The sequence below is a fragment of the Ideonella sp. sgz306126 genome (assembly GCF_056032705.1).
This window is the reverse complement of the sequence record NZ_JBVYWP010000008.1, coordinates 1-57,671: the sequence shown is the minus strand read 5'-3', so window position 1 is coordinate 57,671 and position 57,671 is coordinate 1. Positions and strand designations below refer to the sequence as shown.

At 66.9% G+C, this 57,671-nt stretch carries 44 protein-coding genes and 1 tRNA gene (1 of these 45 running past the window's edge); 30 read left to right on the top strand and 15 right to left on the bottom strand.

The genetic code is table 11. From position 1 onward, the window contains the following. From AC0N04_RS17625 to AC0N04_RS17600, 6 genes are all read left to right on the top strand, one after another. Positions 1-506, top strand: the 3' portion of a protein-coding gene (locus AC0N04_RS17625) for a DNA-directed RNA polymerase subunit alpha (protein WP_474283782.1). 484 nt of this gene lie to the left of the window's left edge; only the last 506 of its 990 coding nucleotides appear in the window; the start codon falls outside the window, past its left edge; it ends in the stop codon at positions 504-506. A 219-nt stretch (positions 507-725) separates the two neighbouring features. Further along, a complete protein-coding gene (rplQ, locus tag AC0N04_RS17620) occupies positions 726-1,115 on the top strand; it encodes a 50S ribosomal protein L17 (RefSeq protein WP_474283780.1) in 390 nt (129 codons plus the stop codon). Positions 1,116-1,231: 116 nt separating this feature from the next. Then, positions 1,232-3,139, top strand: coding sequence for a protein-disulfide reductase DsbD (dsbD, locus tag AC0N04_RS17615; protein ID WP_474283779.1), 1,908 nt, complete (start codon positions 1,232-1,234; stop codon positions 3,137-3,139). Positions 3,140-3,171: 32 nt separating this feature from the next. Continuing rightward, positions 3,172-3,248: transfer RNA gene (locus AC0N04_RS17610), tRNA-Met, on the top strand. Positions 3,249-3,338: 90 nt separating this feature from the next. Further along, a complete protein-coding gene (locus AC0N04_RS17605; RefSeq protein WP_474283777.1) occupies positions 3,339-4,868 on the top strand; it encodes a site-specific integrase in 1,530 nt (509 codons plus the stop codon). A 425-nt stretch (positions 4,869-5,293) separates the two neighbouring features. Continuing rightward, a complete protein-coding gene (locus AC0N04_RS17600) occupies positions 5,294-6,403 on the top strand; it encodes a DNA-methyltransferase (protein WP_474283775.1) in 1,110 nt (369 codons plus the stop codon). Position 6,404: 1 nt separating this feature from the next. Here the strand turns inward: AC0N04_RS17600 and AC0N04_RS17595 are convergent, their stop codons facing one another. The 4 genes from AC0N04_RS17595 to AC0N04_RS17580 form a co-directional block, all read right to left on the bottom strand. After that, a complete protein-coding gene (locus AC0N04_RS17595) occupies positions 6,405-7,643 on the bottom strand; it encodes a hypothetical protein (RefSeq protein WP_474283774.1) in 1,239 nt (412 codons plus the stop codon). Between the two features lie 20 nt (positions 7,644-7,663). Further along, positions 7,664-9,391, bottom strand: coding sequence for an AAA family ATPase (locus AC0N04_RS17590; protein ID WP_474283773.1), 1,728 nt, complete (start codon positions 9,389-9,391; stop codon positions 7,664-7,666). 279 nt (positions 9,392-9,670) lie between these two features. Continuing rightward, positions 9,671-10,003 carry a hypothetical protein gene (locus tag AC0N04_RS17585; protein ID WP_474283772.1) on the bottom strand — a complete coding sequence of 111 codons (333 nt, stop codon included), beginning with the start codon at positions 10,001-10,003 and terminating at the stop codon, positions 9,671-9,673. A gap of 687 nt (positions 10,004-10,690) precedes the next feature. Continuing rightward, a complete protein-coding gene (locus AC0N04_RS17580) occupies positions 10,691-11,794 on the bottom strand; it encodes a plasmid recombination protein (protein ID WP_474283771.1) in 1,104 nt (367 codons plus the stop codon). A 305-nt stretch (positions 11,795-12,099) separates the two neighbouring features. Between AC0N04_RS17580 and AC0N04_RS17575 the strand changes: the two genes are divergently transcribed. After that, a complete protein-coding gene (locus AC0N04_RS17575) occupies positions 12,100-12,687 on the top strand; it encodes a hypothetical protein (RefSeq protein WP_474283770.1) in 588 nt (195 codons plus the stop codon). Between the two features lie 85 nt (positions 12,688-12,772). Here the strand turns inward: AC0N04_RS17575 and radC are convergent, their stop codons facing one another. The 3 genes from radC to AC0N04_RS17560 all read right to left on the bottom strand — a co-directional run bounded on the left by radC (position 12,773) and on the right by AC0N04_RS17560 (position 16,619). Next, positions 12,773-13,273 carry a RadC family protein gene (gene radC / locus AC0N04_RS17570; RefSeq protein WP_474283768.1) on the bottom strand — a complete coding sequence of 167 codons (501 nt, stop codon included), beginning with the start codon at positions 13,271-13,273 and terminating at the stop codon, positions 12,773-12,775. 276 nt (positions 13,274-13,549) lie between these two features. Next, positions 13,550-15,079: a DUF3987 domain-containing protein gene (locus tag AC0N04_RS17565; protein ID WP_474283766.1), complete on the bottom strand. Its 1,530-nt coding sequence runs from the start codon at positions 15,077-15,079 to the stop codon at positions 13,550-13,552. A 910-nt stretch (positions 15,080-15,989) separates the two neighbouring features. After that, complete coding sequence (locus tag AC0N04_RS17560; RefSeq protein ID WP_474283764.1) at positions 15,990-16,619, bottom strand: TetR family transcriptional regulator; 630 nt, start codon at positions 16,617-16,619, stop codon at positions 15,990-15,992. A 174-nt stretch (positions 16,620-16,793) separates the two neighbouring features. On the opposite strand from AC0N04_RS17560, the gene AC0N04_RS17555 reads away from it, so the two are divergent. From AC0N04_RS17555 to AC0N04_RS17540, 4 genes are all read left to right on the top strand, one after another. Continuing rightward, positions 16,794-18,101 (top strand): efflux RND transporter periplasmic adaptor subunit, encoded by a 1,308-nt coding sequence (locus AC0N04_RS17555; protein WP_474283762.1) that lies wholly within the window; start codon positions 16,794-16,796, stop codon positions 18,099-18,101. Positions 18,102-18,116: 15 nt separating this feature from the next. After that, the gene (locus AC0N04_RS17550) at positions 18,117-21,317 is read left to right on the top strand and encodes an efflux RND transporter permease subunit (protein ID WP_474283760.1); all 3,201 of its coding nucleotides are present in this window, start codon (positions 18,117-18,119) and stop codon (positions 21,315-21,317) included. Then, on the top strand, positions 21,314-22,768 hold the full coding sequence (locus AC0N04_RS17545; protein WP_474283758.1) for an efflux transporter outer membrane subunit: 1,455 nt from the start codon (positions 21,314-21,316) through the stop codon (positions 22,766-22,768). The genes AC0N04_RS17550 and AC0N04_RS17545 overlap by 4 nt, the downstream gene beginning before the upstream one ends. Positions 22,769-23,108: 340 nt before the next feature. Next, positions 23,109-23,756 (top strand): SagB/ThcOx family dehydrogenase, encoded by a 648-nt coding sequence (locus AC0N04_RS17540; RefSeq protein WP_474283756.1) that lies wholly within the window; start codon positions 23,109-23,111, stop codon positions 23,754-23,756. Between the two features lie 211 nt (positions 23,757-23,967). Here AC0N04_RS17540 and AC0N04_RS17535 read toward each other — a convergent pair whose 3' ends face one another. The 5 genes from AC0N04_RS17535 to AC0N04_RS17515 all read right to left on the bottom strand — a co-directional run bounded on the left by AC0N04_RS17535 (position 23,968) and on the right by AC0N04_RS17515 (position 29,544). Further along, positions 23,968-24,630, bottom strand: coding sequence for an NAD(P)H-binding protein (locus tag AC0N04_RS17535; protein WP_474283754.1), 663 nt, complete (start codon positions 24,628-24,630; stop codon positions 23,968-23,970). A 324-nt stretch (positions 24,631-24,954) separates the two neighbouring features. Then, the gene (locus tag AC0N04_RS17530) at positions 24,955-25,911 is read right to left on the bottom strand and encodes an NnrS family protein (protein ID WP_474283752.1); all 957 of its coding nucleotides are present in this window, start codon (positions 25,909-25,911) and stop codon (positions 24,955-24,957) included. Then, positions 25,824-26,228, bottom strand: coding sequence for an NnrS family protein (locus AC0N04_RS17525; RefSeq protein ID WP_474283749.1), 405 nt, complete (start codon positions 26,226-26,228; stop codon positions 25,824-25,826). Before AC0N04_RS17525 ends, AC0N04_RS17530 begins: the two co-directional genes overlap by 88 nt. Before the next feature lie 98 nt (positions 26,229-26,326). Beyond that, positions 26,327-27,865, bottom strand: a complete 1,539-nt coding sequence (locus AC0N04_RS17520; RefSeq protein WP_474283747.1) for a diguanylate cyclase domain-containing protein — start codon at positions 27,863-27,865, stop codon at positions 26,327-26,329. A 134-nt stretch (positions 27,866-27,999) separates the two neighbouring features. Further along, entirely contained in the window at positions 28,000-29,544 is a 1,545-nt protein-coding gene (locus tag AC0N04_RS17515; protein ID WP_474283745.1) for a methyl-accepting chemotaxis protein, read from the bottom strand. Between the two features lie 464 nt (positions 29,545-30,008). Here AC0N04_RS17515 and AC0N04_RS17510 point away from each other — a divergent pair, with 464 nt between their 5' ends. The 12 genes from AC0N04_RS17510 (at position 30,009) to AC0N04_RS17455 (ending at position 50,106) form a co-directional block, all read left to right on the top strand. Then, complete coding sequence (locus tag AC0N04_RS17510) at positions 30,009-33,083, top strand: response regulator (protein ID WP_474283743.1); 3,075 nt, start codon at positions 30,009-30,011, stop codon at positions 33,081-33,083. A 101-nt stretch (positions 33,084-33,184) separates the two neighbouring features. Then, positions 33,185-33,829 carry a helix-turn-helix domain-containing protein gene (locus tag AC0N04_RS17505; RefSeq protein WP_474283741.1) on the top strand — a complete coding sequence of 215 codons (645 nt, stop codon included), beginning with the start codon at positions 33,185-33,187 and terminating at the stop codon, positions 33,827-33,829. Between the two features lie 35 nt (positions 33,830-33,864). Beyond that, positions 33,865-34,674 (top strand): substrate-binding periplasmic protein, encoded by an 810-nt coding sequence (locus tag AC0N04_RS17500; RefSeq protein WP_474283739.1) that lies wholly within the window; start codon positions 33,865-33,867, stop codon positions 34,672-34,674. Between the two features lie 4 nt (positions 34,675-34,678). Next, positions 34,679-37,387, top strand: coding sequence for a response regulator (locus AC0N04_RS17495; protein ID WP_474283737.1), 2,709 nt, complete (start codon positions 34,679-34,681; stop codon positions 37,385-37,387). Positions 37,388-37,585: 198 nt separating this feature from the next. Further along, positions 37,586-40,174 (top strand): bifunctional diguanylate cyclase/phosphodiesterase, encoded by a 2,589-nt coding sequence (locus AC0N04_RS17490; protein WP_474283735.1) that lies wholly within the window; start codon positions 37,586-37,588, stop codon positions 40,172-40,174. Beyond that, entirely contained in the window at positions 40,171-40,695 is a 525-nt protein-coding gene (locus AC0N04_RS17485; RefSeq protein ID WP_474283733.1) for a chemotaxis protein CheW, read from the top strand. Before AC0N04_RS17490 ends, AC0N04_RS17485 begins: the two co-directional genes overlap by 4 nt. A 43-nt stretch (positions 40,696-40,738) precedes the next feature. Next, positions 40,739-42,478 (top strand): methyl-accepting chemotaxis protein, encoded by a 1,740-nt coding sequence (locus AC0N04_RS17480; protein ID WP_474283731.1) that lies wholly within the window; start codon positions 40,739-40,741, stop codon positions 42,476-42,478. A 43-nt stretch (positions 42,479-42,521) separates the two neighbouring features. Continuing rightward, positions 42,522-43,604, top strand: a complete 1,083-nt coding sequence (locus AC0N04_RS17475; RefSeq protein WP_474283729.1) for a diguanylate cyclase — start codon at positions 42,522-42,524, stop codon at positions 43,602-43,604. A 440-nt stretch (positions 43,605-44,044) separates the two neighbouring features. Further along, positions 44,045-44,374: a preprotein translocase subunit YajC gene (yajC, locus tag AC0N04_RS17470; protein WP_474283727.1), complete on the top strand. Its 330-nt coding sequence runs from the start codon at positions 44,045-44,047 to the stop codon at positions 44,372-44,374. An 89-nt stretch (positions 44,375-44,463) separates the two neighbouring features. Further along, positions 44,464-46,371, top strand: a complete 1,908-nt coding sequence (gene secD, locus AC0N04_RS17465) for a protein translocase subunit SecD (protein WP_474283725.1) — start codon at positions 44,464-44,466, stop codon at positions 46,369-46,371. 25 nt (positions 46,372-46,396) lie between these two features. Further along, on the top strand, positions 46,397-47,443 hold the full coding sequence (gene secF / locus AC0N04_RS17460) for a protein translocase subunit SecF (protein WP_474283723.1): 1,047 nt from the start codon (positions 46,397-46,399) through the stop codon (positions 47,441-47,443). Positions 47,444-47,478: 35 nt separating this feature from the next. Continuing rightward, entirely contained in the window at positions 47,479-50,106 is a 2,628-nt protein-coding gene (locus AC0N04_RS17455; protein WP_474283721.1) for a DUF1631 family protein, read from the top strand. A 57-nt stretch (positions 50,107-50,163) separates the two neighbouring features. On the opposite strand, the gene AC0N04_RS17450 is transcribed toward AC0N04_RS17455, so the two are convergent. The 3 genes from AC0N04_RS17450 to AC0N04_RS17440 all read right to left on the bottom strand — a co-directional run bounded on the left by AC0N04_RS17450 (position 50,164) and on the right by AC0N04_RS17440 (position 53,015). Further along, positions 50,164-50,619 (bottom strand): Smg family protein, encoded by a 456-nt coding sequence (locus tag AC0N04_RS17450; RefSeq protein WP_474283719.1) that lies wholly within the window; start codon positions 50,617-50,619, stop codon positions 50,164-50,166. A 100-nt stretch (positions 50,620-50,719) separates the two neighbouring features. Then, positions 50,720-51,820 carry a DNA-processing protein DprA gene (gene dprA, locus AC0N04_RS17445; protein WP_474283717.1) on the bottom strand — a complete coding sequence of 367 codons (1,101 nt, stop codon included), beginning with the start codon at positions 51,818-51,820 and terminating at the stop codon, positions 50,720-50,722. 40 nt (positions 51,821-51,860) lie between these two features. Then, positions 51,861-53,015 carry a LysM peptidoglycan-binding domain-containing protein gene (locus AC0N04_RS17440; protein ID WP_474283715.1) on the bottom strand — a complete coding sequence of 385 codons (1,155 nt, stop codon included), beginning with the start codon at positions 53,013-53,015 and terminating at the stop codon, positions 51,861-51,863. A 264-nt stretch (positions 53,016-53,279) separates the two neighbouring features. Between AC0N04_RS17440 and def the strand changes: the two genes are divergently transcribed. The 7 genes from def to pgk all read left to right on the top strand — a co-directional run. Then, entirely contained in the window at positions 53,280-53,795 is a 516-nt protein-coding gene (def, locus tag AC0N04_RS17435) for a peptide deformylase (protein WP_474283713.1), read from the top strand. Positions 53,796-53,833: 38 nt separating this feature from the next. Then, positions 53,834-54,814, top strand: coding sequence for a methionyl-tRNA formyltransferase (gene fmt / locus AC0N04_RS17430; protein WP_474283838.1), 981 nt, complete (start codon positions 53,834-53,836; stop codon positions 54,812-54,814). Between the two features lie 61 nt (positions 54,815-54,875). Beyond that, positions 54,876-55,736: a zinc metalloprotease HtpX gene (htpX, locus tag AC0N04_RS17425; protein ID WP_474283711.1), complete on the top strand. Its 861-nt coding sequence runs from the start codon at positions 54,876-54,878 to the stop codon at positions 55,734-55,736. Positions 55,737-55,870: 134 nt separating this feature from the next. Further along, positions 55,871-56,242 carry a hypothetical protein gene (locus tag AC0N04_RS17420; RefSeq protein ID WP_474283709.1) on the top strand — a complete coding sequence of 124 codons (372 nt, stop codon included), beginning with the start codon at positions 55,871-55,873 and terminating at the stop codon, positions 56,240-56,242. A gap of 59 nt (positions 56,243-56,301) precedes the next feature. Further along, entirely contained in the window at positions 56,302-57,030 is a 729-nt protein-coding gene (locus tag AC0N04_RS17415; protein ID WP_474283707.1) for an AzlC family ABC transporter permease, read from the top strand. Further along, complete coding sequence (locus tag AC0N04_RS17410; protein WP_474283705.1) at positions 57,027-57,356, top strand: AzlD domain-containing protein; 330 nt, start codon at positions 57,027-57,029, stop codon at positions 57,354-57,356. The genes AC0N04_RS17415 and AC0N04_RS17410 overlap by 4 nt, the downstream gene beginning before the upstream one ends. A 64-nt stretch (positions 57,357-57,420) precedes the next feature. Further along, on the top strand, positions 57,421-57,671 hold a 251-nt coding region (gene pgk, locus AC0N04_RS17405), incomplete at its 3' end, for a phosphoglycerate kinase (RefSeq protein ID WP_474283703.1).

The window sequence follows — 57,671 nt, the reverse complement described above, 5'->3', positions numbered from 1 at the left end:
AGTCGATCGGACGGATCGTTCTCGATGCGTCGTTCTCGCCCGTCAGCCGGGTCAGCTACGCGGTCGAGAACGCCCGCGTCGAACAGCGTACCGATCTCGACAAGCTGGTCATGGAGATCGAGACCAACGGCGCCATTTCGCCCGAGGAAGCCATCCGCGCGTCGGCCAAGATCCTGGTGGAGCAGCTCGCGGTGTTCGCCCAGCTGGACGCCGGTGACGTGATCGGCGGCGGCGAGGCCGCGTCGCGTCCGGGCAAGGTCTTCGACCCGATCCTGCTGCGTCCGGTCGACGAACTCGAACTGACGGTGCGTTCGGCCAACTGCCTGAAGGCCGAGAACATCTACTACATCGGCGACCTGATCCAGCGTACCGAAACCGAGCTGCTCAAGACCCCGAACCTGGGCCGCAAGTCGCTCAACGAAATCAAGGAAGTGCTGGCTTCGCGCGGCTTGACCCTGGGTGCCCGTCTCGAAGACTGGCCGCCGCAAGGGTTGGACAAGCGCTGAATCGGCCCACCCCCTACCGGCTGACGCCGGCCCCCTCAAGGGGGCGCCGCGAGTGGACTGGCGAAGCCAGATCCACCGCGTCCGCTGGACGGGGTTGTGTTGTGTTTGAAGGCTGGAGCGTGCTCCAGCCTGATTTGAAAGAGGGCGGCTTCGTCCGCCCGGTGCACCCGGCAGTACCTGATACGGCTGCTGGCGATTACTCAAGGAAAGGAAAGCACCATGCGTCACCGTCACGGTCTCCGCAAACTCAACCGCACCAGCGAGCATCGTCAAGCGATGCTGCGCAACATGTGCGTCTCGCTGCTCAACCACGAAGCGATCAAGACCACGGTCCCCAAGGCCAAGGAATTGCGCCGCGTCGTCGAGCCGCTGATCACCCTGGCCAAGGAGGCCACCGTGGCCAACCGCCGGCTGGCCTTTGCCCGCCTGCGTGACCGCGATGTGGTCACCAAGCTGTTCAATGAATTGGGACCGCGCTATGCGGCGCGTCCGGGCGGCTACACCCGCATCCTGAAGATGGGCTTCCGCGTCGGGGACAACGCTCCGATGGCTTTTGTCGAGTTGGTCGATCGGCCCGAGACCCAAACCGCTGCCGCCGCGGCCGAGTGATGCCTCGGGGGCGGCACGCCCTTGACGCGACTCAGCGATGAAGGCCGGCACTGCCGGCCTTTTTTCGTTGTCCCGGCTTTGGAACTGTCCTGAGCGTAGTACCTCCAAACAAGTCCATGCGCGCAAACCTGGTTCTTCTTTTCCGCCATCGACTTGCCGCCTTGTTGTCGGTGGCGATGTGGGTGCTGGTCTGCGCCGTTCAGCCGGTAACGGCCCGAGCGGCCGATTTCCTACAGCCCGAGCAAGCCTTTCCGCTGACGGTCAGTCTGGCGGGTCCGCAGCAGATCGCGCTGGATTTTCCGATCGCGGCCGGGTATTACCTCTATCGCGATCGGCTGGCGTTCGCGGCCAAAGGCGCGACGCTTGGGGCGGCTCAATTGCCGGCCGGCCACGTCAAGTTCGACGAAAGCCTGCAGAAGCAGGTCGAGACCTATACCGGCGTCCTGCACATCAGCGTGCCGCTGAGTGCGGTGGCGCCGACCGGTTTCGAGTTGTCCGTCACCTCACAGGGTTGTGCCGAGGCGGGCTTGTGCTATCCGCCGCTGACCCGCCGATTCAAGCTGACTCCGGCGACCAACGGGCAGCCGGCCACCGTCCAAGCGCTGACAGACGACGGCGACGGATTGCCCAACGCAGCCAGCGTCATCGGCGGTCCGGCGGCCCAGGCGTCCGAGGCCAGCCCCGCGCCCCCTTCGGAGGCCTCGGCGACGAGCGAGGTGCGTGCCGGCGTGTCGGGCGACGCCGGCGCCGTCGAGCGTGTGCTGCGCACCGGATCGTGGTGGTCGGCGATGGCGGCATTCTGGTTGATGGGTCTGCTGCTGTCGTTCACGCCCTGCGTGTTGCCGATGCTGCCCATCCTGTCGTCGGTGATCGCCGGCGGCGGTGAGGTGTCACGCCGACGCGGTTTCGCGTTGTCGGTGGCCTATGCGCTGGGGATGGCCATGGTCTACACCGGGCTGGGCGTCGCCGCCGGATTGGCGGGCCAGGGACTGGCAGCGGCGATGCAGAACCCCTGGGTCTTGAGTCTGTTTGCGTTGATGCTGGCCGGCTTTTCGCTGGCCATGTTCGACGTCTACGAATTGAGGCTGCCGCACGGACTGTCGAACCGACTGAACGGCGCTTCGATGCGGCTGCCGGGCGGGCGGTTCCTGGGGGTGTTCCTGATGGGGGGCATTTCGGCGTTGGTGGTCAGTCCCTGTGTCAGCGCACCGCTGGCCGGCGCGCTGGTCTTCCTCAGCCAGACCGGTAACGTCGCCTTTGCCGGCAGCGCGCTGTTTGCCCTGGCGATGGGCATGAGCGTTCCGCTGCTGCTCTTGGGGGCGTCGGCGGGGGCCTGGCTTCCGCGCTCCGGTGCGTGGATGCACGCCGTCAAGCACTTCTTCGGCATGTTGTTGCTGGGCGTGGCGTGGTGGATCGTGCAGCCCATCCTGCCGGCGTGGTTGGCCCTGGCGGGTTGGGCGGGCCTGTTGTTGATGACGGGCTTCATGCTGCGTCCCTTTGATGCGCACCCACACAGCGGCGCCCCGCGGGTCTGGCTGCAGCGTGCCGCAGGGGTGGCGGCGCTGTCGCTGGGTGTGATGCAACTGGTGGGCGTGGTCTCGGGCAGCACGGACGCCTTGCATCCGCTGGGTCATCTGACCGGGGTGCGCGCCGAGGCGGCGTCCGCAGCGCTTCCGTTTCAACCAGTGCGCAGCGTCGCCGAACTCGATGCAGCGGTGGCCGGCGCGCATCGTGTGGTGATGCTGGATTTTTGGGCCGACTGGTGCGTCTCGTGCAAGGAATTGGAGCGCGAGACCTTCAGCGATCCGCAGATTCGGCAGCGCCTGGCGGGTGCCCTGCTTCTGCGCGCCGACGTCACGGCCAACAACCCGGACGATCGGGCGCTGCTGCATCGCTTCGGGCTTTTCGGCCCGCCCGGCGTGCTGTTTTTCGATGCCCAGGGGCTTGAGTTGACGCCGCTCCGGGTGGTCGGCTTCCGTGAGGCGCCCGCCTTCGAAAAAACTTTGCGCGCTGCTGGACTATAAGTGCATCCGCGTGCCATAATGCTAGCTTCAGTCGCGGGGTGGAGCAGTCTGGTAGCTCGTTGGGCTCATAACCCAAAGGTCGCAGGTTCAAATCCTGCCCCCGCAACCAAATCAGGTCGAAAGACCCGCAAAGCCGCTTCAAGCCTAGCTTGGAGCGGTTTTTTGCTTTCTGGCCCGGTGCGCCACCCAGTGCGCCACCATGAGTTCTTTCGATGTTCCCCGCCTCTTCCGCAACCGCTGCGGGGTCTTCTGCTTCCGTCTGAGGACCGGGGCACGTGATCAGCGGGTCAGCCTCGGCACCAAGTCGCCCTTGGCCGCCCATATGATGGCTGCATGCATCAACCAGGCCGTTTATGCGGCCCGCGCACGGGAGCACTGCATGAGGGGCAAGAACCCGACCCTGGCCGACCTGAACATTGATCTCGCGGCGCTGCGCCGCTACGAGCTGGACCTCCAGAAAGGAGTGGTGAAGGCCAGCGATGCGGCAGACCATGCGCGATTGATGGAGGCCATCGACAGGATCGGCATGATCCCCGGCGGCTGGCCGAAGAGCGAGCCACTGCCTGCGCAGGGCGATGCCGCCCCAGCGCCCGCCACCGCGCCGCACCTTTCACGCACTCTCGCATCCGTGGCAGCCTCGTGGATCGCCGAGCGGCGCGCGAAGAACAAGCCCCGCACCGTCTATGCGAAGGAATGCCACTACGCGAACTTCATCGAGCACCTGGCGAGCATCACCGACATGGGGGCTTTCGACAAGGCCGAGGTGGCCGGCTTCAAGAAGAGAGAGCAGGAGCAGGCCCGAGAGCGCGCTCAGACCGCTGGCAAGTCGTTCCGCAAGATTCCCGATGCCGAACTGGACGGCATGTTCGTAGCGACGAAGACGGCCATCGGATCTCTGAACAAGCAAAGCGTGGTCGCGTTCAAGGACGCCTTGCGTGCGAAAGGCCAGAAGGCGAAGACCGTCGACAACAAGCTGCTGACGCTCTCAGATTTCTTCGAATACGCCATCGGTAACGGGGCCTACAAGAGCCCCGACGGTAACCCGGTGTCCGGAACGTTCATCCTGACGAAGAAAGAGCGGACGGATCAGGCCGAGCCCTACAAGCCGTTTACCGATGCCGACTTAAAGCGAATCTTCGAGCCGGCCGCCTATAAGTCGAACATGCACCAGCCCGACCTCTACTGGTGCCCGCTGATCGGCATCTACACCGGCATGCGCATCAGCGAAGTTACAGGCATCTACTGCGACGACGTGCGCACGTCCTCGAACGGCGTTGACATCATCCACGTCCGCAAGTCGAAGACGGGCGCTGGTATCCGGGATGTGCCGATCGCCAAGGCATTGATCGATCTCGGATTCCTGGACTTCGTCGCTCAGCAACGGGCCGCTGGCCACGAGCGACTTTTCCCGGACTGGCTGCTCATCAACGACAGCTACTCGAAGGAACTCAGCGACGCATTCCGCGAGCACCTGATCGCGGTCGGCGTGCGCAAGTCGGCCGACAAGTCCGAGCGCAAGAGCTTCCACAGCTTCCGGGTCAACGTCATCACCCAACTCGCCGACAACGGAGCCAACACCGTTCAGTCGATGCGCATCGTCGGACACGCCACCCCGCAGGGCGGCCAGGGGCTGGGGACTCACCTTGGCTACGTGCGCGAACTGCCCAGCTTGAAGCAGGTCATCGATGGCCTGGTGTGGCCGCTCGATTTGGTCGCGCTGCGCCGCTGATTTGCCTACCTTCGGCGCGTCGCGTGCGTCTCATCGGCGGATCGGCCGCCGCTGTTCGAAGCTGCGGCACGACAGCCCTCCCACGTAGGCTTGACCGCGGCTCTCGTCGTGAGCCAGTCGGTCAGTAAAGCCGCGCTCTGTGCGTCGCTCGAGACCCGCAAGCGAGCCAAGCTGTCCGCCCGCTATGCCCATAGAGCGCGTGCAACTGCTACCGCTGGGCGCGCACCGCCAGGCATCGCCTGTCTGAGTCGCCGAGGTGCCCATGTGGCGCTTGCGCCGGTCTGCGGCGGCGCTATGATGTAATACATCTGCCAGCTAGGTAAATGTATTAAAGAAGGTTCAGAAATCGCATGGTCAGAACACCAACGACAGACCCGAAGGAGACAACAACCAGCGTTCGCGTCTCAGCCTCGGAGCGTCAGCAGATGGAAGACAACGCGAAGCGGCTGGGCTTCAAGACCGTCAGCGACTACTTGCGCCACCTTCATCAGCAAAGCCTCGAGGCCGCGACCGCTCGCTCGGCTGCCCCAGAGCCTCGCAAGCTCGGTAAGCTAATTAGCTTTCACTCCACCGAATTCGGAACGATGTTCAACGGGGACTCGCTGGACTTCCTCCACGATCCCCAACGCGCCAAATCGGTCAACCTCATAATGACCTCGCCTCCCTTCGGACTCGTTCGGAAGAAGAGTTACGGGAACGAGGATGCGCATGCATACTGCGACTGGTTTCGCCCCTTCGCCGAAGGCTTCAAGAAGGTCCTTGCTGAGGATGGGAGTCTGGTAATCGACATCGGCGGCGCCTGGATTCCCGGTCAGCCAACCCGCTCGCTCTATCATTTCGAGCTGCTGCTAATGCTCTGCAAAGAGTATGGGTTTCATCTTTGTCAAGAACACTATTGGTGGAATCCAGCGAAGCTACCAACGCCGGCTGAATGGGTTAATGTGCGCCGGGTGCGAGTTAAAGATGCTGTCAACTGTGTGTGGTGGCTCGCAAAGGATCCATACCCGAAGGCTAATAACAGACGTATTCTGGCGCCATATAGCGACTCGATGAAGCATTTGCTGAAAAACGGCTACCAGGCGAAGCAGCGCCCTAGTGGTCATGTAATCAGTGAGAACTTCGCAAAAGATAACGGGGGCTCAGTCCCGCCGAACCTTTTGGCTATCGCCAACACCGAATCCAACGGTGCATATCAGGACTACTGCCGGGAAAATGGAATTGACATCCACCCGGCTAGGTTCCCCTCGCTCTTGCCGGAATACTTCATCCGATTCCTGACCGACCCGGGTGATTTCGTTTTCGACCCATTTGGGGGATCCTGCGTAACAGGCATGGTTTCCGAGGCGCTGGGCCGCAAGTGGGCTTGCGTCGAATTGAACAGCGCATACTTGCAAGGTGCACTCTCAAGGTTTAAGGGCAACGTAGAGGACAACGCGAAGACGAAGGCGTCCTCCTACGCCATCCCGACGCCTTGCGGTGTGCCAGTCGACGAAAGCGCTGTGAAGCTAGTCGCCAACGGCGGAAAGACTCGCTGACTCAGATGCCAGTCGGTCCGTGGCCCTGCGCAAGCACGGCGGCCCATTGTCCAAGTGAGCCCGACACCAACCCGTCGAAGTCCGTAAAGCCAACCGGGCCCGCGCCGTCAACACGCTCTGCAAACCTTCCGCGGCTTGCGACGACGACCAGAGAGTCCTGAAGCATCAACTCAGCTTCCGAGAGCGAATCGGGCCTTGAGTCCATGGCGTATCGGGTGATCTGGACGCAAGCGTCGGAGACTGCTGATGGGGCCGAGGTTTCGCTCTCGAACCACTTGCACTCGCAATGAGCAACTTCCTTGCCGGTCTTGCGGTGGACTATCGAGACATCGACTCGGGAGGACGCCGTGTCCGTCCCGATGCTTTGGGCAAGCCTCTTGGAGAGGGCCTCTGACGGATCGAGCTTCCCTGGCTCGCGAGGTTTGAGAGCACGCTGCCAGTGGACTTCGAAGTCGTCGCCAGCTACGGCCACGAGGCGTTCGGATCCCGCACCGACCCGAATATCAGCCTCTATACCCGCCTCCTTGGCCAAGGCCTCTGCTGTCGCCAAGGCAGTCGAAAGCTCGAGCATCTGCCAGTTCTCGAGCGGCGCGAGTAGCGTCTTTTGCAGCAAATCGCGCACAGCCTCCTGTTCGAGTGCCTCGACCCTCTCGTAGGACTCGAAGGCCGCGAGGGCGAGGCGATAGATAGCCGCCCGCGAACGAGCCGCAGAACGCAGCGCAGACAGTCCGGGGCGCGATTTGGCGCCCGGCGAGATCAACACCTCCCTGAGCATCTGGTTCCTTAGAGCCGAGTCCAGTAGTCGCGCCCTCTCGTGGATCCACGCCAAGTCCGGCGAGGCTTTCTCGCGCTTTAGCAGCGAGACCAATGCTGTCTCGGCTTCCTGAAGCGTCCAAGCGACCAAGTGATTTGGACCATTGGAATACGAGGCGGCCGGCTCGTGGACGACGAACAGCGTTGGGTCGCAAGAACGCGCCTGCTCGGCGGCAGTCGCGCGCGCGTCGACCGTTCCGGCGATTTCGGCGATGCAGACGCGCTCGACGACCTCAATAGAGCTCCTCGCGTCGCGCGGGTATTCGACAAGATGGCGCGCGAGGTCGCCTACCTCATCGGACAAGGCCCAGCGGCACCGCAAGTCCTCGAGGTCCCTGTGATCGACCCGCGGCCGCTCGAAGTGGCCTCCGCCCTGGGTGTTCTTCCTGAACCGGCTTACCAGCACGCCGGCGCAATAGTCGTTCATCCGCGCGCGCTGCGGAATTGTCATAGAGCCAAGTCCATGACTGCAGAGCGCAACGATGCCGCACGGTCTGGGTCCAGCGTCCAAGCGGCCGAGATGGCTCCGGCCAAGTCTTCCGCCTCGGTTCGTCGGATGCCATCGAGGAGCGGAAGGATCGAGGAGCCCAAGGCTAAGACGTAGAGGTTTTGTGTAACTGGGTCAGAAGCCGGATCTGCGAGCATGTTGATGCCCGGCCTCATCTGGGCCACTAGGCGAATAAAGTCGATGATTGGGGCGCCGCCAATCTCCCGGATGGCGTTGACTGACTTCCACATGTCGGCGATCGGGTTCGGGAGCGACATGTCGTTCGGGCCCTGTGGGCGGACGTGCTTGTCGAGCATCTTGACCACGAACTCCCGCAGATCGACGGGCACCCCGATACGAATCCAAGTGAAACGCCTTGACAACGCGTAGCTGACTTGGCCGAGTTGGGTCTTGTCAATCTGGTTCAATGTGCAAATCAGCGACCACGCCGGCCCAGGTGCAAACTCGTTGGTTGCCAATGGAACGATGGGCTTGCTCGGAAGAATTTTGTAGAAGGCGCTGCCCGGATCGGCAATATTCGTCCGATAGGGGAGAGTTGATGGCTGTCCGGCCAAGACCGAAAACAGAGGGCCGATAACCTTGTCGATCGGGCAGCGATTAAGCTCGTCGATGATCATAGGTTTGTCGAAGTCGCGCAGGAGTGCCCCGGCGACAAAACCAATTAGCCCTGGACCCAAAGGCTGGTAGCCGCCGATTAGGTCTTGGCTACTCCACGACGCCGAAGCGGTAAGTTCTACGAAGCCGTCCCCGATATCCGACAACTGATCCGCGACGTGCTCTGCCAATGTCGTCTTGCCTGTGCCCGGCGGGCCGTAGAAGATGAAATGGCGCTTGTTGATCGCCAAAGCCGCGTTGATCAGGTCGTAAACCTCATCCTGAATGCCAACCAGGCCCGAAGCGGTCTGAACGATCGCGGGCGGGGGTGGGGCAGCCTGCGCCGCTGCCGGCGCGGCACTGATGCCAGCGCCCACTGCGTTCGCTAATGCTGCCATCTGGGCGTTCTGTCTAGGATCGCACACCATAACCTGAGATCCGCCTGAACCCAGATAGGCAACGAGTGCCTGAGTAGCATCGTTATAGCTAATAGGCACACCACTAACAGTTACTGTGGCAGTCGTGCCAGGGGCCGGCGATATGACCAAACTGAACAACGAGGCTTTGGTGCTATGGCCCTTGTAATCGAAGGATCCGTTCGCAGGATTAAAATTTGAAAGCGTTTCGGCCGCTGACCCTGGCGGCAATGGCTGGTGAAAAGCGACTACGAATATCCATTCCCAATCCGCCGGGAATACAAACGATCCAGCGCCTCCCGCACCTGTAGCTACGGCTGGCATGATTCGGAAAATCGCTGCGACGCATCTTCCTGCGCCATTATTGACGTAGCCAGGGGTTCCGGCGCCAGGCAGAGGACTGCCGGCGGCGTCCGTAGCTAACTCGGCCGTGAGAACTCCTGCTGTGCGACGAAGGTGAAGAATCCAACGAGGCGGTTTGCTGGAAACAGACGAGCTTTGCGACCAATACCCCGCTGCAGTATCCAGATTGTATGAAAGAGCCAAATCTTTCGTGCCGGAGCTCTTGGTTTCATATCCCCGGCTCGCAATGACTGAATTTATCGCACTCTTGGTTGCCCTGAAGGCGTCAAGAATATCAACCAAGGGAGTCGGCATATATTTTCCTGTGCAATTTGACTGATTTCGCGCTGTTAACGCTGGCGATAACGGAGTCCGTTGGTCGTCAACTATAGCCAAGGTCGACCAAGCCCTGCGGGCTAACTGCAGGCTGCTCTCAGAGTCGGGAAGGACCGGTTCTGGGGTCGCGTCGGTCCCAGCAGGCATGCGGCAGACTCTGGCGACTGCACTGCCCTCTTCCGTTCCGATGAAGGAGGGACGGTAGCGAACACGCGTGGACGTCAGGCGGACTGGGCATCCACGGAAAACCGACGACGATTAGCGCCCCGGGCGCAGCGCCTGCCCCGCAGCTTGCTTGCGCTCGGTCGGAGTTGGCTCCCCTAAGTCGGCACATGCCTCAGCCTGGCGCGCTTCAATCAACTCCTTGACGCGGGCCAAGTGCGCCAACAGCTTCTTGACCAATCGCGCGATGTTGGCCGCAGCGATGGCGCTCGTCCAGGTCGCCTGCGCCTGAGCGTTGTTGAGGTCCAGAAGCACAGCGGCGACTCGCGCAGCATGTTCTTCGAGTTCCTCGTCGCTCATGGCGTCGAGGTTGGCGCGAACGAGGTCGATGGCTTCGAGCATCGGGCTAGGTTGCAGGGTATCGCTCATGTTCTCGCCTCCAGGGGATCCTGATCAGGCTGGCGCGCTGGCGGCGCGGGAGCAAGCGCCGCCGGGCGGGGGCTTGCGCTCCGCTGCGGGACCGCTATCTTGCAGCGGTCGCCTCGGGGGCTTTCTCGGTGAGGCCTGACCGCGCGAGCGACTCGGGTTGGACGGGCGGAAGCTGACAGGGCAACGCGCGCCGCGAGGCGCGTGCAGGAAAACGCGGTGAGCTGGGACCATGGAGAGCCGCGCCGGAGCCAAGACTAGCCGGCCATGGGTGGTTGCGAGAGCCATACGAGTCGAAGCGACCCTCTCGCGGGGAATCGCCGACGGAAGACCCGCAGGGGTCCTCGGTCAAGGTGCTGTCCGTTCAAGAACGGAGGGCGTCGCCTTGGCTCGGGATCCCTCCTCACCCGATACAGGCTGGTAGCCGAGCAGAAGGGCCTGAGGGTTGAGTTCGTGCGCGCAGGCGGCGCGCATTCGCCCTGGCCGTGGTAACGGCTGTCAGAGTGTCAGCCCCGTCAGGGGCGTCAGGAACGTCAGGAACGTCAGGAACGTCAAAGGCGGGCAGGACGGTGAGCGGGCTGGCCTGGGGCGGGCTGGTATCGGCACAGGTGGCGTCCGATCGGAGGGGAAGGCCGGTCTTCCCGGAGAGCAGAGCGTTTGCATGCAAACAGAAATTTGGGGCGGGCGACCTCACGGCCTGGGTCCTGCGCCGGGCCGGGGCGTGCGAGGAGAGCGGGGCGCTCGAGGTCGGCGGGGCCGAGCGCGCACTCCGGCGTCATCCGCCAGCCCTCTTGGAGCAGGGTCGTCGCCGCGCAAGGCGCGTCGCGCGTCCTTCACCGCCTCCACCGTCTTCGCCACGCCGTGCTGAGTGTTGATGTCGGGCTCGAAGCCAAGCAACCGGGCGAGAGCCTTCGCGAAGAAGTCCCGCTGCTGTCGAAGGGCGTCGATGAGCGGTTGCACCCTCGCCAGTTCGGCCAGCAGTTCAGCGACCTGCTGGCGCAGCTTGGGAACCTCCTTCGCCTGCATCTGCAACGGCTTGAACTGCCGGAAGACGTCTTGGGCGGCAGCCCTGGCCGTGCGTTTGCCGTAGGCTTCGATGTCGATGCGGTCGGCCAGCGTGGCTTCTGGCGGTTTCGGCACGCTGATCGGGGTCAGCGCCGCCGCCATTAGCCGGCGCCATTCCGCGACCGTCTGATGCTTCGCCTTGCTACTCCGCCGACCGCGCTCTAGTTCGAAACGCTGCATCGCGGCGCCATATTCGTCTTGGAGCTTGACGAGCGCGTCCTTCCCTCCGCCCAGACCCAGCACCCGGTCTGAAAGGGTCCAACCGTTGCCGCGATCGGTCCGCACCCTGCCGGCCCGGTCGGTGTCGGGCGCCAACCCCACGACATAGGCGGCCAGATGCGGTGTCTGCTCGTCGAGGTGCAGGACGGCGAGCTTGACCCGCTCAGCGCCGAACCGCGCGCACAGCCACTCGACATTCGCCTCTGCCCAGGCGGCGATGTCGGCCTGACTCTTACCCTCGGCCCACTCCGGGGACATGCCGAGGAAGAACTCCCGCGCCAAGGTATGGGCTTGGCCCTGCGCCAACTGGCGCAAGTGCATGCCGTTGACAACAGCGCGCCAGGATTCGACCCAATCGGGCGAGCCGTGGAGGACGCGCAGCGGCTCCGGAGCGGAAGGATTCAGGTGCTCGCGCCTGTCGGCGCTGGTGCGCAGGTTGTGGCCGACGCTCTTCGTCAAGGTTGACCAAGCCTTGATCTTCTCCGTGCGGCATATCGCGAATGTGGGCATCGGCGGCCTCTTCGTCTTGGATTCGCGGGCCCTGACCCGCGCCCCGATAGCCCGTAGGGGGCGTCCATCGGAAGGGGGGATGGGGTCCCGGGGGCGCAGCCCCTGGGCGAACACGGCAACTTGCGCAGCATGTTGCGGAGTGAGTCCCATGTTTTGCCTGACTTCATCTTGGCGCCGCGTTTCCGAATGTCCAGCGCCGCCGATCGCTGACACCTCGGGTTCGCCCATCCTCCAGACCCGCCGGATAATCCCAACGCCGCGCAGGCCACCCCCGCGCTGAGCGCGACCCCGGAGCGTTTGTCCGTATGACCGAAGTCGACCGCACGATCACTCTCACCACCGAGGACGAGTCGACTCTCCTGGCGATGTCGCCGAGCGACCCTGGTGATCGGATTCGGGCTGCCCTACGGGAAGTTGCCGCGCGCCACGGCGCCGACTGGCGAGGCTGGCAACAATGGCAGGCCGGCCCGTTAGGCTCGCAGGCACCGCTGACTTGGTTGGCCGTCCAGTTCACGAGTCAGGCCTACGAGGCGTTGGTCGCGTTCGCGTTCCGCGAATTCTTGCCGACCCTACACGGCTCCGCCGAGATTCGCTGGCTGTTCGATCACTTCGCCGACTCGATTCGGGGCCTCGCCCAGTTCGAAGCCATGTCCGACCCGCCCGAGGCGAGAGTTGCCAAAGGCAGGGGCTGCGCCGCTATCGCCTCGATGATCGGTGCGGCGGGGCCCGCCGGTTCTCGTTACGCACTGGCCGCGATAGATGCCGCGACGCTCGGCCTGCTGCGGGATTGGCTGACGATTGCTTGGGATCTGGCGTCCGGCGCGTTCGAAGCTGCAGCCTTTGAGGAGGTCGCTCGGGTGCCCGATCTGCCCGGTGAGGCGCCAAGTGCGTAGCACTGGCGCTGTCTGCGGCGCGTGTGGGTTTCGCGCTTGGAACCGCGCCGACGAGCCGTCGTCGCAAGGGGCGTCGGCCCCGCGATCACAGGAGCCCCCTTTCCGCGAACGATACGGTTCGGCCGCCGGCTACCACGATGTGATCCAGGACACGCACGTCCACTGTCGCCAGCGTCGTTTTCAGCGTCTGCGTCAGGTGCTCGTCCGCACGGCTCGGCTCCGGCACCCCGCTCGGATGGTTGTGCGCCAGGATCACGGCCCCGGCGTTGACCGACAGCGCCGCCTTGACGACCTCCCTCGGATAGACCGAAGTCTGCGAGAGGGTCCCGAAAAAGAGATCTCGGTATTCGATGACCCGATGCTGGCTGTCGAGGAACACGACGGCGAACACTTCCCGCTCCTGGCCGCCCAGCTTCAGCGACAGGTAGTCCTTGACCACCTGCGGGGCGTCGAAGGTGGCTCCCCTGACGAGCGAGGCGTCGAGGCCTTCTTTGGCGAGGGCGATGATGGTCGCCAAGGGAGCCGGTTCGTAGCAGCCGTCGGCGCGCAGAGTGAACAGGCCGAAGTCGGAGGTTTGACGCGTCATGGCGCGATCCTTGGAAGCAGGCGAGATTGCCTGCCTCGGCCCCGGCGGATCGCAGCGCAGCGGTCCAGGGTGGGACACGACCGAAGGACGCAAGCGGCAACGCCGCGCAGCCCTTGACGGCGAGAACGGTCCGCCACGATGGGCAGAACAGCAAGCCCGCCCTCTCACCCCGCCGCGAACCCTTCCGGAATCGTTCCCGCCAGCGGCGCGCTTGGGCTCCGTCGGCGCGGCTCGCCGATTGGGGAGGCCGGCTCCTCCCCCGTGAGACCCTGGTGCCTAAGACGTCTTGGGTTTGATCGCACCCGTGCTGAGTGGGCCGGTCGCTGCGAAAGGCGCGAGGCTGGAATCGGCCGCCACAGCTTTGAGCATCAGTTCTCGGATCTCCTCGGACGGAAGCTGTCGGAGCGGTCGAGAGTTGGATTTCAGTTGCGACGGGATCGCAGGCTTGCCGCCCTGCGCCTGAACCTTCTTCAACTCCTCGATGACAGCTTCCAGCGGGTCGCGGGAGGCTCCCTTTTCGCCGGCCCCGGTCTTGCCTGCTCCGGGCTTGATGTAGAGGTCGAGCACCTTGCGTAAGTCGCGCAGGTTCAGGGCGCATAGCTTGGCAGCGAAACCGAAGTCCTCGGTATCCAGCACATCGGATTCCTTGCCGAGCAGGACATGGTAGATCAGCGCGTATTTCATCCCCCGGTGGCTGATGCGCTTGATGAAACTCAGACCGACATCCGTCGAGTCGCTGCGCTTGAGCAGAATCTGGAACGCCTCCTCGAAAGCCGTCTCGCCGAGCCGGTCGACCTTGTATTTCGCGTGGAGGCCCCCGCTCACGATCCGCTGCCACATTTCGGAGATTTCCGGCGCGCGCTCGGTGAAGGTGTAGAGCGACCTGAGCTTTCGCTCGGGATCGCGCTCGGCGACGACGAACGCGAATCGTTGGGCGAAGCCGTCGACCAGCATCTCCTTCGTCAGGTAGTCCTTGATCGTCTCGAAGACGGTGCTGCCGAAAATGGTCAGCGCCGGGTTCTCCACCTCGACCGTCTCCGTCTTGGTCGAGCGCACGATCTTCGAGCCGTCATAGCAGCGCAGCAGGTAGTCCTTTGTGTCGGCCATGCTGTCCGCGTTGAGCGATTTGAGGAACTGCGCGAACTCGTCGCGCATCCACAGGCCGTGGTTGTGGTCCCGCAAGTCCTCCACGAACTTGGCGGCAGAACTGGAGTCGGGGAAGAGGTCGACGGCGCCGCCGAGGGCCTTGCCGATCTTGGAGGAAGCGAAGCTCTTGCCCGAGCCGGACTCGGCCATGCAAATCGTCCAGACATCGGGCCGCCATTCCTCGCCCACCACCGAGATCACCACGCCCTTTTGGAGCAGGAGCGCCGAGACGTAGTGGATCGCGGCGAAAACGGGCAACTCTCGCGGGATGTCCGTCGTCTCCAGGAACGTCTGGTCGATCATGTGCAGGATGCTGCCCTTCGGGATGCAGTCGTCCAGCGTCGGCCAATCGCCAGCCACCATGGCCGACATCGCAGCGCGGATGTTTTCCTGGGCTTCGCCGTGCCACTGGGCCAGCTTCGCTTCCCACTCCGCATTGGTCAGCGGTGCAGCCCACTGCAGCGATGGGCGCTTCGCCGGATCCGCGTCCGGGTCCAGGTAGGCGCGCGCGCTTTCGCCGGTCATCATGGGGAACGAGGGGTTCCAGCCAAGGGGGACCCCCAGCTGAGCGGCAATCTGCGCATCGGTCGGTTCGGAGCCGGGGGCTTCTGTCGCTGCCGGCTGCTTTTGACCATCTTCTCCTTGACCGTTTTCTGTCATGGCTTGGCTCGTAGGTTGGACAACAAGGCTGGTGCGGAAGCGCACGGCGCCGCCGATTCGGATTGTTGCTGACGCCGTCAATCTCGGCCGTGCGTCAGTCCCGTCAGGGGCGTCAGGTGCGTCAGCCCCGTCAGGGGCGTCAGGTGCGTCAGCCCCGTCAGGGGCGTCAGGTGCGTCAGCCCCGTCAGGNGTGCGTCAGCCCCGTCAGGGGCGTCAGGTGCGTCAGCCCCGTCAGGGGCGTCAGGTGCGTCAGCCCCGTCAGGGGCGTCAGGTGCGTCAGCCCCGTCAGGGGCGTCAGGTGCGTCAGCCCCGTCAGGGGCGTCAGGTGCGTCAGCCCCGTCAGGGGCGTCGGGAGATCAGCATAGGTGAGGCCGCAACTGCCGTGAGCGCCATCGCTGCGCTACGATTCCCCCGCAAGTCGCGGTGCGCCACACGGTGCGCCACCGTCTCAACCCCCGCACCGGCGAGGGCTAAAACGGCAAAAAGCTAGCAACGGCGCGGGTTTGCGACGATTTGGCTGAGGCTGAAAATCGGCCTTAATTGCGGGTCTTGCCCCCGCAACCAAAAATTTATCAGCTAGATCAACAGCTTAGCTGATCAGTGGCGCCAACCGGGAGGTTGGCGTTTTGCTTTGTGGCCCAAATTTGGCCCATCTGTGGCCCCACCAGAATTCCAGGTGCCATCAAATGACCGTTGGGCCGTTGGCCCCGCAGCCGACCTTTGGGCCGGATCTGCAACGGTCGGTGTTGTCCCTGACTGTCGGTGTATTGGCCTGCGCGAGATGGTGAACTGCTGCGCTGCACACTAAGCGGGCCATGACATTCCTGCGCCTGGGTGTCTGCAGGGTCTTCTTCGCAGCGCTTGACTATGCAGGCGCCCCGACGCCCGGCCGGCGCCGGCTCCAGCCGCGTCAGTCCGTCGCCGTGCGCACGCCGCGCAGGTAGGCGTCGATCGCTTGGCGGCCGACGCGCTCGAGGTCGAACGCCTGCGGGTCGAGGATCCAGTTCTGGATCAGGCCGTCGAGCAGCGAATGCAGGCCGATCGCGGCGGCATCCGCAGGCACCCACGCCCCCGCGGCAGCACCCTCGGCGCGCGCCGCGCGGCGCAGCCCGCGCTCGAGCTGGCCCAGGCGCAGGCGCAGGCCCGACAGGCGCCGCTCGCGCACGATGTCGAGCTCGTCCACGTACTCGACCCGGTGCAGCGCGATCTCGAACACGCGGCGCGCCTGCGGGTCGTGCACCGTGGCGTGCAAAGCGGCCAGAAAGCTGGCGCGGACCTGCGCCAGCGGGTCGTCGAGGTCGTCCTCGGCACTGCGCGCGATCTGCTGTTCGATCGGCAGCGAGACCCGGCTGAGCATGGCCTGGAACAGGTCGGCCTTGTCGGCGAAATGCCAGTAGATCGCGCCGCGGGTCACGCCGGCGGCGCGGGCGATGTCCTGCAGCGTGGTGCGCGAGACGCCACGCCGCTGGAACTCCAGCTCGGCCATGTCCAGGATGTGGTCGCGCGTGACCTGCGCCTGCTGCTTGGTGTGGCGCGCCATGGCTCAAGACCCCGGGCAGGACATACATTCGTGCATGTATGTATAGTAATCGCCATCCCTGAAATCGGCGCCGTGCCTGCTGCGCGGCGCGTGTCCGGGCCCACCCCTCCTGTCGGCGACGACCTTGCCACGCCCCGGTGCCGGCGCGGGTCGTCGCCCCGCGAAAGGTCTTGCATGTCTGCATGGCGCCCTGCCGTGATCGGCTTCTCCTGCGTCGCCAGCCCCGAAGTTCAACGCGATGCTTCGCGGGCGACGTCGCCCGGCGGCCGGCACCCGACGCCTTTCGGGCCGCGCGCGCTGGCGAGCGTCTCGTTGGCCGGCGCCGTCGTCGCGCTGCTGGCGGCCTGCGGGCCGGCGCCCGGCGGCGCCGCGGCTGGCAGCGCGCCGCCGCCGGCCGAGGTGGGCGTCGTCACGGTGCAGCCGTCCACAGTCGGGCTGGTCACCGAACTCCCCGGCCGCACCGAAGCCTCGCGCATCGCCCAGGTGCGGGCGCGGGTCGCCGGCATCCTGCAGCGGCGGCTGTTCCGCGAAGGCAGCGACGTGCATGCCGGCCAGCCGCTGTTCGCGATCGACGCCGCGCCCTACCGCGCGGTGCTGGCGAGCGCGCAGGCGCAGCAGGCGCGCGCCGAGGCCAACCTGATGCAGGCCAGCGCACAGGCCGAACGCGACCGGCCGCTGCGGGCCGCGAAGGCGATCAGCGAACAGGAATACGTCAGCGCGCAGGCGGCACGGAAGCAGGCCGAGGCCGACGTCGCGGCCGCCAAGGCGGCGGTGCAGACGGCGCAGATCAACCTTGGCTATGCCCATGTCACGGCGCCGATCGGCGGCCGCATCGGCCGCGCCTTGGTCACCGAGGGGGCGCTGGTCGGCCAGGGCGAAGCCACGCCGCTGGCCGTGGTGCAGCAGATCGACCCGCTGTACGTCAATTTCACGCAGTCGGCGGCCGAGGTGCTGCGGCTGCGCGCAGCGATCGCCGGCGGTCGGCTCAAGGGCGCCAGCGGTCCGGCCTCGGCCGAGGTCAGCGTGGTGATGGAAGACGGCAGCGTCTACCCGCTGCGCGGCAAGCTGCTGTTCTCGGACCTGAGCGTCGACCCGAGTTCGGACCAGATCACGTTGCGCGCCGAGGTGCCCAATCCGAAGGCCGAACTGCTGCCCGGCCTGTACGTGCGCGTGCGCCTCGAGCAGGCCCAGGCCCGGGGTGCGATGCTGGTGCCGCAGCAGGCGGTGCAGCGCGGCAGCGACGGCGACAGCGTCAAGGTGGTCGGTGCCGACGGTCGGGTGTCGATCCGGCCGGTGAAGGTCAGTGCCGCGCAGGACGGCCGCTGGGTCGTGCTCGACGGCCTGAAGGCGGGCGAGCAGGTGATGGTTGACGGCTTCCAGAAGCTGCGCGGCAACGCGCCGGTGAAGGCCGTGCCCTGGCAGCCGCTCGCGGCGAGCGCCGCCGCTTCGACCGCGGCGCCGGCCTCCGCGGCCGCACGCTGACGAGGCGGCCCCGACATGGCGCAGTTCTTCATCAACCGGCCCATCTTCGCGTGGGTCATCGCTCTGTTCATCCTCGTCATCGGCGGTGTAGCGATCACGCAGCTGCCGGTGGCGCAGTACCCGCCGGTGGCGCCGCCGTCGATCGTGGTCAACGTCGCGTACCCGGGGGCCTCGGCGCAGACGCTGGAGGACAGCGTGATCGCGGTCATCGAGCGCGAGATGAACGGCTCGCCCGGCCTGGCCTACTTCGAGTCGGTCAGCCAGGCCGACGGCACCGGCAGCATCACGCTGAGCTACGAGCCCGGCACCAACCCCGACCTGGCGCAGGTCGACGTCCAGAACCGGCTCGGCCGCGCCACGCCGCGGCTGCCTCAGGCGGTGGTGCAGCAGGGCGTGCGGGTCGACAAGGCGAACCCGAACTTCCTGCTCTTCATCATCCTGGCCAGCGACAACCCGGCGATCGATCCGGTGGCGCTGGGGGACTTCGCCAGCCGCAACGTGGTGCCCGAGATGCAGCGCGTGCCCGGCGTCGGCCAGGCCCAGCTGTTCGGCACCGAGCGCGCGATGCGGATCTGGATCGACCCGGCCAAGCTGGTCGGCTACAAGCTGTCCGCCGCCGATGTCAACGCCGCGATCGCGACGCAGAACGCGCAGGTGTCTTCGGGCACGATCGGCGACCTGCCGAACACGCCCGACCAGAGCATCTTCGCCACCGTCGTCGTCAAGGGTCAGCTCGACTCGGTGCGCCAGTTCGGCGAGATCGTGCTGCGCGCCAATCCTGATGGCTCGACCGTGCGCCTGAAGGACGTCGCGCGCATCGAGCTCGGCGCCCAGAGCTATGGCGTGCGCACGCGGCTGAACGGCCAGCCCTCGACCGGCATCGGCATCCAGCTTTCGCCCACCGCCAATGCGCTGCAGACCGCGGCGCTGGTGAAGAAGCGCCTGGCCGAGCTGCAGCCCTACTTCCCGGCCGGCGTGAAGGCCACGATTCCCTACGACAGCTCGACCTTCATCAAGCTCTCGATCAGCCAGGTCGTCGAGACCCTGCTCGAGGCGGTGGCGCTGGTGTTCGCGGTGATGTACCTGTTCCTTCAGAACATCCGCTACACGATCATCCCGACCCTGGTGGTGCCGATCGCGCTGCTCGGCAGCTTCGCGTCGCTGCTCGCGTTGGGCTTCTCGATCAATGTGCTGACGATGTTCGGCATGGTGCTGGTGATCGGCATCGTGGTCGACGACGCGATCGTCGTGGTCGAGAACGTCGAGCGCATCATGAGCGAGGAGGGCCTGCCCCCGCTGCAGGCCACGCGCAAGGCGATGGGGCAGATCTCGGGCGCCATCGTCGGCGTCACCGTGGTGCTGGTCTCGGTCTTCGTGCCGCTGGCCTTTTTCAGCGGCGCGGTGGGCAACATCTACCGCCAGTTCGCGGCCGTGATGGTCAGCGCGGTGGCCTTCTCGGCCTTCCTCGCGCTGTCGTTCACGCCGGCGCTGTGCGCCACGCTGCTCAAGCCGGTCGAGGCCGGTCACCACCATGCCAAGGGCGGCTTCTTCGGCTGGTTCAACCGCGGCTTCTCGCGCACCGCCAAGGGCTACGAAGGCCTGGTCGCGCGGTTGCTGCGGCGGGCTGCGCGCTGGCTGGTGATCTACGCCGCGATCATCGGCGCCGTCGTGCTGCTGTTCAGCCGCCTGCCCACCGGCTTCATCCCGAACGAGGACCAGGGCAACATGCTCGTCAACGTCCAGCTGCCGCCGGGCGCCACGCTCAACCGCACGCTGGGCGTGATGCAGCAGGTCGAGGGCTACATGCTCAAGCAGCCCGAGATCCAGAGCATGGTCACCGTGCTCGGCTTCAGCTTCTCGGGCTCGGGCCAGAACGCGGCCCTGGGCTTCGTGACGCTGAAGGACTGGGATCAGCGCGACGGAGCCGCGCATTCGGCGCAGGGCCTGGTCGGCCGCGCCTTCGGCGCCCTGAGCAAGATCCGCGAGGCGATCATTTTCCCGGTCAATCCGCCGGCGATCCGCGATCTGGGCCGCGCCAACGGCTTCGCGATGCGACTGCAGGACCGCGGCAGCAACGGCCATGAGGCCTTGCTGGCAGCGCGCAATCAGCTGCTCGCGGCGGCGGCCAAGGATCCGCTGCTGGTGGCGGTGCGGCCCGACGGCCTGGAGGACGCTTCGCAGCTCCAGCTCGACATCGACCGCGACAAGGCCAGCACCCTGGGCGTGAGCTTCACGGCCATCAACAGCGCGCTGTCGACCGCGCTCGGCTCGGCCTACGTCAACGACTTCCCGAACGCCGGCCGGCTGCAGCGCGTGGTGGTGCAGGCCGACGCGCCGGCGCGGATGCAGCCCGAGGACCTGCTGCGCATCAACGCGCTGAACGGCGCCGGCCAGCCGGTGCCGCTGGCCGCCTTCGCGAGCACGCACTGGATCACCGGCCCGATGCAGACCGTGCGCTACAACGGCTACCCGACGATGCGCATCGCCGGCGAGCCTGCGCCCGGCGTCAGCAGCGGCGCCGCGATCGCCGAGATGGAGAAGCTGGCGGCGCAGCTGCCGCCGGGCTTCGCCTACGAGTGGACCGGGCTGTCGCGCGAGGAGAAGCTCTCGGGCTCGACCGCGTTCATCCTGTTCGGCTTCTCGCTGCTGTCGGTGTTCCTGTGCCTGGCGGCGCTGTACGAGAGCTGGTCGATTCCGCTCGCGGTGATCCTGGTGGTGCCGCTGGGCGTGCTGGGCGTGATCCTGGGCGCCGAGGCGCGCGGGCTCGAGAACGACGTGTTCTTCAAGGTCGGCCTGATCACGATCATCGGCCTGGCGTCGAAGAACGCAGTGCTGATCATCGAGTTCGCGAAGGATCTCAACGCCCAGGGCAAGAGCCTGGTCGAGGCCGCGCTGGCGGCGGCGCACCTGCGCTTCCGGCCGATCGTGATGACCTCGATGGCGTTCATCCTCGGCGTGCTGCCGCTGGTGCTGGCGCGCGGCGCCGGCTCGGCCAGCCAGCACGACATCGGCACCGGCGTGATGGGCGGCATGATCACCGGCACCACGCTGGCGGTGTTTTTCGTGCCGATCTTCTTCGTCGTCGTGCGCGGCCTGTTCAAGGGCAGCGAGCGCCAGCGCCGGATGTACGCCCACGAGGCCGAGACGATGCTGCCGCCAACGCCGCCACCGCCCGCCCGGACCGGCTCGGCCCAGGGCGAGGAGGGTGCGCGATGAAAACGACCACGAGGGCGATGCCGACCCTGGCCGCGCTGTCGATCGGCGCCCTGCTGGTCGGCTGCAGCTCGCTCGCGCCGCGCTACCAGCGGCCGCCGGTTCCGGTGCCGGCGCAGTTCCCCGCCAGCACCGAGGCCGTGGCCTCTGCGCCGGCCTCCGCCACCGGGGCCGCACTGCCCGCGGCTGCCGACCTGTCCTGGCAGCGCTTCTTCACCGATCCCGCGCTGCGGCAGCTGATCGGCCTGGCTCTGCGCAACAACCGCGATCTGCGCGGGGCCGCGCTCGCGGTCGAGCAGGCACAGGCCCAGGCGCAGCTGCGCGACGCCGATCTCTGGCCGACGATCGGCGCCGGCATCACCGGCCTGCGTCAGCCCAAGGGCAACGGCGGCATCACGAGTCTCTACACCGCCGGTCTGCAGATGTCGTCGTACGAGATCGACCTCTTCGGTCGCCTGCGCAGCCTGAGCGACGCCGCGGCGGCGCAGGTGCTGGCCAGCGCCGAGGCGCGCAAGGCGGTGCAGATCGGGCTCGTCGCCTCGGTGGCCAACGGCTGGCTGGCGCTGCGCACCGACGACGCGCTGCTGCAGGTCACGCGGCAGACCCTGGCCACGCGCGAGGAGTCGAGCCGTCTGACGCGGCTGCGCTTCGACAACGGCGCCGCGTCAGCCCTTGACCTGCATGCCGCCGAGTCGCTGCTCGCCGCGGCCCAGGTGGCGCTGGCCCAGCAGACCCGCCAGCGCGCGCAGGACCTCGACGCGCTGGCGCTGCTGCTCGGTCAGCCGGTCCCCGCCGAACTCGCTGCCGAGCCGGCGGCCGGCGCACCCATGGCGGCGCTGCCCGCGCTGCCCGAGCTGCCCGCGGGACTGCCGTCCGAGGTGCTGACGCGCCGACCCGACGTGCGCCAGGCCGAGCTGCAGCTCGTCGCCGCCAATGCCAACATCGGCGCGGCACGGGCGGCCTTTTTCCCGAAGATCGCGCTCACCGCCAGCGTGGGCAGCGCGAGCAACGCGTTGTCGGGCCTGTTCAAGGCGGGCAGCTTCGCCTGGAGCGTGGCGCCCCAGGCGATCGAGACGATCTTCGACGCAGGCCGCAACCGGGCCAACCTGAAGTCGGCCGAGATCGGGCGCGAGATCGCGGTGGCGCAGTACGAGAAAGCCATCCAGTCGGCCTTCCGCGAGGTCGCCGACGCGCTCGCCGGCCGGGCGACGTTGCGCCAGCAGGCCCAGGCCCAGCAGGCGCAGGTGCAAGCCGAGCAGGCGCGCGTGCAACTCACCGACCTGCGCTACCGCAACGGCGCGGCGAGCACGCTCGACCTGCTCGACGCCCAGCGCTCGCTGTTCGCGGCCCAGCAAGCGCTGCTGCAGGTACGGGCGCAGGACGCGCAGAACGCGGTCACGTTGTACCGCGTGCTCGGCGGCGGCTGGACGAGCGAGGCGGCCGCGGTGCGGTGAACGGCGGCCCACCCGCGCGGTGGATGAACTCGGCCGCCCGCCTCTCGGTGCGGTGAACGGCGGCCCGCTGGCACGGTCAGCAGCTCGGGCGCGGCGCAGCAGGTGGGCTCGTGCCGGCAGGGGCTGGTGCCTGCGGCCCACGTCGGCGGCGTCATGGCCGTCGCGGCTTCTCCGAAGGACGTCACCCATCCCCTCCCGAGGCTTGCACCGACCGCCGACCGCCGACCGCCGACCGCCGACCGCCGGGCGTCGATGCGCCAGCGAGGCTGGGCTTGAGGCGGGTCAATCCAGTCCGACGCAGTCGGTCTAGGCTGCGCACGAGCAATCGGAGGTGGCGACGATGAATACGCTGACCAAGTTGGCCCTGGGCCTGATGGGCCACAACTCGCCTCGACCGCCGGCTGGCACGCCGCTGCAGACACGCGCCCTGCCGCCGCCGCGCCGCGAAGGCGGGTTGCCGCTGATGGAGGCGTTGGTTCGCCGCCAGTCCTTGCGCGAATTCGCGGCGACGGCGCTGGACGAGCAGACCTTGTCCGACCTGATGTGGGCCGCCGGCGGTGTCAACCGCCCGGCTTTGGGCGGGCGTACCGCGCCGAGCGCCATGAACGCGCAGGAAGTGCTGCTCTACGCCGCCATGCCGCAAGGTCTTTACCTCTATGAGCCCGTGGCGCACGAACTGCAACTCGCCGTGGCCAGCGACGTGCGGCGCGTCACCGGCTACCAGGACTTCGTTGACGACGCGGCACTGGACCTCGTCTATGTCGCCGACCATGGGCGGATGGGTCGGGTGCCAGCCGCACAGCGCACCGCCTATGCCTGCACCGCGGCGGGCGCCATGGCGCAGAACGTCTACCTGTTCTGCGCCTCTACCGGGTTGGCCACCGTGGTGCGCGCCTGGTTCGACCGCGATGCGCTGGCAAGGGCGATGGGCCTGGGCAACGACCAACAGCTCTTGCTCGCGCAGACCGTGGGCCGCACGAAGGCCTGAGCGCCATGCCTTGGAGCGAGACGGACTTTCCGGTTTCGATGCGCCACCTGAGCGCCCCAGCGCGTGCCAAGGTGATCGCGATCGCGAACGCGCTTCTGGCCGAGGGCATGGACGACGGCATGGCGATCCGGATCGCGATCGCCAAGGCCAAGGACTGGGCGCGGGCCCACGGCCTGCCAGGACGCGACGACGATCCGGGTCCCTCGGCCACTCAGGGCGGCGCATGCCCTGCACGCCGGAGGGCGCCGGACAGCAACACCGTCGTTCCCTGGGCCAACGGAACGGCAGCGCGCAGGGCCGCGGCGACCGCAGACGCGTCAATCGGCTTGTAATTCGCAGGAAACAGGAAGCCCACGGCCTTGCCGAGCGCGGCGGCCAGCACCTCGCCCCGGCGCAGAGGTTGCCCGAGGACCGTTCGGTCCCCGACCAGCATCGAGGGCCGCGCAATGACCGCTCCCTCGAACGGCAGCGTCGACAAGGCGTCCTCGAGCTCTCCCTTCACGCGGCTGTAGAAGACCTTCGAGTTGGCATTGGCGCCCATCGCACTCACCAGACCGACCTTCTTGACGCCTGCAGCCAACGCCGCCTGGGCCACCGCGAGATTGGCGTCGTAGTCGACGGCGCGAAATGCAGCCTGGCTGCCGGCGACCTTGATCGTCGTCCCGAGCGCCAGATACACCTCGTCCGCAGGCGGCATCGCCGGCAGCGCGGCAAAGTCCACGACGTGGGCCGTCAGCTTGGGATGTTGCGCCGCTGGCTTCCTGCGGCCGAGACTGTGCACCGCGGTCACGGTCCGGTCGGCCAACAGGCCCTCCAGAATCTCTCTGCCCACGAGGCCCGTGGCGCCTGCGAGGATGACGATCCGGCTTGCCATCTGCGATCTCTCCTCAGGTGAATCCGCCCAAATCGTTGCTGGGTCGTCCAGGCGCATGAGTATGCCGGACCCTCCCGAGACGTGGACCTGGCCGCGGTGACTTGGCTGGGCATGTGCCCCGCAATCTATGCACGGTTCTGAGCGACGGGCGACGGGCTCAAGTCCTGGAGTCTTCTGCCACTACCGTATTGCCCACGCTCACGCTCGTCCTGGTGATGACTTGGAGGGGCAACCCGACTGACAAGGATCCTCAGGCTCTGGCTGTTCGCCGCTCGTGCAACGCCACAGTCAGGTATCACGCGGCGTCCGCGGGCTTGACGAATCTCACAGCGACAGGCCGCTCGGCCGCCCATCGGCCCGCGGGCATCCCATCCAGCGCCCGTGGCGCAGCGCCCAGACGCTGGCGACGCCCATCCACGTGCAGGCCGCCAGCGGCAGCAACAACGCCGCTGCCGGCGTCCAAAGCACGGCACCCAGGCGCATGACGATCGCCGTTTGCAGCGCGCCATAGAGGACCCGCGCCAGCGTGTCGATCGCCTGGGGCCGACCGCTGTGGGCGCTGCTGATCCGGGACGCCATGGTCAACAAGGTGCCGCCGAGAAAGCCCAGCCCCATGGCATGGGGCTGGGCCATGCCGAGCGCCACCGACCTGGCGTCCGAAAGCCATGGCCAGCCTGCCGCCGCGCCCAGCCAGAGCGAAACATCCCACCACAGGAACGCGCCGTAGAGCATCGCGACCAGCGGCTGCCTCAACCCGGGCTGGCGGCGAAAGCGAAGCACCCACTGCAGGCAGACCGCAGCCGCCACGGCAAGCACCAGGGCGCCCATCGCCGTGCCGAGCCGCGAACGCGCGTTCGCCAGCGCCAGCAAGGCCTCTGCGATCTCCGTCACCGGTACCGAGACCAGCAGCCACAACGGCCATAGCGGCCACAGCGGCCAGCGGGCATCCAGGCGGAGAAACAGACGCGCTCCGACAAAAGGCAGCATGCGGTGCGAGGCCAGCAGGAAGACCGCGACCACGCTCCACAGTCCGATCTGCAGCGTGTCCCTCAACCACGCGAGATGGCCGCTGAGAAACGCGAGCGACGAAGCGGCCAGGCAGATCCCCATGCCGACACAGGCCAGAGCGATCCCGGTCAGGTGCACGCGACCGCTCGGCGGGCTGCCGGCCACGAGGCGGCACAGAAAATAGGTCAGCATCCCCGGGCGACCGAGGACAGCGCCAGCCCGCATGCGGCGAGGGACAGGTCGAGATCGACCCCGACGATGGCGATGGCCCAACCGGCCACAAAGAGCCAGACAGGCCAGCGCAGTGGGCTGGCCGGCACCGCCGGCCGCTTCAACCACTTGGGGCCGGCCGTGAACGCGAAGCCCGCGATGAACAAGGGCATCGATCCCATCGAGAACAGCAAGCCATGCACCGACGCGAGCGGTGCTCTCGATGGCCAGTCCAGCCCGGCCCCGGTGGCCACCAGCCGGGCCGCCCACCAGACGGCCGACATCGCCCAACTCACCCCCGCCCAGAAGAAGCACAGGCGGTGGGGTGACGCGAGCAAACGGCGGGCACGCCACCGTGTCGGCTCCGGTGCGGGACACATCGGCGCATTGTCTCAAGTCAGCGGCGCAGCCCATGGGCCTCGCGGGGATCCGGTCCCGGGTCCCAGGGACCTCACTGGCCCAAGCAACCCTTGCGCATTCAACCAAGCGATTTGAATCGATCTTTTCCAGCCTGCTTCGCCCGGTACATCGATGAGTCTGCCGCCAAGAGCAAGGCGCGTGCATCTGTGCCGTTTTGAGGATAAATGGCGATGCCGATGCTCACGGTCACATGAATCGCCTGATGCCCGATCACATAGGGCTCACGAACCGTCGCCACCAACCGGTTGGCCAATTCTTGAGCTACCTTTTCATCGACATCATGGGTTGCCACAACCACAAACTCATCGCCACTGATACGAAAAACCCGGTCATGCTGTCGAATGACTTTTCGCAACCTTGCTGCCACCCGCCTCAATAACTCGTCGCCGGCGAGATGGCCGAAGGAGTCGTTGACCGCCTTGAAGCCGTCAAGGTCAAGAAAAAGCAAGGACATCTGCTCGCCATCGCTTTGGCGAATGGAAAGGACATCGTTCAAATGTCGCTCCAGCGCGTCGCGGTTCGCCAATCCGGTCAACGAGTCCGTATAGACCTTTTGCTGCAGCTCATCGGCGCGCTTCTCAAGCCACATTCGTTCCTGCTCAAGTGCCCGCTGCCGCTCGGTCACATCTCGGCAGATGATGGTCGTGTGGTCGCCCCCTTCGGTATGAAGAGGCGAGACGGTCGCTTCCAGTTGAAGGGTCTTTCCGTCGCGACGGCGCCCCTCCAGGAAATGAATGGCCCCCAGTTCACTCTCGCTCGTTGCCCAGGTTGATTCAGTTTCGTCGGCCGAGGTCAAAAACTGTTCAATGTGTTTTCCCTTGGCCAGTGCAGCGGGGCAGCCGAACATCGCTTCTGCGGCCCGGTTGAAAAGAACGATGTGCCGATGGCCATCGATCGTCAGCAGGCAGTCGGCAACGCCGCTCACCAGTTCCGTCATTTCCACTTCACGTCGCCGATGGATGCGAAGCAGTCTGCGAACTTGAATTCCACCGAGGGTCAGCAAGAATCCGGCCAAGACCAGATTCACGCCAATCAGCATCGAGGTGATCAGGCGTGAAACACTGCCAAGCTCGTCCCCAAACTCCCCTTCCAGGCGCGTGAGCTCGCTGTTGATGAGGGGGGCGTCGGCGACCAGTCGGCGAATGGACGGGGAGTCGGCCCGGCCTCGTCGAATGTCCGCCCGGGCGTCTTCGACCTGGGCTTTCAGCGTGGCTATTTTTTGGTCAGCTTCTGTCCAGAGTTCAATCGCATGCCTCAGATAAGGCGTGTCTTGGGCCCACGCAAACAAGTACACCAGGCCGTCAATGTCCTCGGGATGATTTTTACCGTCCAAGAAGCCGCGCCGTGCCGCCTCGAAGTCCGGGTGCGGCTTCTGGAGCGACCTCCTTGCCAGCGCATCTCCATCATTGGTCTCCAGCGCACGCCTGAATGCCTGATAGTCCTGCTCGCGACGCGAGCTGATGTAGTCGTTCAGATGCAGCAGCCCATCCTTCTGTCCTTTCGAATAAAGACTCTCACCCGATGCATAGGCTCGCACGGCGGACAGGACTTCGATGCTCAGCGCCGCTGAGGCGACCTGCAGCACGACGATGAGCATGAAGATGCTGCTGATGGACGTCAGCCCGCTGCGAGCAGGAAGCTTGATTGAAAACTGCACTTACAAAGCCTCGACAACGCCCAGGGGCGCAACCGCCACTGCAACCGCAAGGACTTTCGCCGTTTCTGCCAAGGTCAGCGGAACACGCTCACCGCTTCGACGACACGCTGGGCCTGCTGTTGCAGGCTTGCCGAGGCGGCGGCACTTTGCTCGACCAAGGCCGCGTTTTGTTGAGTGATCTGGTCCAGATGCGTGACGGCCTGGCTGACTTGCGCAATGCCACTGTTCTGTTCCGCGGTGGCCGTGCTGATTTCGCCAATCAGGTCGGTGACCCGCTTGACCTGCGCGACGATGTCTCCCATGGTGGCGCCGGCATCATCGACCAGCCGGGTACCCACGTCGACACGGTCGACACTGGCACCAATCAAGGTCTTGATTTCCTTGGCGGCCTCCGCGCTGCGCTGAGCCAGGCTGCGCACTTCGCCCGCCACCACGGCGAACCCGCGTCCTTGTTCGCCCGCGCGCGCCGCTTCCACGGCCGCATTCAAGGCCAGGATGTTGGTCTGGAAGGCAATGCCGTCAATCACGCCGATGATGTCGGAAATTTTCTTCGAGCTTGCGCTGATGTCGCTCATCGTCGCGACGACGTCCTGCACCGCCTGCCCGCCCTTTGCTGCCGCGCTGCTTGCGGCACCGGCGAGCCGGTTGGCCTGCACGGCCGTTTCAGAATTCTTTTGCACGGTGGCCGTCATCTCTTCCATCGAAGAGGCCGTCTCCTGAACGCTTGAGGCCGCCTGCTCCGTTCGCGAGCTCAGGTCGTTGTTGCCCTGGGCAATCTCGTTCGAGGCTGTCTGCACCGAGACCACTTGCTGGCTCACGTCGTCGACGAGCCAGCGGAACATCAGTCCGAGCTGACTGATGGTGCGCATCGCCATGCCGATTTCGTCGACGCGGTTCATGTGGGCGACGTCCCGACTCTCGCCGGTGGCCACGGCCAGGGCCTGCTGCTTGAGCCTTTCCAGCGGCCGCGCCAACTCCAGTTCGAGCAGAAGCGCAGCCAAGGCCACGGTCAGGCCCGTGACACCGCCCAGCTTGAGCAGCGCCTGAAGGTCGACCGTCATCGGCCCACCGATGGCCAGCACGGCTGCCCAGGCCGAGAACATGATGAGACGGATACGCCCCCGCACCGACAGCGTCTGTCGAAAGCTCAAGACGGACCTGAACCCCTTGTGGGTGATCAGGCCCTTGAAGAATCTGCGGCTGCCCGCCCGTTCTTCACGAAACGCCCGGTAGAGACTCTCCGCCGCCGCCACTTCATCGGGCGTAGGCTTGGTGCGAACGGACATGTATCCGACCTGCTGACCCTGGCGTACCACCGGAATGGCGTTCGCCCGCACCCAGTAGTGGTCGCCATCCTTTCGCCTGTTCTTGACCAGCCCCGTCCACGGCTCGCCGCCTTTGAGGGTGCGCCACATGTCGGCAAAGGCCTCCTTGGGCATGTCGGGATGCCGAACGAAGTTGTGGGGCTGCCCGTTGATTTCCTCACGCGTGAAGCCGCTGACGGCGACGAACGCCTCGTTGGCATAGGTCACGTAGCTCCGGGTGTCCGTGGTCGACATCAAGGTTGCGTCATCGGCAAACTGGAACTCTCGCTGGGTCACGGGTTCATTGATTCGCATGGGAAGGCCCCTTCTGACAGGTTGCTTGCAAGGGGACGTCCGCCGCTCGCCCTTCGAGCCCCAAGACTTCAAAAGGCCAAGCACCTCGCGCAGGCACGTCCTGAGTCCATCTTCGACCAAATGTGAATAAAATGAAACTCCGATTTGCGTGCAGTTTGACCGTCAGTTGAGTCGCAACGGCTTGATGACCGCCTCGGACCGGTCGCGGCGGGTCGCCCTCGAGCGCCTCGAACCCGGTACGGCGGCGAGCAGCCGCGAGGGACCCCAAAGCCAGCTCAAGACCCGGTCGCAGAGGCCGATTTACCGGGCCGGTCCGTTGTGGTCACCGCCGCAGGTGGGCACCACTCGGGCGCGCCGTCCGCCATCGCGCTGCGCGCACAATGGCGGGCTGGCCGCCACCTTGGGTGACCGGTTGGCGGCAAGCGATGCCGAGCCACAGGACAGGCGAATCAAAGGAGTCGTTCATGCCTCTTCGCCAGAGCTTCTTTTTCCGAAGACTCCTGCTGAATTCGCTAGCGCTGGCCGCGCCCTTGCTGCTGCTCGCGGCCTACACGCTCATCAACCAACGCGATGCCGACAAGGCCGCGGCGACGGCGGCGGTCCAAACCCGGGCTGCGCGCGCCGCTCAAGGCGCCGATCTCGCCTTCAGCCGAACCTTGCATCTGCTGAATTTCCTGGCATCGCGACCCGAGCTTCGCGCGCTCAATCCGGCGAGTTGCAGTGCGCTCCTCCAGGGCATGCCGACACTGGACCCGCTGCTCGCCAACGTGGGCGCCGTCGACCTCTCGGGGGCTCCCCTGTGCCGCTCGGTGGTCAAGCCAGGCGCCTACACGAACTATTCCAAAACGGCGTGGATGCGAGAGGCCCTGGCGAGCCCGGGACCGACCCTGAGCGACCCCTATTTCGGAGAGATATCGCGACGTTGGCTGATCAATGTCGTGCTGCCTTTGGATGACGCGAACGGGAAGCGGATCGCTCTGCTCGCCGCCGCCCTGGACCTCAAGGAACTCTCCAAACAGATCCTGAACGCTGACGATCTCCCGGCCGGGAGCGTCGTGGCGCTGGTTGCCACCAACGGCACCATCATTGCGAGCAGCGCTGCCACTTCTGACTGGGTGGGGAAAAGAGCACCGCGTCAAGTCTTGACTCGACTGGTTCTGGATGACGGAAAGGTCTTCGTCGCGGAAGGTCAGGACAAGGTCGAACGGCTGATCGCCTCGTCGAGACTTCAGACCTTCTCGATTCATGCGGGTGCGGGCGTGCCCATTTCCGAAATTTTTGCGAGTTATCGCCAGAGATTCAATCGCAGCGCGACGGTGGCGGCCGGTATCGTCATCCTGGCCATCTTGATCGCCATTTTCGGCGCACGCGCGCTTAGCCGGCCCGTCATCAGTCTCGCCCGCACGGCAAAGAGCCTGGCCAACGGAAATACCGATGTGCGAGCCGACGAGACCCTGCCAGGCGAGTTCGGGTCGTTGGCCGTGGAGTTCAACAAGACGCTTGCAGAATTTGAAGTCAGCGGAAGAGCGCGTACGGCACAAGCAGTGGCCGAAGCGGCCAATGAAGCCAAGAGCCAGTTCCTGGCCAACATGAGTCACGAAATCAGAACCCCGATGAATGCCATCATCGGCATGACGGAACTTGCGTTGAGAGGTGATCTGGCGCCCAAACAACGCAATTACCTGCAGCAGGCTCAGACGGCAGCCAAGTCCTTGCTGCGGATCATCAACGATATTCTTGATTTCTCAAAAATCGAAGCCGGCAAGCTGGAGCTTGAAGTCATGCCGTTCTCGTTGCATGAGGTCTTCGACCGGGTGGTGTCCGTTGTCGGCCCGGCGGCCACCGAGAAAGATATCGAATTCATCGTGGACTCGGCGGTGGATATTCCGAATGCCCTGGTTGGGGACCCGCTTCGCCTTGAGCAGGTTCTGCTGAATCTGACCAGCAATGCGGTGAAATTCACGGCGCGCGGGCAAATACGATTGTCTGCAATCACAACGGAGGGGGAGCTGGCTGACCCGGTGGCGCTGCGCTTTTCGGTGCAGGACACGGGGCCCGGCATGTCCGAGCAACAGATTGCCCATCTGTTTCAGCCGTTCAACCAACTTGACCCGTCGACGACCCGCCGCCACGGAGGAACCGGCCTTGGGCTGGTCATCTGCAAACAACTCGTGTCCCTGATGGGGGGAGAGATAGCCGTTCGCAGCCAACTCGGCGAAGGAACGGAATTCAGCTTCACGGTCTTGCTCGGACGCGGACAGGCGGTGGCCCAATCGGTCGCGGCACGCCCTCTGGCGGCGATGCGTGTGCTCGTGGTCGAAGGCAATGCGAGTGCGCGAAAGGTCATGCAATCCCTGCTGACCGAACTTGGCGCCACGGTCGTCGGTGTGTCCGATGAAGCGTCGGCCTGCCAAACCCTGGCGTCGCAGGCCCTTCAGGATCTGGTGATCATCGACTCGAAGGTCTCCAAAAACTGTGGAGCTGAACTCACTCAAATGGTTCGTGCGGCGTCGCCATCGACTCAGGTCTGGATCACCCTCCCAAATATCGAAGGCGATCGACATTGCACTCATGTTTCAGATTGGGTGGCTGCGGTTGTGCGAAAACCAATCACGCGTGAATCGCTGCGCCAGGCCGTTGATAGGTTTCTGTTTCCGGTGGCGACACCGCACAGTGAGTCCGACTTCCATGGCGACCCGCCAGCGACGGAGGGGTTGCAGGGCAAGCGTGTTTTGCTGGTGGAGGACAACGAATTGAACCGGATCGTGGCCACCGATTTCCTGACCACGGTGGCGGGGATCGACGTCACGGTCGCCCGGAACGGAATCGAGGCCTTGGAGAAATTGCAGGTCATCGATGTCGATGCGGTTCTGATGGACATACAGATGCCGGAAATGGATGGCTACCAAGCCACCGCGAGCATCCGGTCGCAACCGCGCTTCGCCCATCTGCCCATCATTGCGATGACCGCCCATGCGCTGGCGCGCGACCGTCATCGGTGTTTGGAGGCGGGGATGAACGACTTCATCACCAAGCCGTTCGAGTCGGCGGAGTTGTTTGCGGTGCTTTCAAGATGGATCAGCGTCGGTCGCATCGACCGGGCGACGTCGGGCGCTGCGGTCACCCCGGCCCAGGCGTCGCAGGCACGGGGCGTTGACATCGCACTGGGTTTGCACCGCTGTCTGGGTCGCGCTGCCCTCTTTGAGCGCATCGCGAGGCGATTTCTCGAATCCGACCTTTATGACCCGACCCGGCTCGAACAGGCGCTGATGGCCAACCAGTTCGACAAAGTGGGTTTCATCGCCCATTCGATGGCTTCGGGGGCAGGACATGTCGGTGCCGACGGCTTGTCAAGCCTGGCCCGTCAGCTGGAATCGGCCGTCCTTGAATCAGCCGATGTCGAGGCCCTGCGGGCAGGGGTGCGTTCGCTCGTGGATGAGCATGCCGTGGTGGCCGCGGCCCTCGCCGCGTACCTGGAGGCCGCGGCGGGCGGCTCGCCGCCGAACGCACCCGACAGTGCCGCGATCCTGCATGGATAATCGCTGCACGGCCCTGCCGATCGCGAGCGGCGGGTCTGATCGACACGCCGCGGCCGCAGGCGATCGCCGGCTCAAGAAGGGGACTCGAATGGCGGCCTGTGATGGCTTCTGATACTGACGGCGTGCCAGCCAGCCCGTCCTACTCGACGGCCGAGGTCGCGCGCCGACTGGGCGTCTCGATCCCGACCGTCCAGCGCTGGGTGGACCAGGGCCACCTGCGGGCCTGGAAGACGGTCGGCGGGCACCGGCGCGTCGACGCGGCCAGCGTCGAGGCCTTCGTCCGGCGCCGCGGCCTGCAAGAGCCCGGTCCGTCGAGCGCCGATCGACCGCCGGCCGGGGTGTCGGTGCTGGTCGTCGACGACAACGTCGACGACCGCGAACTGCTCACCGTGCTGGTTGAGGCGGCGATCCCCGGGGCGGTGGTATCGCTGGCCGACAACGGCTTCGAGGGCTTGATCTCGATCGGAACGACCGTGCCCGACGTGCTGGTGACCGACATCGTCATGCCCAACATGAACGGTGTCGAGATGCTGCGCCATGTCGACGCCCGCGGCGCGGGACGCCCGAAGGTGATGATCGCCGTGTCCAGCCGCCGTCCCCCGGGCTTTGCCGGGCTGGGCGAACTGCCCGAGGGCGTGTCCTTCGTCGCCAAGCCGCTCGAACCCGAGGTGTTCATCACCACCCTGCGGACGGCCTTGGCCGCTGCTGCCGGCACGACGGCCGAGGCCCCGCCAGGAGCCGGGTGATGGCGCGCCGCGCCCCTGTCTCCCGGTCTCGGTCGATGCCCTGGGGGTGGGTGGCAGGCTTGCGGGGCGGGGCGCTGGGACTGGCGCTGGTGGCTGCCGGCGGCGCGGCGGCCGCGATCGACGGTTCCACATCGGTCGTGATCGGCGCAGAAGACGATGCCGCCCCCTGGTCCTACGCCAGCGGCGAGGGTTACGTCAACGATCTGGTGCGGGCTGCCTTCGCGGAGGTCGGCTGGAGCGTGCAGTTCAAGGTCATTCCGTACGCCCGCTGCAAGTCCCTGGCGATCGCGGGGCAGTTGGCCGGCTGTTTTTCCGCCAGCCGGACTGCCGGGCTCGACGGGCCATTGGCGTTTCCCCGCCATCCGGTGTTTCTGGCGCAGAACCTGCTGGTCGCGCGTGCCGAATCAGCGTGGTCGGGGTGCGACCCCGCCGGCTGGGGCGCGTCGCCGGTGATCGGCCTGGTCCAGGGTTACGAGTACCTGCCGGTCGTCGACGCGCTGGTGAGTCGCCACCAGGCCAAGGTCGATTGGGCCGAGTCCGAGGTCAGCAGCCTGCGCAAGCTGGCGCTGGGGCGCATCGGCGCTGCCGTGGTGACGATCGACGAGGTCAAGCGCCTGACCTACCTCGAAAGCCTGGCGCGGGTGAGCGGAGGCTTCAAGACCGTCTGCAACTTCGGCGCGCTGCCGGCCTACATCGCGTTCAGCCGCCGCCATCCACAGGGCATGTCGGCGCTGGCGGCCTTCGACGAGGGCTATGCCCGCCTGCAGCGGCGCGGCGCCGTCGCCGCGCTGCAGGCGGACTGGCGCGCCCGCGCGCTGGACCGCGCAGCGGCCAAAAGGCATTGATGCGATGACCCGGCGGCGCCTGTCGATCGCAGCGCTCCTGGTCGCCGTGCTGGTGGCTGCGGTGACGCTGTTGCTGGTCACCTTCGCCACGCTGGGCTACCGCAACGAGGCCGCGGCACGGCGGGCGAACCTGGCGGGTGTGCTCGGCGCCGAGGCCGACCGGGTCGCGGCCGCGCTGGCCCTGCCGATGTGGAACCTGGACCCGGTGGTGATCCGCAGCGTCGCGGGCAGCGCGATGAGCCTGCGCGACGTGGCCGCGGTGGAAGCTGTGGCCGAGGGGGACCGCCTGGTGCTCGAACGTGACCCGCAGTGGCAGCCGGTCGAGGCCGGCGCGCCGCCGGACGAGCACGGGCTGCTGGTGGCCCGGCGCGAGGTGCGGCATGGCACCGACACGATCGGCCAGGTCCGCGTCTGGGTCACGCCCCGTTTCGTCGAGCAGTCGCTCGACGGCTGGCGGCGCACGGCGCTGCTGCTGATCCTGGCGCTGGACGCGGGTCTGGTGCTCAGCCTGTGGGCGTTGCTGTGGTGGTTGATTCTGAAACCGGTGAAGGCGTTGACGCAGTTCGCCGCGGCCGTGGAGCGCGGCGAGAGCCCGCTGCCGCCGCAAAGCGCGCTGTTCGCCGGCGAGTTGGGCCAGTTGCGGAGTTCGATCGGCCGGACGATCGAGATGCTCGAATCGCGCTACCAGGCGCTGCTCGATAGCCAGGAGCGTCTGCAACTGGCCACCAGTGCGGCGCGGATCGGCGTCTGGGAGTGGCATCCGGAAACGGACCGCCTGATCTGGGACGACGAGATCAGCCGCCGCTACGGGCTGGACGGTCAGCGACTCGAAGGCAGCTACGCGAGTTGGCTGGCCGCTGTGTCGCCCGAGGAGGCGGCGCGCATCGACGCCTCGCTGCAGGCAGCGCTGCGCGACGGCTGGCGCTGGCAGGGCGAGTTCAAGGTCCGGCGCCCCGATGGGTCGCTGCGCCATATCAAGAGCGACGCCATCGTGACCCGCGACGCGCGCGGCCGCGCCACGCGCATGGTCGGCGTCAGTCTCGACATCACCGAGCAGCGTGCCGCCGAGGACCAGATCCGCGCCCTCAATACCGAACTGGAGCAGCGGGTGCAGGAGCGCACACTGCAGCTCGTCGCGGCGCGCGACGAAGCGGCCCGGCTGCGGGACCAGGCCCAGGCCGCCACCGTCGCCAAGAGCGAATTCCTGGCCACCATGAGCCACGAGATCCGCACCCCGATGAATGCGGTGCTCGGGCTGACCGACCTGGTGCTGCGCGGCCCGCTGGAGGACCGGCAGCGCGATCGCCTGGCCAAGGCCAGGGCGGCGGCACAGTCACTTCTCGGGCTGCTCAACAACGTGCTCGACGTGTCGAAGATCGAGGCCGGCCGGCTGGAGCTCGATGCCCACCCGTTCGCCGTGGCCGAGGTGCTCGAGCGGGTCGCGGCGGTGATCGGCGTGCAGGCGCAGGCCAAGGGCTTGCGGCTGCGCTTCGACCTGGACGCCGCGGTGCCGCGTATGCTGGTGGGCGACTCGATGCGCCTGGAGCAGGTGCTCGTCAACCTGTGCGGCAACGCGGTGAAGTTCACGCCGGAGGGCGAGGTCGCCGTGACCGTGGGCCGGCGCGACCCAGGTGCGCCGGGGCCGATCGTGCTGCAGGTGTCGGTGCGGGATTCGGGGATCGGCATGACGCCGGCTCAATTGGGCAGCCTGTTCCAGCCCTTCAACCAGCTCGATCCGTCGACCAGCCGCCATTACGGCGGCAGTGGGCTCGGGCTGGCCATCTGCCGCCAGCTGGTCGGCCTGATGGGCGGCGAGATCGGCGTGAGCAGCGAAGCGGGGCGCGGCAGCGAGTTCCACTTCACCGCGGTCTTCAAGGCGGCGCCCGTCGAGGCGGCTGCCGTGCGCGGCGAGCCGCACGGGGCGGTGTCCTTGTCGGCGCTGCGAGGGCGCCGGGTGCTGCTGGTCGAGGACAACGAGCTGAACCAGATGGTCGCGGCCGAACTGCTGCGCGAGGTCTGCAGCATGGAGGTCATCGTTGCCGCGGACGGTGCTGCGGCGCTGCAGCATCTGGCGCGGGAGCGCTTCGATGCGGTCCTGATGGACGTGCGGATGCCCGGCATGGACGGCTACGAGACCACGCGCCGTCTGCGTGCGAGCCCGGCCTTGGCAGGGCTGCCGGTGATCGCGATGACGGCCGACGCGATGGCCCAGGACCGCGACAAATGCCTGGCGGCCGGGATGAACGATTTCATCTCGAAGCCGTTCGACCCGCCAGAGCTGTTCGCTGTGCTGCAGAAATGGCTGGGCCCCGGCCCGGACGGGCAGCGGCCGGCGCCATGGCAGAGCGATGAGCCTGTCCAGGGCGTCGATGTCGAGGCCGGCCTGCGCCGTTGCCTGGGCCATGTCGCGCTGTACGAGCGGGTGGTCCGCCGCTATCTGGCCGCGTCGCCCGGGACGCCGGCTGATCTCGCCGCCGCAGTGGCTGCCGGCGAACTGCCACGCGCCGCCCAGATCGCGCATGCGCTGATCTCGACGGCGGGCACGCTGGGCGCCAACGCGCTGTCGATGCTCGCGCGCGACCTCCAGGCCTTGCTGGATGCCGGGGACGGCGGCGAGGCACGCCGCCTGATGCCGCGCCTCGCCGCCGAGCAGGCAGCCGTGCGCGAGACGCTGCAGGCCTACCTGGCAGCTTGCGCCGCGGCGCCGGACTGACGTTCATCGCCGGTGTCCCATCCGGTCCGAGGGCATGCGGACCTCTTTCGATCGCCTGAAGTATTCAAATTAATCAATTTATTTCTATTGTTCGAAATCAAGTTTCGTCGGCACACTCCGAAATCACAGCCGTCGCGCCGGTCGTCCCAGGACCGCGCAGTCTCCAACGATCTTGACGAACAGAGGTTTGCCACATCCATGAGCCCTGCCCCGAACCCGACGATCCCGGCCCGCCGCCCGGGTCCCGTGGTCACCACGGGGATGCTGCTGGCCTTGCTGGTGCTGGCGGCGGTGATGCTGGGCCCGCAGGTCAATTTCGGCCTGCGGCTGGGCGAGTTCCTGGCGCTGCATGCGGTGCTGGAAAGCGGCTCGATCGTCGCCAGCCTGGCGATCGGCCTGACGGCCTGGTTCGTCGTCGAGGGACGCCGGCCGCAGGCGGATCGGCTGCTGGCGATCGGCTTCCTGCTGGTCGCCGGGCTGGATCTGGCGCACATGCTCTCGTACGCAGGGATGCCGGACCTGGTGTCGCCCAACAGCGTGCACAAGGCCATCGTCTTCTGGCTGCTCGCCCGACTGGCCGCCGTGGTCGTGCTGTTGGCCTGGGCCTGGCGTGACCCCTTGCCGTCGTTGCCGGCGCCCGGCCTGGTGACCGCGATCTTCGCCCTGCTGATGCTCGGGCTGGCCGGGCTGGCGCTGTGGAGGCCGGAACGCTTTCCCGCGACCTTCCTGCCCGGCAGCGGCTTGACGCCGTTCAAGCGCGACGCCGAGTGGGCGCTGATCGGCCTGATGCTGCTCGCCCTGGCCGGCCAGCAGCGCCGCCTGGCCGTCTTGCCGCCGGGCGAATGGGCCGGCGAGGTGCCCGTGCGCGATGCGCTGCTGCTGATGGCGATTGCCGAGGCCTTCTTCGTGATCTATTCGGAGCGGGTCACCGACATGGCCAACCTGGCTGGCCATGTCTGCAAGTTGGCCGCGCATGTGTTGTTGTTTCGCGGCCTGTTCCTGTACCGGGTGCGCCACCCGTTCCGGCGTTTGGCGCAGGCCCACGACCAGTTGGCCCAGCGCAGCGCCGAGCATCTGCGGCTGATCGAGCTCGCACCCATCGGCATCCTGGTGTGCGACCGCGAGGGTTGCATCCGCACCGTCAACCGCTCGCTGGAGGCGATGGTCGGCCATGACCGCGGCACCTTGATCGGCCAGTCGGTCGACCGGCTGCTTCCGCCCGAGGACCGCCCGGCCCACCACTTGCGGCGTCAGTCCTGGTCGACCGACCTGACCTGGCCGGCCCGGCAATCGGTGGTGAACAAAGGCCTGCGCGCCGATGGCAGCGTGTTCGACATCGAGGTGGCGCTCGGAGGCGGCCAGACGCCCGAAGGCTGGCAGCTGACTGTCTACGTCACCGATGTGTCGCACCGGCGTGTCCAGCAAGAGGCCCTGCAGCATCGCGCCCTGCATGACCTGCTGACCGGCTTGCCCAACCGCTGGTGTTTCGCCGAGGAATTGCAACGCGTGTTGACGCGTGATTCCACCAAGGAACGCGCCATGGTCGTTGCGGTGCTCGATCTCGATCAGTTCAAGAGCGTCAACGAGGGGCGTGGTGCAGCCTGTGGCGACCAGGTGCTGAAGGCGGTCTCACAGGCCCTGGCCGGCGTGCTGCAGCCCGGCGATCTGCTGGCCCGGCTGGGCAGCGACGAGTTCGCCGTGCTGGCGCGGGGGGCGCGCGCCGTCAACCCGCTCGGCACCCTGGGCCGGACCCTCGCGCAGGCGCTGAATGGGGCAGACGTCGGTGTCGACGGTGCCTGGGTGCCGAGCGCCGGCATTGGTCTGACCGTTTGGCCCGACGACGCCGACGACCCGGACCGACTGATGCGCTGCGCCGAGCTGGCGCTGGGCGAAGCCAAGCGCCAGGGGCGCGGCGGCATCGTCGCCTACAACGCCGAACTGGGCCAACGATTTGCCCACGAGGCGCGCATCCAGCGGCGGCTGCGGGACGCGCTGCAACAGTCCGCGCTGACGCTGCATTACCAGCCTCAGATCGATGTGGCCAGCGGCCGCATCGTCGGCTTCGAGGCGCTGCTGCGCTGGCACGACGCCGAACTGGGACCGGTGTCGCCGGCCGAGTTCGTGCCGCTGGCCGAGCGCGCCGGCCTGATCGTCGAGCTAGGCGACTTCGTGCTGCGCAACGCCTGTGCGCAGCTGCGACACTGGCTGGACGCCGGCCTGGCGACGCGGGTGGCGGTGAACCTGTCGCCGCGCCAGTTCCGCCAGGCCGGCATGGCCGAACGGATCGCGCAGGAGCTTCGTGCGCAGCGCCTGCCCGGCCGGTGGCTGGCGGTCGAGATCACCGAATCCGCGGTCATGGACGACCCGACCGCCGCCGCGCAGCAGCTGGAGGCCTTGCGCCGCCTGGGCATCGAGACCCATCTCGACGACTTCGGCACCGGCCACTCGTCGCTGGCCTGGCTCAAGGCGCTGCCGATCGCCGCGCTGAAGATCGACCGGGCCTTCGTGCGCGAGATGGTCGACGACCCGGATGACGAGGCCATCGTGCGCACCGTCATCGGCCTGGCCCATGCGCTGCGCTGCCGCGTCGTCGCCGAAGGCGTGGAAACCGCCCCTCAGCTCGACGGCCTGCGGGCGCTCGGCTGCGACGAAGTGCAGGGCTGGCTGTTCAGCCCGGCGGTCAGTGCCGAGGCCGCGAGCGCGCTGCTGCAGGCGCAGGCCGCCCGCCTCACCCCTTTTCCCGCCTTCCCGGCGGTGTCCCCTCTGTCTTCTCGGAGCACGTCATGACCCCTGGTTTGAATCCGGCCGCCGACCTGGCCACCACGAGGCGCCTGCCGGCGCACAGCGGTTACCTCAGTTTTCGCCTCGGTGGCGAGGAATACGGCATCGACATCCTGAAGGTGCAGGAGATCCGCGGCTACGAGCCGCCGACGCGACTGGCCGGCGCGCCGGCGTTCATCAAGGGCGTGGTCAACCTGCGCGGCGTGATCGTGCCCATCGTCGATCTGCGGATCAAGTTCGGTCTCGCCCAGGTCGCCTATGACCACTTCACCGTCGTGATCATCCTGAACCTGGTCGACCGCGTCGTCGGCATCGTCGTCGACGCGGTCAGCGACGTCGTCGAACTCACGCCCGACCAGCTGCGCGACGCGCCCGCGTTCAACGGCTGCGTCGATGCGAGCCACATCACCGGCCTGGGCGCACTGTGCCAGGGCGACCTCGAACGCCTGTTGATCCTGACCGACATCGAGCAGCTGATGGGCAGCCCCGAGATGGGGCTGAGCGACATCGAGCGGCCCGTGCACTGACCGATGCCGGACGGCCTCCTTCCACCCCTCACGAAAGATCGCCATGAATTCCCTCCAGAACCTTCGCCTGGGCGCGCGCCTGGGCCTCGCCTTTGGTGCCGTGCTGCTGCTGACCTTCGGCCTCGGCGTGCTGGCCATCAACCGCCTCGGCGCCGTCAACGACGCGACCGCCGACCTGGCGACGAACTGGCTGCCGGCCACGCGCTACCTCGCGACGGCGCGCCAAGGCCTGAACGTGCAACGGCTAGGCGAGAACCGCTACTTCCTCGCCCAGACACCGGACGGATCGGCGGAAGCGCTGCGCCGCATCGACAGCGCGCGCGAGGCCACCGCCGCGGCCTGGAAGCTCTATGTCCCGACGGTGACCGCCGGCGAAGAGCAGAAGCTGGCCGATGCCATCACCACGGTGTATGCGCGTTACCTGGAGACCCAGAAGAAGATGCTGGCGCTGCCGCACGACGGTGGCGACGGCGAGGCGCAGGCGCGCGCGCTGTTCGAGGGTGAAGGCCGGAAGGCCTTCAACGACGCGCTGGATGCGCTCGACCAAGACATCAAATTCCAGGGCAAGGGGGCCGATCAGGCCTATGCTGCGTCGCAGAGCGCCTTTGAACGCACCCGCTGGGTCGTCGGCGGGCTGGTGCTGGCCGCGCTGGCCATCGGCAGCGTGCTGGGCTGGCTGATCACGCGCTCGATCACCGGGCCGATCCGCCAGGCGGTGGACTTGGCCGAGAGGGTGGCGCAGGGCGACCTGCGCGCGCGCATCGAGGTCACCAGCCGCGACGAGACGGGCCAGTTGCTGGGCGCGCTCAAGCGCATGAACGACGCGCTGGTGGGCATCGTCGGCAACGTGCGCAGCAATGCCGACAGCGTGGCCACGGCGAGCGGCCAGATCGCGCAGGGCAACGCCGACCTGAGCCAGCGCACCGAGGAGCAGGCCAGCAACCTGCAGCAGACGGCTGCGTCGATGGAGCAGCTCACCGCCACCGTCAAGCAGAACGCCGAGACTGCGAGCCAGGCCGCGCAACTGGCCGGCAGCGCCTCGGGTGTGGCGGCGCAGGGCGGCGAAGTGGTCAGCCGCGTGGTTTCGACGATGGAGGACATCAGCGCCAGCAGCCGCAAGATCGCTGACATCATCGGCGTGATCGACGGCATCGCGTTCCAGACCAACATCCTGGCGCTGAACGCGGCGGTGGAGGCGGCGCGTGCCGGCGAGCAGGGCCGCGGCTTCGCGGTGGTGGCGGGCGAGGTGCGCAGCCTGGCGCAGCGCAGCGCCGAGGCGGCCAAGGAGATCAAGGGCCTGATCGGCGCGAGCGTCGAGAAGGTCGAGGCTGGCAGCGGCCTGGTGGCCGACGCGGGCCGCACCATGGGCGAGATCGTGTCGCAGGTCAAGCGGGTGACGGACCTGATCAGCGAGATCAGCGCGGCCAGCGTCGAGCAGACCAGCGGCATCGGGCAGATCGGCGACGCGGTGAGTCAGCTCGACCAGGTGACGCAGCAGAACGCGGCGCTGGTGGAGGAGAGCGCGGCCGCGGCCGACAGCCTGCAGCAGCAGGCGGCGCAGCTGGCGCGCACGGTGTCGTTCTTCACGCTGGAAGACCACCCGGGCCAGACGTCCCGAGCAACGGCGGGTATGGCCGCGCCGGCGCATGCCGTGGCTAGACCGCCTGCAGCGGCGCGTCCGAACTCGGCACGCGTAGCCAAGGCACCGGCCAAGCCCGCACCGCGCGTGCTGGCCGAGGCGGCGACGACGACGTCCGCTGGCGACGACTGGACCGCTTTCTGAACTGCCACGGGCGGGCGATGGGCGTTCGACGAGGACTTGGACCATGAATCCGACGCAGCAGAGCCTGCTGGAACAAATGGACGTACACGAGTTCGAGATCGAGCGGCGCAAGGAGTTGCTGAACTTCACCGCTCACGACGCCCAACTGCTCGCGGCTTGCCAGGACTTCATCCTGAGCGAGATCGACGCCATCGTCACGACCTTCTATGAAAAGCAGACCAGCGTCTCGGAAATCGCATTGATCATTGGCGATGCCGACACGCTAACGCGCCTGCGCGCGGCGATGGTGCGCTATGTCGAGGATTTGTTTTCCGGCAACTACCATCAAGACTACGTCAACAACCGGCTTCGGATCGGATTGGTGCACAAGCGCATTGGCGTGGCGCCGAAGTACTACCTGTCGGCGATGCGGGTGCTGAAGTCACTGCTGATGGATGCGCTGGCCCGCCATTTGCCAGAGGCAGTTCAGCGTGACGCAACGATGCAGGCGCTGGACAAACTGCTTTACTTCGACAACGAGTTCGTCTTCGACACCTACATCCGCAGCCTGCTGGCCGAGATCGAGGCGGCCAAGGACAAGGCGATCCAGCACGCCCTGAGCCTGGAGCAGAAAGTGGCGGAGCGCACCCGCGAGCTGGAGGAGTTGGCGCGCCGAGATCCGCTGACCGGGCTCTACAACCATCGCTATCTGGTCGAGTCGCTGCGGCGCGAACTGTCTCGCGCCAAGCGGACGGGGCGGCCGGTGGCCTTGGTCTACATCGACGTCGACGACTTCAAGAGGGTCAACGATCGCCACGGCCACCTGGCCGGCGACGATCTGCTGCGTCGCGTTGCACAACTGCTGTCGGGCCAGTGCCGGAGCTACGACCTTGCCTGCCGCTATGGCGGCGACGAGTTCTGCGTGCTGATGCCGGAGACCGACCTGTCCCAAGCCAGAGAGTATGGTGAGCGCTTGCTTGCCATACTGAAGCTGGACGCTGAACTCCCCGGCATCAGCATCGGCGTGGTGCACAGCGGGCCGGAGAGCTGGCTGGACGCCAGCGCGCTGATCGACGCGGCCGACCGATGCATGTACGCCGCCAAGCAAAAGGGCGGCAGCGCGCTGGCGAGCCCGGACGCTGCCTGAAGGCGGGGCGCCCGAGGTGGGGCGTCACCCGGATATTGGCGACGGCGTCGATTTGAGCCTCGCACGGGGTTGGCGGGTAGAATGCCGGCTGTCGAACAAGCAGGGTGCGGGTTCAAGCTGGACAGGCCAGTGAGGATCGGGCGACCGGTGGTGGCGGGAAATCGGGCCAGACTTTTGAAAACGCACGAAATTTCTCGTTGCACAACGTACTGTGCCAAATGACATGGCGCAATTCGGGTGGGCTCTTGACCCCGTCGCAGGTTCAAATCCTTCCCCCGCAACCCGTTTCGATGCAGGCCCTCACCATGTGCGCGTGGTGAGGGCCTGTTTTCGTTGGGGCCGGGCGTTGGGGCTGCTGATCCGGCAAGGCCGCGCTCGCACCTACAATTCCGGCCCGTCGTGCTGACCGCGGCGCGACCGATCTCGAAGAGGAAATTCACGTGTTCATTTCTAACGCTTACGCTCAATCCACCACCGCTGCAGCCCCCGGCGGCCTGGCCGGCCTGATGCAGTTCCTGCCGCTGGTGCTGATGTTCGTGGTGCTGTACTTCATCATGATTCGCCCTCAGATGAAGCGCCAGAAGGAACAGAAGGCGATGATCGACGCGCTGGCCAAAGGCGACGAAGTCGTCATCGGCGGCGGCATCATGGGCAAGATCACCAAGATGGGCGACAGCGTCGTGAGTCTCGAGGTGGCGGCCGGCGTCGAGATCCAGGTGCAGCGCGCGTCGGTGGTTCAGGTGCTGCCCAAGGGCGCGCTGAAGAGCTGAATCGCTGACGATCGCCACTCGCCCGCGGCCGTCCGGCCGCGGCCTCACCGTTTGATGGCGCGGGCCTGGACCGGCTCGCGAATCCGCCCATGAATCGCTACCCCTGGTGGAAATACTTCGTGCTGGCCCTGGCCCTGCTGATCGGCCTGGTCTACACGTTGCCCAACTTCTACGGCGAAGCGCCGGCGGTGCAGATCTCCAGCGCCAAGGCGACGCTGAAGGTCGATGCCGCGATGGTCGACACGGTCCGCACTGCGTTGACCCAGGCCGGGCTGAAGCCGGATTTCGTCCAGTTCGACGGCAATTCGGTCAAGGCGCGGTTCGCGGACACCGATACGCAGCTGAAGGCCAAGGACGCGCTCGGCAAGGCGCTGAACAGCGACGCCAGCGACCCCGGCTACATCATTGCGCTGAACCTGCTGTCGCGATCGCCACCCTGGATGGGCAGCCTGCATGCGCTGCCGATGTACCTGGGCCTGGACCTGCGCGGCGGCGTGCATTTCCTGATGCAGGTGGACATGAAGTCCGCGCTGACCAAGAAGGCCGATGCCCTGGTGGGGGATGTGCGCACCATGCTGCGCGACAAGGACATCCGCCACACCGGCATCAGCCGCGACGGCAATGCCGTGCTGGTGAACTTCCGTGACGACGCCACCCGCGCCGCGGCGGTCGCGCTGCTGACCGACAGCCTGCCCGACGTGCAGTGGACCGCGCTGCCTGCGTCGGTGCCTGGCGGCGACCTGCAACTCAGCGGCAGCCTGAAGCCGGCGGCCGCGGTCAAGGTCCAGGAGGCGGCGATCAAGCAGAACATCACGACGCTGCACAACCGGGTCAACGAGCTCGGCGTCAGCGAGCCGGTGATTCAGCAGCAGGGCCTGGACCGGGTGGTGGTGGAACTGCCTGGCGTGCAGGACACCGCCAAGGCCAAGGACATCATCGGCCGGACGGCCACGCTGGAATTGCGCATGGTGGACGACAGCGCCGAGGCGGCGGCCGCCGCCACCGGCGCCGGTCCGGTGCCGTTCGGCGATGAGCGCTATGTCGAACGGGGCGGCGCCCCGTTGATGGTCAAGCGCCAGGTGATCCTGACTGGCGAAAGCCTGACCGATGCCCAGCCGGGCTTCGACGATCATCAGCAGCCGGCCGTCCATCTGACGGTGGACGCCAAGGGCGCGCGCATCATGCGAGACATCTCGCGCGACAACGTCGGCAAGCGCATGGCGATCCTGTTGTTCGAGAAGGGCAAGGGCGAGGTCGTGACCGCGCCCGTCATTCGCGGCGAGCTGGGTGCGCGTTTCGAGATCTCGGGTCGCATGAGCACGCAGGAGGCCTACGACACGGCCTTGCTGCTGCGCGCCGGATCGCTGGCCGCGCCGATGGAAATCATCGAAGAGCGCACCATCGGCCCGAGCCTGGGCGCCAACAACATTGCCCAGGGTTTCCACAGCGTGACCTACGGCTTTGCGGCCATCGCGGTCTTCATGTGCCTGTACTACATGCTGTTCGGCGTGTTCTCGACGCTGGCGCTGGCGTTCAACCTGTTGATGCTGCTGGCGGTGCTGTCGATGCTGCAGGCCACGCTGACGCTGCCCGGGATCGCCGCCATCGCGCTGGCGCTGGGCATGGCGATCGACTCGAACGTGCTGATCAACGAACGGGTGCGCGAGGAGTTGCGCAACGGCAGTTCCGCGCAGACGGCGATCCATGTCGGCTACGAGCGTGCCTGGGCCACGATCCTGGATTCCAACGTCACCACGCTGATCGCGGGTCTGGCCTTGCTCGCCTTCGGCTCGGGACCGGTGCGCGGCTTCGCCATCGTTCACTGCCTGGGCATCCTGACGTCGATGTTCTCATCGGTGATGTTCTCGCGCGGCTTGGTCAACCTGTGGTACGGACGGCAGAAGAAGCTCAAGTCGGTGGCCATCGGCCAGGTCTGGCGGCCGGAGGCCGCCGGCACGGCGCTGAGCCCTAAAACCAACGGCGCCGACAAGGCCTGACGCCCGGACATCGAGAGGCAATCCCATGGAATTCTTCAGAATCCGGCGCGACATTCCGTTCATGCGCCACGCGCTGGTGTTCAACGTCATCTCGGCGCTGACCTTCGTCGCGGCCGTCTTTTTCCTGGTCACGCGCGGCCTTCACCTGTCGATCGAATTCACCGGCGGCACGGTGCTGGAAGTGCAATACGCGCAGGCACCCGACTTGGCCAAGACGCGCAGCGTGGTCGACGCGATGGGCCTGGGCGACGCCCAGGTGCAGACCTTCGGCACCTCGCGCGACGTGATGATCCGCCTGCCGGCCAAGCGCGACGCCAAGCAGGCCGACCTGTCGGCCCAGTCGTTGAGCGTGTTCACCCAGCTGTGCAAGGCCGAGGCGGGCAACGTCGGGACGCGTCAGGACATCACGCCGCAGGGCGAACAGGTCAGTCGACCGGCCTGTACCGCGGCCGGCGTCGAGCCGCTCAAGCTGTCGAGCACCGAATACGTGGGCCCGTCGGTGGGCGACGAACTGGCGCAGAACGGCGCGAAGGCGCTGCTGTTCGTCGTGCTGGGCATCATGGCTTACCTGGCGCTGCGGTTCGAGTGGAAATTCTCGGTCGCGGCGATCATCGCCAACCTGCACGACGTGGTCATCATTCTCGGCTTCTTCGCCTTCTTCCAGTGGGAGTTCTCGCTCTCCGTGCTGGCGGCCGTGCTGGCGGTGTTGGGCTACTCGGTCAACGAATCTGTCGTGATCTTTGATCGGATCCGTGAAGCCTTCCGCAAATACCGGAAGTTGACGACGCCGCAGGTGATCGACCACGCGATCACCTCGACGATGAGCCGCACCGTCATCACGCACGGATGCACCCAGATGATGGTGTTGTCGATGTTGTTGTTTGGCGGCCCGACGCTGCACTATTTCGCCGTCGCGCTGACCATTGGCATCTTGTTCGGCATTTATTCATCGGTCTTCGTGGCCGCGGCGATTGCGATGTGGTTGGGCGTGAAGCGCGAAGACCTGCTGAAGTCGGGTCCGGCATCGAAGGAAAGCGATCCCAACGATCCCAATGCCGGCGCAGTCGTGTAGTAGAGTGCAAAAGTGATGACCTCTGCACGCTGCTCATGGCTGCTAGCGCCGACCACGCGAACCTGATCGATCAGGCGCGGCATCTGTTCGCCGACGTCTTCCTGCGCGATCTGCAGGCGATGCTGGACGCGGTGATGGAAGGCGCGCATGACCTGGCCGAACAACCGGCGGAGCGGGCGCTGGCGCAGAAGCGCGCAGACGTCGTCCAGGGCCTGCATCGCAACGGCTCGGCCTGGCTGCCGAATCTGTCCGACTTGGTGCATGCCCAGGTCACCCCCCTGGACGAGCTCGACAGCAAGTCCAGCGCGCTGGTCGCGAAGATGCAGGCGCCCAAGGATCTGACCTTGGTCGACGACGCCACCATCCAACGCGAAATCGTGATCTCGCGGATCGCTCTGGCGATCCTGGACCGCGCGTCATGGGAGCTGACCGACCTGCGGGCCAGGGTGATGCAGTACAGCCAGCGACCCGACCTTGCCGACGACGATCTGTTTCGTCCGCAGTCACTGGCGCGATGCCTGATCGATGCCTGGCTGGCCGCGGGCCTGAGCGCCGACGCATGGCAGGCGATGGAGCAGGTGTTGCACAAGGCGGTGGCTCGGCGGGCCGAAGAGGCTTACCACGAGGCCAACCGCTGGCTGGTCGAGCACGGGGTGATGCCAGAGGTGGATTTGCGCACCTTCATTCGCCGTACCGATGGCAGTTCGACCCAATCCGCCACGCTGGATGAGGGGGGCGTCGAAAGCAAGCCGGCGGCGCTGCCCAGGGGCGGCTCCGAAGAGGCCGCGCCGCCGGCCTGGCGTCGGCTGTTCTCGGATGCCGCCAGTGATCCGCAAAGCCTCTCCCGACCCGGTGAAGCGACCGGTGGGGGCCGGCCCGGCGCGGCAGGCGGCGGCGGACAAGTCGGCGGCGGCTGGCCCGGATCCGGCGGCGGCACAGGACGAGCGGACTCCCGCGGCGCATCGTCGGGTTCTGGTTCTGGCGGCGGCGGCGGTGGTGGCGGCGGTGGTGGCGGCGGCGGCGGCGGCGGGTCACCAGGTTCCGGAACGGCAGGCGAGCCTGTCGGCGGTCAGGCGGGCGCTGCGTGGAGCACCCGCGCCGGCGGCATCACCGGGTACCAGCGCGGCTATGACGAGGAAACCCGTTTGCTGACCCGGCCGGCGCGGCACGCGCCGATGTCGGCCGATGTGGTGCTGGAACAGTTCGGCGACATCATGGATCGCCATCTCCCCGGCTTTCGCGACACGGGCCAGGCGCGGCCGGCGTCCGAGAAGCTGTCCCAGGCCATGGCGCGGGCCCAACAGCAGTTGGTGGCTCAAGTCGAGGCCAGCGAGGTCCCTGCAGCAGACGGCGGCGCCGCGGCTGAAATCAGCCCGGCCCAGGTGCTGCGTGATCTGCGTGAGCGTCAACAGGCCCTCAAGCAGGCGGCGTCCACGCCGGCCGAGCGGGCGACGATCGAACTGGTGGCCCTGCTGTTCCAGAGCATCTTGTCGGACGAACGGGTGCCCGCCACGGTGCGCGTGTGGTTCGCCCGCCTGCAGATGCCGACCTTGCGCGTGGCGGTGGCGGAGCCCGACTTTTTTTCCAGCGAGGATCATCCGGCCCGCCGCCTGATCGACCGCATGGGCGCCTGCGTGATGGGCTTCGAAGGCCACGTGGAAATGGTCGGTGCGCCGCTGGAGGCCGAGATCAAGCGCATCGTGCAGGTCGTCGAGGCCTTTCCCGACACCGGGCGTCGGGTGTTCCAGACCGTGCTCAACGAGTTCGAGAAATTCCTCGAAAAGTACTACGCGGACCAGAGCGATACGACCCGCATGGGCATCTCGTTGGCCCAGCAGGTGGAGCAACGCGAAACCCTGGCGATCCAGTTCACGATCGAGTTGCGCAAGCTGCTCAACGACGTGCCGGTGCAGGATGGCGTGAGGGATTTTCTCTTCCATATCTGGGCCGACGTGCTGGCCACCACCGCCGTGCGCCATGGCGCACAAAGTGCCGAGGTGCGCGCGGTGCGCGAGGCCGCGACCGAGCTGCTGTGGACGGCCAGCGCCAAGACGACCCGTGAAGAGCGCGCCGAGGTGATTCGCCGCCTGCCGCCCTTGCTGGCCACCTTGCGTCAGGGCATGGGCACCGCGGGCATGACGCCGAAGCACCAGCAGGAGGCCATCCAGGCCCTCAATCTCGCGCTCACGGCCGCCTTCGGCGCCCGCAGTTCGACCGTCAGCGACGAACAGCTCGAGAGCCTGAAGCGCCGCCTCGAGACGATCGAGGAACTGATCCCGGACGACGATTTCGAAATCGACGATACCTGGGTGCTCGACGAAGCCAGCCACAGCCAGGATGGGCTCGAAGTGGTGTCGGATGGCGGCTCGATGCCCGGACCGGCGATGCTGGCGTGGGCTGCCGAGCTCAGGTTGGGCGACGCGTTCACGCTCGAATACCGGGGCCGCCACGATGTCGTGCGTCTGGTCTGGCAGGGCATGCACAAACAACTGTCGCTGTTCAATACCAGCGGCGGGCGTTGCGTGCTGTTCCAGAAGGCGAGATTGGCGGCGTTCCTGCAAGCGGGCTTGCTGCTGCCGGTTCAGGACGAGGCCTTGACGGTCACCGCCACCCGCGACGCGATGAGGAAGATCGAAGCCGATCCGTCGCGCCTGCTGCACTGAGCCAGGATCTCCGTCGGGCGGCAGGGCGTCGTGCCGCGGCCTCGGGCCTTGCGCGACTCAATGGATCAGGCGGTCTTCCGGCGCGACGAAGAGTTCGTCAAGAATCAGCGCGTCGGGTTCCTCGCCCCGGCTCCAGAACACCATCAGCACGATGATCTTCAGGTCGTCCAGGTCCAGCGGGCCCGGGCCGGCGGCCACGGCGCGGTCGATCACCATTTCCCGCATGGCGGGAGGCAGCACGCCGGCCGATTCGAGGAAGCAGATGAAGCCGATCGACTCCTCGCCGAGCAGTTCCTGCTCCTGGCGCAGGTAGATGCGCTGGCTCAGAGCCTGCTGGGGCGCAACCTCGACCGCATCGGCACGGCCCGTCAGTCCGTCCAGCCAATGCAGGGCCTCCTGGATTTCATCGGTCTCGAAACCGACCGCCGACAGCTTTCGGGTCAGCAAATCGTGATCCGGGCACGCATCAGGCCGCCAGTAGTTTTCGTACAGGTAGACCAGCACATCGAACATGGGTTGACTATAGCTCAGGGCCGCCGACCCCGCCGTCCGATCAGCCGGCCCGCCCCGTTCAGATCGCGGCTTCTCGGCGGGCCGTTCTGTGGCAGCCGCCTCAGGCGGTGCCGCGGCGTTGAAACAGCCCGCCGGGCAAGCGCGCCACCCGCCCCTCCAGTTCCAGGTCCAGGAGCTTGGCCTGCAGTTCGGCGGCCGGCCAGCCACAGCGGGCGATCAGTGCATCCAGGGTCACCGGGGCATATCCGAGCGCATCGAGCAGGGCTTGAGGTGCGTCGGCCGACGCCTCGGAGCGGCCGGTCTGGGTGGCGACGGGTGTCGGCCAGCGCAATTCCTGAAGGATGTCGTCGGCCGTCTCGACCAGCTTGGCCCCCTGCTGGATCAGGCGATGGCAGCCGCGCGACTGGGGCGCGTGGATCGAGCCGGGGATCGCAAAGACCTCGCGTCCACCCTCCGCCGCCAGGCGGGCCGTGATCAGCGAGCCCGATTGCAGCGCCGCTTCGACCACCAGGGTGCCGAGCGACAGCCCGGCGATGAGCCGGTTGCGGCGCGGAAAGTTGTTCGCCAGCGGCGGCGTTCCCAAGCTGAACTCGCTGATCAGCAAACCCTGCTCGGCGATGCGACGTGCCAAGGCCTCATGGCGCTTCGGATAGACCTGGTCCAATCCGGTGCCCACCACGGCGATGGTGCTGCCAGGGCCTTCGAGCGCGCCGTCATGAGCGGCGCCATCGATGCCCAGCGCCAGACCCGAGACGATGGTCAGGCCGTCCCGGCTGAGGTGGGCCGCGAAGGCACGTGCCGTATCGCAGCCTTGGGCGCTGGCGTTGCGGCTGCCGACGATGGCCAGCGAGCGGGCACCCAGGAGGTCGATGCGGCCATGGGCATACAGCAACGGGGGCGGATCGGCGAGGTTCAGCAGGGCCGCCGGGTACTCGGCATCGCCCCAGCACACGACGCGGCGCGCCGGGCTGCCGGCCAGCCAGTCCCGTGTTCGCCGATGCAGGTCGCCGATCCCGGGCGATGCCTCCATCAGGCCGCGGACCGCCGCACTGCCTGCCACTTCGCGCCACGAGGCCGGGTTGGCCGCCAGCACGGCCTCCGGCGATCCGAAAGCCGCCAGCAGGCGGCGCACCGTGTCGATGCCGACCCCCGGCGCCTCGGTCAGTCGCAACCAGGACAACAGTTCGTCGTCAGTCACCATGCGCCACCCTGCAGCGAAAGGAACGCGCCGCGGCGGGCGTTCAGGGCTGGGTGACGATGTCGCCCGGCCCGATCGGCTGCAAGGTGCTCAGGATCAGGCCGTACGAGACCCGATCAAAGACGCGGAACACGAAGACCAGGCCGACTCGCTCGTCCGGCAACACCAGTGCGGCGTGATCGCCGGTGGTGGTGTCGGTCTTGTGCGCGCCGGCATGCCACAGCGCCAGCACGTTGCCCCGCTCGATGCCGTCGTGGGCGCCGCGGTTGAGCGACACGATCTGGTTCTGGCCGGCGTTCATGCTGTCGCCATAGACCGAAACCACCTGTCCCTTCATTGCCTCCTTCGGCGCATGGGGCGCAAAGGCTTCGTAGTCGTGCGGCGGCAGCGGCGCCAGCAAGTCGCCCGGCATCGCCTCCTCGCGCAACTGCGTGATGGTGAACGTGGACGGAACGATCTCCGCCTTGCCGTCGGCACCGGTGCGCTGTTCACCCAGGCGCTTGAGCTCGGCCGTGCCCACGTTGCGTGCTTCGTAGCCCAGCACCTCGCCGGTGGCCGGGTCCTTCAGCGGCTTGGGTTCTCGGAACAACTGCCAAGTGTGCGCCTTGCTGACGTCGCCGCGCACGTAGGCGGTCTCGCCGCGGGCCAGCATGATCCGCCCTTCCTGGGTGGCCACGATGCGGGGCGCCTGAGCCAGCGCATTGGTGTCGAAGACCACCGCATCGTTCAGGAACGGGCCGATCAAATTCATCGGGATCGACGCGATCGCGCTGTCGCCCAGCGCCTCCTCGCGGATCCGCGGCTCCAGCTTTTCGGTGCCGCCCCCGACCGGCTTGGCCAGCACCAGCCGGGCCCGGCCATTCGATTTTTCGAGATACAGGATCTGCCCTGGATAGATCAGGTGCGGGTTGCGGATCTGCTGCAGGTTCATGCCCCACAGCTCGGGCCAGCGCCAGGGGCTCTTGAGGTACAGCTTCGAGATGTCCCACAGCGTGTCATGGCGCTTGACCGTGTAGCTGTCCGGTGCGTTCGGCGCCAGGTCCGACAACGTCACGCCGGCCGAGGCCACTTCCTGCGCCGTGCTGCGCTGCTCCGGGGTGACCGGCCAGGAGGTGGCCTGTGCCGGGCCGCAGGCCGCGGCAAGCACCAGTGTGAAGGCGCTCAAGGCAGCAGGGGAAGGGCGAAGGTGTCGGCTCATGGTTGGACTCTCCCGGGCGATGAGCCGGAAATCGGTGACGGTGCAACAATTCCGGGTGAGGGTAGCCCGACAGCCGCAACTGGCCGACGACCTGCCCCTCCCTCTGAAATGCTAAGAAAGCTCCGCAAATTCTGCCTCTAAAGCCTTGATGCCGCAACGAATTGACGCTTGGCGGCACTGCCGGAACCCTGTCGTTGCCGCCCTGGCTGTTGTGTGCTGTCAACACGCGGACGCCTGATTGTCGACTCATTTGCTGCCCGTTCCATGGCCTTGCTTTCCATCCTGCGCTACCCCGATCCCCGATTGCACACCGTCGCCCAGCCGGTTTCCGAGGTCGATGCCGTCGTGCGTCGCCTCGTCGACGACATGCTGGACACCATGTACGAGGCCGAGGGGGTGGGCCTGGCAGCGACCCAGGTCAACGTGCACCGGCGCGTGGTCGTCATCGACACCTCGGAAGGGCGGGACCAGCCGAAGGTGCTGATCAATCCCGAGTTGATCGCCGTCAGCGAGGAGATGGCCGTGGCCGAGGAGGGCTGCCTGTCGGTGCCCACGATTTACGACGAGGTGACGCGCCATGCCCGCGTCACCGTGCGCGCGCTGGGGCGCGATGGCCAGCCTTACGAATTCGAGGCCGACGGGCTGACGGCCGTGTGCGTCCAGCACGAGATGGACCATCTGCTGGGCAAGGTGTTCGTCGAATACCTCAGTCCGCTCAAGCGCGAGCGCATCCGCACCAAGATGCTCAAGAAGTCACGCGACGAGCAGAAGGGACGCTGACGTCCATGCCGCACGCCGTGTCGACCGATGCCCCCGGCCTGCGCGTCGGCTTTGCCGGCACGCCGGAGTTTGCCGCCGCCGCCCTGCAAGCCGTGGCCGACGCCGGCTTCACCGTGCCGCTGGTGCTGACCCAGCCCGACCGGCCCGCCGGCCGCGGCATGAAGCTCGGCGCCTCGCCCGTCAAGGCGCTGGCGCAGCGACACGCCATGCCGGTGATGCAGCCCCGCAGCTTGCGGCTGGACGGCAAGTTCCCGGACGACGCGCAGTCGGCCCGGCACGCGTTGGCAGATGCCCGCCTGGACGTGCTGGTGGTGGCGGCCTATGGGCTGATCCTGCCGCGCTGGGTGCTGTCGCTGCCCCGGTTCGGCTGCTTGAACATTCACGCGTCGTTGCTGCCGCGCTGGCGCGGTGCGGCGCCCATCCACCGGGCGATCGAAGCCGGTGACGCTGCCACCGGCATCACGCTGATGCAGATGGACGAAGGCCTGGACACCGGCGCGATGCTGGCGGTGCAGGCCGAGGCGATCCGTGCCGACGACACCACGGCCACGCTGCACGACCGCCTGGCCGCGCTGGGCGCGCGGATGATCGTCGCGGCCTTGCGTTCGCTGGCCGAGGGAGCGCCCTTGCCGGCGACGCCGCAGCCGGCGCAAGGCATCTCCTATGCGCACAAGATCGAGAAGGCCGAAAGCCTCATCGACTGGGCCTGGCCGGCCGACCTGATCGAACGCAGGGTGCGCGCGTTCGACCCGTTTCCCGGCGCCAGTTTCGTGTGCGGCGGCGAGACCGTGAAGCTGTGGCAGGCCCAGGTCCGCGCGCCGTCGGCCGCGGCGGCGCCCGGCACGGTGCTCGAGGCCAGCGCCGACCGCCTCAGCGTGGCCTGCGGCCGCGGCGTGCTGGACCTGCTGCAGTTGCAGCGTCCGGGCGGGCGTCGGCTGCCGGTGTCGGCCTTCCTGCAGGCGCATCCCGGTCTGGCCGGACAGGTGCTGGCCGGCCGGGAAGGCGGCCCGTCGGCTTGAAACGGCGGTCTGCGCCCGCATCTGACAGGCCATTCGCCACGCTCGACAAGGAACGTCTGCCATGTTCAACCTGATGAAGACCGCCATCCTGATGGCGGCCATCACCGCCTTGTTCATGACCCTGGGCCGCCTGATGGGTGGCCAGCAGGGCATGCTGCTGGCGCTGCTGGTGGCGCTGGGGATGAATTTCTTCAGCTACTGGTTCTCGGACAAGATGGTCTTGCGCATGTACAGCGCGCAGGAGGTCGATGCCAGCAGCGCGCCGCAGTTCTACCGGTTGGTGCAGGATCTTTCGCAGAAGGCCGGCCTGCCGATGCCGCGGGTCTATCTGATCGACGAGGACGCACCCAACGCCTTCGCCACCGGCCGCAACCCGGCACACGCGGCCGTGGCGGCCACCACCGGCATCCTGCGTGCGCTCAGCGAGCGCGAACTGCGCGGGGTGATGGCACACGAACTGGCGCACGTGAAGCACCGCGACATCCTGATCTCCACCATCAGCGCGACGATGGCTGGCGCGATCGCGATGCTGGGCAACTTCGCGATGATCTTCGGCGGTCGCGACGAGGAAGGCCGGCCGGTCAACCCGATCGTTTCGATCCTGGTGATGATGCTGGCACCGCTGGCCGCCAGCGTGATCCAGATGGCGATCAGCCGCGCGCGCGAGTTCGAGGCCGACCGCGGCGGTGCCGACATCTCGGGCGACCCGGCGGCGCTGGCCTCCGCCCTGCGCAAGATCGAGCGCCTGGCGCAGGGTCTGCCGCTGGAGGCGGCCGAGCGCCATCCGGAGACGGCCCAGATGATGATCATGAACCCGCTGTCGGCGGGGGGCTTGCGCGGCCTGTTCTCGACCCACCCGCCGACCGAGGAGCGGGTCGACCGCCTGCTGGACATGGCGCGCGCGGCCGGCACTGCCGCCTGAGCCGGACGACGGGGCGGCCCTCGGGTCCGGTGCGGCCGGCACCGCCTGGCCTGCGTCGGTTTCCGGGCGGCCGGGGCTCAAGCTTCGGGCCGAATGGCCGATAGTCCGGTCACTGACTCTCAAACCCTGCTGCCATGCGCCGTCTGTTGCCTCTTCTCGTGTTGACGAGCCTCCTGCTCGGCGGCTGCGACATGCTGGGCATCGAGTCGGCCTCCGTGATCGCGGGGCGACGCGAGGCCGACGGCAAGGCCGTCGGCGCGGGCTGCCGCCATGCGGCGCGCGCGCTGGAAGACTGCTATGCGTTGAACAAGCGGGTCGACAAGGCCGCCATCTATGCAGGCTGGCGCGAGATGGACGACTACATGCGCGAGAACAAGATCGACGCCGTGGCGCCCGAACTCAACCCGGAACACCCTGCCGCAGCTGCCTCGGCGAGCGACGGCACCGCCACCAGCGCGGCGGCCGACGCCGCGGGCAACGCCAGCCACGACAAGGCGGGCGGCTGAACGCCCACGGCCGACGCATCGGCCCGGCGCCGACCGTGCCGCCATAGGACAATGGCGGCATGTCTTCTTCTTCGCCCCTGTGGCGCCACCCGGAATTCGGCCGCGGCGCCCGTGACATTGCCGGCATCGCGCCGGGCATGGGGGCCTGGGGCCTGGTGACCGGCGTGGCGATCGTCAAGGGCGGCTTGAGCGTTCCGCTGGCGGTGCTGATGTCGGTGCTGGTCTATGCCGGCAGCGCCCAACTCGCGGCGGTGCCGCTGATCGCGGCGGGGGCGCCGATCTGGGTCATCCTGGCGGCCGCGGCCTGCGTCAACCTGCGCTTCGTGATCTTCAGCGCCGGGCTGCGGCCCTACTTCGGCCACCTGCCGCGCGTGCGGCGCCTGCTGCTGGGCTACTTCAGCGGCGACCTGAACTACGTCTGCTTCGTTCGGCGCTTTCCGGACCCCACGCCGTCGCCCGCGCAACAACCTTATTTCTGGGGCGGCGTGGCGGTCAACTGGCTCACCTGGCAGGCGATGTCGCTGGTGGGCATCGCCCTGGCCAACGTCATTCCGAGCCGCTGGGGCCTGGGCTTCGCCGGCACGCTGGCGCTGCTGGGCCTGGTCGGTTCGCTGCTGGCCGACCGCGCCACCTGGGTCACTGCGCTGGTGGCCGCGTGTGCCTCGGTGGCGGCTTACGCGCTGCCCTTGAAGCTCAACATCGTGGTGGCGATCGCGGCGGCGCTGGCCCTGGGCGCCCTGATGGACCACCTGGCGCCGCCGCGGCGCCCCGTCGGAGCCGGCTCGTGAGCACCTCGCTGACGGTGATCGCCATCCTGGGCCTGACCGCCCTGACCGTGCTGACCCGCGCCTTCTTTCTCCTGCCCGAACGCGAGTGGCCGATTCCCGCCTGGCTGCGCGAGGCGCTGCGCCACGCTCCGCTGGCCGCGCTGATCGCCGTCACCGTGCCCGACATCGTGCTGACCGACGGCCACCTGATCCACACCTGGCGCGACGCCCGCCTGTACGCCACGGCGGCCGGCGCGCTGTGGTACTGGCGCCGCCGCGGCATCCTCGGCACCATCGTCTGCGGCACGGCGGTGCTGCTGGCGCTGCGCCTGGGGCTGGGCTGGTGAGCCGGCCCGCGGCACAGGACGGCATTCCTTCACCCTGTACTCATCGATCCAACGAGTCCACCTCATGAACGTCATCCGCTTCTCCGATCTCGTCGCCCAGGGCCGTGTCCAGGGCCAACGCGTCTTCATCCGTGCCGACCTGAACGTGCCGCAGGACGATGCGGGCCGCATCACCGAAGACACCCGCATCCGCGCCTCGGTGCCCTGCATCGAGATGGCGCTGAAGGCCGGCGCGGCGGTGATGGTCACCTCGCACCTGGGCCGCCCGACCGAGGGCGAGTTCAAGCCCGCCGATTCGCTGGCGCCGGTCGCCCG

Bases quoted from the DNA above. Each gene is read 5' to 3' on its own strand.
- rplQ (WP_474283780.1), top strand. From the start codon at position 726: ATGCGTCACCGTCACGGTCTCCGCAAACTCAACCGCACCAGCGAGCAT.
- dsbD (WP_474283779.1), top strand. From the start codon at position 1,232: ATGCGCGCAAACCTGGTTCTTCTTTTCCGCCATCGACTTGCCGCCTTG.
- AC0N04_RS17605 (WP_474283777.1), top strand. From the start codon at position 3,339: ATGAGTTCTTTCGATGTTCCCCGCCTCTTCCGCAACCGCTGCGGGGTC.
- AC0N04_RS17600 (WP_474283775.1), top strand. From the start codon at position 5,294: ATGGAAGACAACGCGAAGCGGCTGGGCTTCAAGACCGTCAGCGACTAC.
- AC0N04_RS17595 (WP_474283774.1), bottom strand. From the start codon at position 7,643: ATGAACGACTATTGCGCCGGCGTGCTGGTAAGCCGGTTCAGGAAGAAC.
- AC0N04_RS17590 (WP_474283773.1), bottom strand. From the start codon at position 9,391: ATGCCGACTCCCTTGGTTGATATTCTTGACGCCTTCAGGGCAACCAAG.
- AC0N04_RS17585 (WP_474283772.1), bottom strand. From the start codon at position 10,003: ATGAGCGATACCCTGCAACCTAGCCCGATGCTCGAAGCCATCGACCTC.
- AC0N04_RS17580 (WP_474283771.1), bottom strand. From the start codon at position 11,794: ATGCCCACATTCGCGATATGCCGCACGGAGAAGATCAAGGCTTGGTCA.
- AC0N04_RS17575 (WP_474283770.1), top strand. From the start codon at position 12,100: ATGACCGAAGTCGACCGCACGATCACTCTCACCACCGAGGACGAGTCG.
- radC (WP_474283768.1), bottom strand. From the start codon at position 13,273: ATGACGCGTCAAACCTCCGACTTCGGCCTGTTCACTCTGCGCGCCGAC.
- AC0N04_RS17565 (WP_474283766.1), bottom strand. From the start codon at position 15,079: ATGACAGAAAACGGTCAAGGAGAAGATGGTCAAAAGCAGCCGGCAGCG.
- AC0N04_RS17560 (WP_474283764.1), bottom strand. From the start codon at position 16,619: ATGGCGCGCCACACCAAGCAGCAGGCGCAGGTCACGCGCGACCACATC.
- AC0N04_RS17555 (WP_474283762.1), top strand. From the start codon at position 16,794: ATGTCTGCATGGCGCCCTGCCGTGATCGGCTTCTCCTGCGTCGCCAGC.
- AC0N04_RS17550 (WP_474283760.1), top strand. From the start codon at position 18,117: ATGGCGCAGTTCTTCATCAACCGGCCCATCTTCGCGTGGGTCATCGCT.
- AC0N04_RS17545 (WP_474283758.1), top strand. From the start codon at position 21,314: ATGAAAACGACCACGAGGGCGATGCCGACCCTGGCCGCGCTGTCGATC.
- AC0N04_RS17540 (WP_474283756.1), top strand. From the start codon at position 23,109: ATGAATACGCTGACCAAGTTGGCCCTGGGCCTGATGGGCCACAACTCG.
- AC0N04_RS17535 (WP_474283754.1), bottom strand. From the start codon at position 24,630: ATGGCAAGCCGGATCGTCATCCTCGCAGGCGCCACGGGCCTCGTGGGC.
- AC0N04_RS17525 (WP_474283749.1), bottom strand. From the start codon at position 26,228: ATGTGTCCCGCACCGGAGCCGACACGGTGGCGTGCCCGCCGTTTGCTC.
- AC0N04_RS17520 (WP_474283747.1), bottom strand. From the start codon at position 27,865: ATGCTCATCGTCGTGCTGCAGGTCGCCTCAGCGGCGCTGAGCATCGAA.
- AC0N04_RS17515 (WP_474283745.1), bottom strand. From the start codon at position 29,544: ATGCGAATCAATGAACCCGTGACCCAGCGAGAGTTCCAGTTTGCCGAT.
- AC0N04_RS17510 (WP_474283743.1), top strand. From the start codon at position 30,009: ATGCCTCTTCGCCAGAGCTTCTTTTTCCGAAGACTCCTGCTGAATTCG.
- AC0N04_RS17505 (WP_474283741.1), top strand. From the start codon at position 33,185: ATGGCTTCTGATACTGACGGCGTGCCAGCCAGCCCGTCCTACTCGACG.
- AC0N04_RS17500 (WP_474283739.1), top strand. From the start codon at position 33,865: ATGCCCTGGGGGTGGGTGGCAGGCTTGCGGGGCGGGGCGCTGGGACTG.
- AC0N04_RS17495 (WP_474283737.1), top strand. From the start codon at position 34,679: ATGACCCGGCGGCGCCTGTCGATCGCAGCGCTCCTGGTCGCCGTGCTG.
- AC0N04_RS17490 (WP_474283735.1), top strand. From the start codon at position 37,586: ATGAGCCCTGCCCCGAACCCGACGATCCCGGCCCGCCGCCCGGGTCCC.
- AC0N04_RS17485 (WP_474283733.1), top strand. From the start codon at position 40,171: ATGACCCCTGGTTTGAATCCGGCCGCCGACCTGGCCACCACGAGGCGC.
- AC0N04_RS17480 (WP_474283731.1), top strand. From the start codon at position 40,739: ATGAATTCCCTCCAGAACCTTCGCCTGGGCGCGCGCCTGGGCCTCGCC.
- AC0N04_RS17475 (WP_474283729.1), top strand. From the start codon at position 42,522: ATGAATCCGACGCAGCAGAGCCTGCTGGAACAAATGGACGTACACGAG.
- secD (WP_474283725.1), top strand. From the start codon at position 44,464: ATGAATCGCTACCCCTGGTGGAAATACTTCGTGCTGGCCCTGGCCCTG.
- secF (WP_474283723.1), top strand. From the start codon at position 46,397: ATGGAATTCTTCAGAATCCGGCGCGACATTCCGTTCATGCGCCACGCG.
- AC0N04_RS17455 (WP_474283721.1), top strand. From the start codon at position 47,479: ATGGCTGCTAGCGCCGACCACGCGAACCTGATCGATCAGGCGCGGCAT.
- AC0N04_RS17450 (WP_474283719.1), bottom strand. From the start codon at position 50,619: ATGTTCGATGTGCTGGTCTACCTGTACGAAAACTACTGGCGGCCTGAT.
- dprA (WP_474283717.1), bottom strand. From the start codon at position 51,820: ATGGTGACTGACGACGAACTGTTGTCCTGGTTGCGACTGACCGAGGCG.
- AC0N04_RS17440 (WP_474283715.1), bottom strand. From the start codon at position 53,015: ATGAGCCGACACCTTCGCCCTTCCCCTGCTGCCTTGAGCGCCTTCACA.
- def (WP_474283713.1), top strand. From the start codon at position 53,280: ATGGCCTTGCTTTCCATCCTGCGCTACCCCGATCCCCGATTGCACACC.
- htpX (WP_474283711.1), top strand. From the start codon at position 54,876: ATGTTCAACCTGATGAAGACCGCCATCCTGATGGCGGCCATCACCGCC.
- AC0N04_RS17420 (WP_474283709.1), top strand. From the start codon at position 55,871: ATGCGCCGTCTGTTGCCTCTTCTCGTGTTGACGAGCCTCCTGCTCGGC.
- AC0N04_RS17415 (WP_474283707.1), top strand. From the start codon at position 56,302: ATGTCTTCTTCTTCGCCCCTGTGGCGCCACCCGGAATTCGGCCGCGGC.